We start from the raw sequence: 57,671 nt of genomic DNA, 5'->3' as shown, positions 1-57,671 counted from the left end.
ATCCGTTGTGATGGAGGCAGTGCCTCTCTATGGAATAATGACCGCACGGCGTGACCAAAATCGGAGATTTTGACGCCTGAGCGAACATTGATCCATTGTGATGGAGGCAATGCCTCTCTATGGAATAATGACCGCACGGCGTGACCAAAATCGAAGATTTTGATGCCTGAGCGAACATTGATCTGTTGTGATGGAGGCTGCGCCTCTTTTATGCTATCATACAATTTATTTAGGTATCAGCCTGTTTATCCGGCCTGTAATTAAAGGAGGTATTCTTATGGTATATCCGCCCAATTCGCAGCTCCCGCAGGAGCGTGTCTATGTGCCGTATCCGGCGCAGCCGTCGGCTGCGCCAAATCCATATATGCCGCCGGCCGTCCCCTGTGACCGGGGCAACCCGGAGGAAAAGCGGAGCCTGGGCAAAACCGCCTGCGGCCTGTGCTGGATGCTGGTCGTCGTTGTGGCGCTGATGGTGTCCATTCCTTCCGCCGCCAATCTGTTCCTGCAATCGGTCGGGTTCCGATGGCTGGGAAATAACGAGTACGGCGGGTACACGCCTCTTTTGTATTATCTGGTCAACGGCGTCACCTATATCCTGGCGTTTGCAATTCCGCCGTTGTTTTATCTGAAAATCAAGCACATTTCCCTGGCCGACGCGCTCCCGTTCCAGAAGACAAAGTTTGGCACCTCCCTCGCTTGTATCGCTTTGGGGATGGGCGTCTGCATGCTGGCGAATTACCCGGCAAACTGGGTTGCCGACCTGCTGGACCGTATGGGCGTGAACGGCACGCTCCCGGATTCCCCGCTTAACGGCGAACCGTCCATTCAGATCCTGTATTTTATCTCGTTGGCGGTGATCCCGCCCATCGTGGAGGAACTGGTTTTCCGCGGGGCGATTCTGCACGGGCTGCGCCGCTTTGGAGACGGCTTTGCGATTTTGGGTTCCGCGTTTCTGTTTGGTATGTTCCACGGCAACTTTATCCAGATTCCGTTTGCGTTCCTGTGCGGGCTGGTACTGGCGTTTGTCGTGGTCAAAACGGGAAACCTGTGGGTATCCATTGTTATCCACTTTATCAATAACGGGATGGCGGCGGCAATGACCCTGCTGGAACGGCAGATAGGGGATGGAATGGCAAACGCCCTGTATATGCTGGCGTTTTATGTCTGGATCGTGCTGGGGATCATTGCGGTGATCTTCCTAGCGGTGCGCAGACAGCGTTTCTTTTCGGTGGAACGTTCTGCCAGCACGCTTCGCAGTTCGCAAAAATTTGGGAAACTGGTGGGCAATGCGGGAGCCATTGTGCTGCTTGTATACTGTATTCTGTCCTGTTTCCTGATGCTGTATCTATAGGAGGAACTTTTATGAAAAAACAATTGGAGCCGGCGGATTACGAGTTGCTCGCGTGTGCCCGTGAGGCGATCGTGCGCAATTATGACGCGGAACAGTTTCATCATACGGTCGGTGCGGCGGTGCGGTGCGCCGACGGGCAGATCTTTACCGGCGTCAACCTGTATTCCATGCACGGGGCCTGTGCGGAGCAGGTGGCGCTTGGCGCGGCGGTCACGGCGGGCCAGCGGGAGTTCACCTGCATTGTGGCGGTGCGCGGCGCGCAGGGGGAAGAAGTAGTCCCACCCTGCGGCAACTGCCGGCAGATCTTGTTGGACTACGCGCCGAAATGCGCGGTAATTTTGGAGGATACAGAGGGGATGTTCAAACTGTATGCCGAGGAATTGCTGCCGTTTGCATTCCGGGTGGAGGGATGAATTCTGGATACGCGGGATGAAACCTATATGCGCGCGGCGCTGGAGCTTGCCCGGCAGGCGGCGCTGGAGGGAGAGGTCCCCGTTGGCGCGGTTGTGGTCTATGAGGGCCGGATTGTTTCCACAGGGCGCAACCGGCGGGAAACGGGCAAAAACGCTCTCTGTCACGCGGAGCTGGAGGCCATTGACGGCGCATGCCGCGCGCTGGGCGGCTGGCGGCTCTGGCAGTGCGAGTTGTATGTGACGCTGGAGCCGTGCCCCATGTGTGCGGGTGCAATCATCAACGCGCGGATTCCGCGGCTGGTATACGGCGCGGGGGACCGAAAGGCCGGCTCCTGCGGTTCGGTGGTCAATCTGTTTGCCTTGCCGTACAACCATGCGCCGCAGGTGGTTCGCGGCGTACTGGAAGAGGCGTGTGCCGCGGAGCTTTCCAGCTTTTTTAAAGAGCTGCGCGCCAAACGAAAACAGCAAACCAGGGAACCTTAGAATCTATTCCGGCCGCTTTTGGGCGGGACGTCGTTCTCGTTTCGACTTTCTTTCATATGTGCGCGACTTTTTTTAATGACAAACCCCCTCATGTAGTGGTTTTCTTACATGAGGGGGTTTATCCTATTCAGGCCGGGGAAGCATTATCCGTGATGGCCACCGGACTTGTGGCTGTGATGGCCACCGCTGTGGCTTGCGTGCGCTCCGCTTTGGTCGCATCCGGAGAGGCTGCAGCTGCTGTGGTGAGTGTGGCCATTGTTGACGCTGTGTGCCGCGCAGGTGATTCCGTCATGCTGGTGGACGTCGGTTAAGGTGCAGCCGCTGACCGTGCAGACCGGGTAGCTTTGTGTGGACGCCGCGGCAAAAGCGGATGTAGCGCCCATGGCTGCGATCAGAGCACCAGCAATTAAAATAGACGCTGTTTTTTTGTAAATCATTTTTCATACCCTCACTTTAAATTTTTTGTTTCTATCATTAGATACGAAATGGCGTTCCCAATTCATGGGGGCGGCACCATAAAAATAAAATTTTTTACTCCTTTTACCAACAAAAGTCGGTTTTGACTGCTTCTTTACAGCTGCAAATGCGTAAAGTTCGATTGGCTGTGCGAAAAAATTTGCAGAACCCTTGATTAACGGTATAATGAGAAAAGGGTGAGAGGGGAGAAACGTATGGGCGAAATTGCAGATGATGTATTGACCGCGCAGAAGGACCGCGGAAAAATGAATCAATTGATTGCCAATTACCTGCCATTTATAAAAAAACAGCTCTCCCGCCTGCGAGGCATACACATGGAATATGACGATATGCTGAGCCTGGCGATGCTTACCTTTTCAGGTTGTGTGCAGCAATATGCGGTGGATAAAGGCAATTTTCTGGCGTTTTGCAGTGTCAGCATTCGGAATCGATTGATTGATGAGAGTCGTAAACAGGCGCGGTATGAAAATAAAATTGTGCCGTTGTTTGCGAATGAAGATGAAAAATCCGCCTGTATGGCAGATGCGGAAGCTTATATCGCGGCGTATAATATGGAGCAGGAACAGAACTCTCTGACGCAGGAAATCGAGGCGTTTGCATTGGAATTAAAGGATTTCGGAATCGATTTCAATGACCTGCCGCGTGTCTGCCCCAAGCAGGCAAGATCGCGGGAGCTGTGTTTCAGGCTGGCAAGCGAAATTGTTGCAACCCCGGTGCTGTATTGTGAATTGAAAACGACGCACCGCATCGCGCAAAAGAGCTTATCCGCCCGGTTTGCTGTTTCCCCCAAAACGCTGGATAAGCATAGAAAATATTTGATTGCGTTGGTTGTGTTGTTATCCGGAGATTATCCGTATATCCAGGCGTTTTTGCCGAGCGCGCGGAGGTGATTCAATTGAAAACCGGTATTGTATTTAAAATAGAAGGACGAAAAGCGATTCTTTTAAAAGCGGATGGCTCCTTTGCCACAGTAAATGTAAAGAACGGCTGGAAAGTGGGGCAAACCGTGCCGGTTTCTGCAGCGCCCTCTAAAAAACATGTGGCGCTTTTGGGAGCTGTGGCAGCTTGCTTCTCTATATTGGTGATTGGCGGCTTCATCTGGAAGCAGCTCTTATCTGGACCGGTGGCGCTGGTCAGCCTTGACGTAAATCCTTCCATCGAGCTGAGTGTAAATCGTTTTGACCGTATTGTGGCCGCGACGGCTTTGAATGAGGAAGGGACACGGATTCTGGAGGAAACAGATATCAAGGATGTGGCCTGTCAGGAGGCGCTTGCCAATCTGTTAAACGCCGAAGAGCTTAAAGGATACCTGGCTGCCGATGCAGATGTAGTGCTGACCGTTTTTGCATCTGATTCAGAGGTGCAGGCGTCTCTGCTGTCTGAACTCCAGGCAGTGGTGGACTCACATATTTCCCTTTACGCAGAGCAGATACACGCGGAGTATCATGCGGTGGACGAGGATGTCGTGAATGGAGCCCATGGACACGGGGTGTCAGCCGGTAAATATCTTTATTTGCAGGAGCTTCAGGAGCTTGTGCCGGAAGCGGATCTTTCGGAGTTTAAGCATCACAGCATTGAGCAAATAAAAGGTGAAATTGAAACATGCCAGAAAGAGCATGGTATGGAGAGGGAGGATGCGCACCACAGCGAAAAACATGCTGCGCAGAAAGGCTGTGGGTAAACATACACTTGAAACAGCGGGGTTGATTGTTGAAGCCATCAGATGAAAATTTGCTGCGTATCATACATGACCGTTTTGCCAGCCAAACGCAGTTTTGCATTGAACGCGCGCGGAAAATATAAACAGGCCGCGGGTCCAGCAATCGTACTGGGCCTGCGGCCTGTTTTTACATGAAACACACTAAAAAGACGGGATTTTTTCTTCGTCTAAATCCTTTTTAGGAAAAATGGTCTTGAGAAGATTGCTTCAGCCGATTGTACCGTGCGGTAAGCTTGCACTTCCGATGAGTTCATGAACCAATCGTCCCTGTGCAGTGCTGCTGTGGACGTTCAACGTCGTTCGCGGACACGAAGTGTCTTACACACCTGCGGTGCTTTTCAGTAGAAGCTTTTTAAAGCAGGACACGTTCAAGCTCTTTTCACAAAGAGACGGCTTTCAGTGACAGCCATTAGATAACTGTAACCGTACAGTGTTTCTGTGCCGGATTGCCTGCCAGTGTGGTATACACACCAGTGCTCTGGCCCGGTGCGCCGACCGCCCAGACTCTGTAATAATAGACATTGCCGATCTGAGCGACAAACTGGGTCTTGAGCGCGTTGCCGTTGCCCACCGTGAAGCTCGGCGCTTGCCCATTCCCGTCGACCACGGTCATCTTGAAGCAGTACGCGCTGCCTCTCTTGAGGGTGAAGTTCACAGTGGTGTCGGAAATGACCGACGCGGCCTTTGCCACGTTTGCACCGACGGTTGCGGTGCCCTCCGCGCCGTAGGTGTTGGCGGGCGCGGTGTAGGTGGTCTTGCTGCCGCCGCTCTTGTTGGCGCCTTTTACCACCAGTGCGTTCTGTGCGCTGGTCAGCTGCTTGTCCGCGGACTGTACCTGCTGTTCGGTCGCCTGCGGATTGTTCAGCACGCTTCTGGCATTGTCCAGCGCCTTCTGGAAGGTGCGGACGCTTGTTGCGGTGTACTTGCTGGTATCCACGGTTTCCGCTTTCTCGACGGAAGCTTTTAAAGCGTCCTTATTCGGGATCAGGAGCAGCTTTGCCATGGCTTCGCTGAGTGCTGCCGCTGCCGCGTCGACTTCGTCCTGTGTGGCGTTGGTATTGTTCAGAACGTCTTCCGCGTCGGCAAGCGCCGCGCGGAACGCGTCCTTGCCGGCTTCCAGATACAGGTCGAGATCGATGCCGGAGGCGATGTCGAAGTAGTATTGCAAGGACTCCTTGTTGGTCGCCTCAACGAGGTTCATCAAAGCGTCTTTCAGGGCTTTGTAGGCCTTGTCCACGTCCGCTTTCAGCGGCTCCGGATCGGCGACCAGTGTTCTGGCCTCGTCCGCCGCGGCCTGCAAGGTTGCCCAGCTTGCCGGGGTATAGCCGTTTTCGTCCATAGCGTCGACGATGGACAGCAGGGTTTCCAGTTCCTCCGTGCTGCCTTCCGCGAAGCTCAGCAGGTGAATGGACTTGAGCATTTTGGACCATGCATGGTCGACGGATTCCTGAGAGGCGTTCCGGTCGGCGTAGACAGCCTGCGCGTTTTTCAGCGCGTTGTCGAACGCGGTCTGGACCGTGCCGATTGCCGCTTCGTATTCCGGTCCGTTTTGCAGCGCTTCCGCCGTGTCGATAATCTGGCGGAGGATCATTTTATTGACCAGGGTAAAGGTGAATTGCAGCTCGTCGCCCGGCTTGGCGGTATAGGTGAAGGCACTTTCTCCGGTCTCGCCGTCAAAATCGATCTGGGAGGAAAGGTCCTTGCCGTTGCAGGCGGCGGAGAGAAGCGTGCGGCCCTCGATGGCTGGGGTGAAGACCAGGGTCAAAGCCTCGTCCGTCTCGGTGGTATATAAGCCGGTCAAATCGGAGAGCGGCTGCTCTACGCCGTTGACGGTGAGGTTGGTGTTGACGGTATAGCGCACGGAGACCTTATTGGTTTCCGGCGGGGTGACGGGGGTGAAGTCCTCGGAGGACGGGGCGTTCATAGCGGAGTAGAGCAGGCGGGTTGCCAGGGCGGCGTCCATCTGGCTGGCGTTTTCCGGTATGGCTTCCGCATCGGAGATCGCGCGGTCCAGACGGGCCAGGCTTGTCTGGGTAAACGCGGAGGTGTCCAGCGCTTTGGCGTCCGCCAGCATGGCCGCCAGTGTTTTGCGGTCCTCGGTGGTATCGGCGCGGAAATCGGAAGCAATTTCCACCTCGTTGGAGGTCATGACCGTGCTGGTGCCGTTCAGGCCGACGAATTTCACATAGTAGGTGCCGCGTTCCGGGATGCTGACAGCCGTCTTGTCCGCGGTGAAGGGGCCGGAGCCCTTGTAGCCGTTGAAATGGAAGTCCACGTATTCATCAGTATACACGCCGGATTCCGTGCCGACCAGCGCTTTAAAGCTGGTGGCGTTGCCGGTCTTCGGATAGGAGATGCGCAGGGTATTGCAGGAGGAATCGACGGTGATCTCCTTTTCGTCCACAGTCTGTGTGGTGATCTCTTTGATCTCCTCGTCTGTCAGCGGGCGAACCACTACATTGTCCACCTCATAGGCGCGGTTGTAGCCGCGCAGGCCGATCTTGCCGGTCTTGTGCGTGTCGTCCATCAGGGTCGTGACGCGCTTGCCGTCGATGTAGAAAGCCAGGTAGTTGTGATAGGCGAGAACCTTCAACGTGTGCGGGCCCGCATCCAGCGGATAGGATTCATTGCGCATGGAGGTCCAGCCGTTGCTGGCTTTTCCGATTTCGTAATTGCTGCCGCTGATGCCGAAGTAATAGCCGTAGTAGTTGTCCGCGCCGGAGCCTTCCCGGCTGGTGCGGAAGATTATGCCCGAGTTGCCGTCGCCGTTGCCGATCTGTACCTCCGCCTGATAGGCGAAATCGCTCCAGGCCTCGTTGCCCGTGGTCGCTTTGACGTTGGTGCTTCTGCCAAGAGAAAGTTTCCCGTCTGCAATTTGAATCAAACCGGCGTCGCCGACCTTGGCCCAGCTGGCGTTGGAAGCGTCAGGGTCCGCGAAGTCATCGGAGAAATTCGCCTCCACGTAGGGCGGCCAGTCGGAGGGCTCTTCGCCGCCTTCGGAGAAGACCTCCAGGTCGGCTTCCTCGATCGGGCGCACCGTCACATTGTGTGTGGTGAAAGCCTCATTGTAAGAGCGCAGGCCGATGGTGCCCTTTTCAAACCGGTCGTCTTCAAAGGTGGTAATCAGTTCATCGTCCAGATAGACCGCGAACTGGCTGCCGTAGACCACAACCTTCAACTTGTAGGTTTGTCCGGGCTGGATATCGACGCGCATCGGCTTGAGATCGTTCCAGTTGCCGTTCGCAAAGCCGATCATCAGGCCGGGGCCTCTGTAAGGCTTGCCGGTCTCCGGCAGCGTTTTAACATCCAGCATGCCGATGCCGACAAAATAGCCGTGATAGTTGTCCGGGCCATTGCCGATCTGTGTGCCGCGGATCATCATGCCGCAGTTGTTGTTGTTTACAAGGTCGACGGAAAGCTCGGCTTCCGCCACGTAGTCGACCCAGGTTTCCGCATCCTGCAAATTCAGAACGGCCTTGACGTCCGGGCCTTTTTCAAAGCGGATCTGTGTTTTGGAGCCATCCTCGCTGGCCTGCAGCGCGACCTTGCCCTGCGGATCGTAGAGTTTCCAGTCCTGCTCCATATAATTCAGGGAGTTAAAACCGTTGTAGGTCGCCGCCGGTACGTTCGGATTCGGCTTGAGCCCGCCGGAGGCGGCCGGTTCAAAGGCCATCTCTTCAGATTCCCGCTCCACGCCGTCGATGGGCGCGATCACCTTGGCGTAATACGTCGCCGTCTGGTCCAGTCCGGTGAGAGCTGCCGTGCCGGAGCTGAAGCCGCGGGCAGTCTGCGTGTACACGCCGGGTTCCGTGCCGTAAACCACGCGGTACGGGGTCTCCTGCGGGTCCAGGTTGGTGGTGATTTTGATGCTGTCGCCGGTGCGGCGGGAAGAACCGATCTGGATATCCGTGATATTGCGGTCCACCGGGGTCACTTCAATTTCATTAACCTGCACATTGCCGGTGAAGCGGATATTGTTATACTGCTTCGCGTCGAAGCGGAAACCGCCGGAGAGCAGATTTTTCAGGTTTTCAATCGTCGCTTCGCCGGCGGAAAGGCCGATGGCGCTGCTGTACTTGCCGTTGATGACGATGGTGCCCGTGCCCTGTCCGGCGACGCGCAGGGTATAATTTGCCGCGGTGGGAACCACGACGTTGTCAAATTCCTGGTAAGTCACGCCGTTGTGGCGAATGGTTTTGGAATCGCGCTCTGCGGTCCGGACGACGGTGTCCGACGCCTCGCCGATGCGCGGGAAGTGCGTGATGCGCAGACGGCCGCAGCCGTAGGGGATCAGCTCGATGTCCTCCACCAGGCTTTCGTCGTAGGGGGTGGGGCCGTAGGGCTGTGGCCCGGCAATGTTGCCGTCCAGCTGCCATTCCGGGATAATCTGGCCCTTTGCCTTGAGCACGACGGGCGCGTTGTCCGTGCTGAACGGCTGCAATGCCACGTCTTCCTGTTCCTCGATCACAAAGCTGGATGCCGGGTCGTCTTCATCGACGATCAGGCCGTAGTTCCATTTGCTGGCGGGGAAGATTTCGCGCAGGGGGGACTGCTCCTGATGCTCGACCTTGAGCTCGCGCGCGTCGTTGCTGTCGTAGGTGCGCCAGTCCTCGTCGATTTTGAGACCGTAAACCAGCGGGCCTTTTTCGACCGCGACGGAGTCGTTGTACCAGGTGGAAGTTTCAATCTCGCTGGGCAGGCGGAGGTCGACCTCGTCGCCCGCCGTCCATGCACGGGTCATGGTGAAATATTCGCCGGAAACGACGCCGGACTGAACGTTTCCATTGACGGTTACAACGGGCGTTTCACACCACGCCGGGATGCGCAGTTTCAATTCAAATTCCGCCGCGTCGCCGTTATAGGTCAGATGGACGGCGTCCTTGAACGGATAGTCGGTTTCCTGTACAAACTTGGCGGTTTTGCCGTCCGCGACCTTCGCGGTGACGCTGTTCGGGCCGTAGGCCACGAGCGCCAGCCCGTCATTGGCGGTCGCCATCCACATGTTCTGCACAAATTTCGGCCAGCCCATGTGACAGTTGGAATAGCAGCAGTCAAAACCCAGCGGCGCGCCGAACGCGGAGCTGTCGCCGTGATCGCAGTCGAATTCGTGGTTGCCCAGCGTTGCCATCACCTGGTTTTGCAGGACGTAATAGGTGTGCCCGGAGAAATCCGGCGTATAGGCCGCCGGAAGCGCGTTGTAAGCCAGGCGCTCCATCTGGTCGCCAATCCACGCGTCGCCCAGCACCTTCTGTGCGATTTCCATGGAGAGCAGCCCCTCTACGATGCCGCAGGTTTCGGAACCGCGGGTGGAGCGGTTGTCCCGCGCGGCTTCATCGGAGTTGGGCAGGCCGTCGATGCGTCCATGGTCCAGGCTCATGTTGAAGATACCGTTTTGCAGGGCGGTGCGGTATTTTTCGCTCTGGTCCAGCTGGTAGTAGACCGGCGGGGTCTTCATGCCCTGGCTGGTGTTGACCACGTGCTGGCGCACAGTCGTGTTATTGTACTGGTCCTCCCAGTTAGTTGTCTGGCGCAGCAGCAGGGTGCCCAGGTCCAGCAGCCATTGGCTGGCGTCCGGATTTGCCGGATCGTATACGCGGTTATAGAACCAGAACACGCTGTCAATATTGTCGCCGCCGCGCGCATCCGCCCAGTTGCTCAGCGGGCGGTGGGGCAGCTCATTGAGCTGGTAGCGGAAATATTTTTCCATAAAGGGAAGCACGCGCGCGTCCGGTTCTCCGGCGGCTTCCGTTGCCTCATAGTAGTCGCGGATGGCCATCAGGACCGGCATGCGGGACCACCAGCTGTCGTTGCGCGGACCAAAAAGGCCGCTGTCGCGCTGGCTCTCGATGGCCCAGTCGATCCACTCCTGCGCCTCGGCTTTTAAACCGTCGTCGTCCAGCTCATAGGCCAGGGCGACCAGTCCGCGCAGGTAGTAGGGGCCGCGCTCCCAATCGTCGCCGCTTGAAGCGCCCAGCCACTGGCTGGTTTCCTGATTGTAATCGTTGTAGAGGTGCATGTTGCCCGTGAGGTTGTCCTTTTGCAGCAGCAGCTGGTTTTCCAGCCAGCCGCGCGCCTTGACCGCGCCCAGCGGCAGCTGGATCAGGGGCGTTTCCAGCAGTTCCCCCTGATTCGCAACATAGTTGGCATTTCCCCGCCGGTCCGCTTCCGAGACCGCAGCGGCGGACGGCAGCGCCATGCTGCACAGCATGGAGACCGCCAGGACACAGGCGGCCGCCCGTCTCCACAGTTTTCCTTTTCTCATGAATACTTCCACTCCTTGTCGTAATTGATGTTTTGCGTCCACATTTATATAAAATTAACTATACCAAAGGAAAAAGAGAAAGTATTTATAAAAATGCAACGACTTTGTGTGGATTTTTAGCAGGGGACTATGGGAGATTTCCTGTGTGGTATCATAACCGCACGCCGCAACCAAAATCAGAGATTTTGACGCCTGAGCGAACATTGTACCGCTGTGATGGAGGCTCCGCCTCTTTTATGTTATAATAAACAAAATAGAGGAGGGATCCGGATGCTGCCTTACCTGTTGATATTGATTTTTGTTGCTGGATTGGGACTGTTCCTCTGCGAGCGGAAGCCCAGCCGCGAAAAGGATGCGTTTTTTCTGTGCCTGGTTTCTGTGATCCTGGTGCTGTTTGCAGCGGCGCGGGCGGAGACGGTCGGGATCGACTACGGCGTTTACCGGGACTATTTTGAACAGGTGCGGGATGGAGGCTGGGCCTTCCTGACCGGCCCGGAGAACCGTTACCGCGTAGAGTTCGGGTTCAGTCTGCTCAACTATCTGATTTCCCTGATGACCGGGGATGTACATGTGTTTATGGCGGTGGCCGCCGCGCTGATGGTGGGCATGGCTGCGGTTGTGCTGTACCGCGACTGTTCGATGCCCTGGCTGGGGATGTTCGTTTTTATCAGCTTCAACTTTTTTGGGAACACACTCAGTTTCATCCGTCAATCCCTTGCGATCGGCCTTTTCCTGTTTGCCATTCGCTATCTGCAAAACCGGCGGCCGCTTCCCTACCTGCTGATCGTCCTGCTGGCGTCGTCGTTCCACAGCTCCATGTTGCTGCTGATCCCCGTCTATTTTCTGGCGCAGATCCCGGTCAACTGGAAGAGCGTGGGCGTTTACACGGCGGGGACGGGATTGGTTCTGTTCTTTTCCTGGCCGCTGTTTACCTTTGTCACACAATTTGTTTATCAGGGTTATGCCAGCGAAGAGGGGCTCTACTTTATGAATGGGCGCAGCTGGCAGACCGCGCTGATCCCCGTTTTGACGCTGTTCGCGGCGCTGATTATGAAGAAGCCGCTGCTTGTCCGCAGGCCGGGGAACGTCGTACTGGTCAATTTTTCCCTGTATGCCGGGCTGCTGTTCATTATGACCTGCAAACACTTTCTGTTCCAGCGTGTTGCCAACATCTTTTTTATCAGCGCCGTTCTGCTGCTTCCGGAGCTGGTGCAGGCGGTCCGCGTGGAAACGCCCGATGCAAAGGAGGCGGCGTGCGTTAAGGCCGCTGGCAACAGAGAAGGACACAAAGAACGATTGCGGCGCTATCGGCTGGACAGAAGCCGCTTTCTGCGCAGGGAAGCGTATTACCACTACGCGCTGGGAGCTGTGCTGTGCTTTGGCCTGCTGTACAATGTCTGGTTTTTGCTGCAAAACCGCATTAACCTGATTCCGTACCTGATATTTTTCTGACATGAAAACAGCGAACGAAGGGGCCTGTTCACCAGACCTTTTCTATCCCAATTATAACGAAAAAAGCGTAATCTTCTATCTGGTTGATAGAGATTACGCTTTTATTGTACCGAGGGGCCGTTGCAGTTTGTATTCTGCAACGGCCCCGAAAATCGTCTGGTAGCATAAAAGGTTCACCAAGAACCATATCACTCGTTCCCACTCGCTCTTCCCATAAAGAGAGTTTCGCTCCTTGCGAGGAGCGACCAAAGGCGCTGCCTTTGGAAACCGCCACCTTTTAAAAAGGTGGGGAAACACGTTTCGCGCGATGTTACAATCAAAACAGAGGCTGTCTTGTAACGCGACTTTTGGATTTACAGAGTTTTTTATCCCAGCGCCACGTCAAGGATCATCATGACCAGGAAGCCCAGCATGACGCCCGCGGTGCCCGCGTGGGAGTGCTCGCCCAAATGCGCTTCCGGGATCAGCTCTTCCACCACGACGTAAATCATCGCGCCGGCGGCAAAAGCCAGGAACCAGGGCATCAGCGGGGTGATCGAACCCGCGATCAGTACGGCCAGCACGCCGCCGATCGGTTCCACAATGCCGGACAGCGCGCCGTACACAAAGGATTTTGTGTTGGAAAGCCCCTCCTTTTTCAGGGGAAGAGAGATGGCCGCGCCCTCCGGAAAGTTTTGCAGGCCCATGCCCAGTGCCAGCGCCATTGCACCCGCCATGGTGACCGGGCTGCCGGTCTGGACGGACAGGGCAAAGGCAAGGCCCACCGCCATGCCCTCCGGAATATTGTGCAGCGTGACGGCGAAGACCAGCATGGTCGTTCGCTTCAAAGAAGAAGAAATCCCCTCCGGTTCGTCGCTGCCGGGGTGCAGGTGGGGCAGCAGGCGGTCCAGCGCCAGCAGGAACAGCCCGCCCAGCACAAATCCGCCCGCGGCGGGAACCCAGCCGATCCCGCCCGCCTCCTCCGCCATCTCAATGGCGGGAATCAGCAGAGACCAGACGGAAGCGGCGATCATCACGCCGGCGGCAAAGCCAAGGAAAATACGCTGGAAGGTGGCTTTGATTTCGCCCCGGAATAAAAATACCATAGCCGCGCCCGCGGCAGTACATAAAAACGTGAAACCCGTGCCCGCCAAAGCGAGCAGTGCGGGATGCAGTTCGTTCATAGGTCCTCCTTTTGGTTTGAAAGGCTTCATACGAAACTCTAATAAAAATCATGATCGTATGGCGCGCCTTTTTTCACCAGCCCGCGTCGTCCTCCTTGTCTGGCAAAAAAATCCATCACCATTCTATTCACACTTTTTATCAGAGATTAGCATCAAACTAAAAATTGATAATTGTTATTAACATTATACGGGAGGACCGGAAAAAAAGCAATGGAACAATTAACAAATTTGCTCGGTTTCTCCCAGAGCAATGCACAAAGCGACGTCCGCCTGCTTGGCGGCAACCAGGGCGACGCGCGGGCACAGGGGCGGCAGGTCGTCCGTGCTGGACACGCCGTCCCCGACAATATAGAGGAAGTCCCCCATGCGGCGGACGGAAATCGCGTCCGTATGTCCGTATCCCGCGATACCGGAAGCGGTGATGATGGGCTTGTGCAGATGGTTCGCCTCGTGGACCAGCATGGCTTTGCAGGCGGGCGTGTCAAAAGCCTCAATCCAGATGTCGCAGCCGGCAAAGAGCTGGGCGGCGTTCTGTGCGTTGACCCGCACATGTTCGCACCGCAGCTGCAGGCCGGGATTGATGCGCAGCAGGTTTTCCCGCAGCGCCTGCACCTTGCTCTTTCCCAACTGGTCGGGGAAATAGAACTGCCGGTTGAGGTTGGACGGCTCCACATAGTCGAAGTCGGCCAGCGTCAGGCGGCAGAACCCACAGCGCACCAGAAAGTGCGCCGCGTTGGAGCCCAGCCCGCCCAACCCGGCGATCCCGACGCGGGTCTGCCGGATGCGCTGGAGCTGTGCGTTATGCAGATATTGTTTGAGGCCCTGGCAGAAAAGATACTCACTCATTTGATAAAATATCCCAATCCTTATATACTGGCTGATACCCTCTGCGGCGGATCGCTTCAGACATCTCCTCCACGTCCCGTCCATCGGAGATTTCAAACTGTCCTTCGGTTTTTGCCTGCTCGGCGTGGCCGCCCACCTCGGTAACGGATGCGGCGGACATTCTGGTCACACCCAGCCCAATCAGGTTGTCGCGGAACGACGGCTCCTCGCGCGTGGAAACCGTGATGCCCAATCGCGGCAGGAAACAGCGGTAGGCCGTCATGGCCTGTACAATCGCCGCGTCATTTACGTCGCACGCGGGATGGAACCCGCCCTCGCCGGGACAGGGGCGGATGCGCGGCAGGGAGACGGCAACGTCGGTGTCCGGGTAGCGGTCCGTCAGATATTTAGCGTGCAGGCCGGTGAAAAAGGTTTCCTTGCGCCAGTCGTCCAACCCAAGCAGCGCGCCCAGGTTGACGCCGTGGTACTTGGCGCGGCAGGCGCGCTCCGGGCTGTCCAGCCGGTTCCGGTAGTCGTGCTTCGGCCCGCTGGGGTGCAGGGTGGGGTACAGGTCTTCGTTGTAGGTTTCCTGGAACATGGTGAAGCTGTCCACGCCCGCGTCGTACAACATCCGGTATTCCTCTTCCGTCAGGGAATATACCTCAATGCAGATGGAGCAGACGTATTTCCGCAGGATGCGCACGCAGTCCGCAATATAGGCGGGCGGCGTCGCGGCGCGGGACTCACCGGTCAGAATGATGATGTGCTTGATGCCCTCGCGCTGGATGGCCTGTCCCTCGCGCTCCACTTCTTCCATCGTCAGTTTGGAGCGCTTAATATGGTTGTGCCGGTTGAAACCGCAGTAGATGCAGGCGTTTTCACAGATATTTGCCAAATATAATGGCGTAAACAACGTTATGGTACGCCCAAAATGGGAAAGTGTCAAGCGGTTGGCCTGCTGGGCCATCGCTTCCAAATGGCGTTCCGCCGCGGGAGAGAGCAGGGTCAAAAAGTCCAGCTCTGTTTTATGTTCCTTTCCCAGCGCGCGCAAAACGGCTGCGTCGTCCGCTTTTTCCAGAAAACCGGCGAACGGAAAATCCTTGTACTGCCGGTAAAGCTCATAAAAACTCATCTTCGTGCCTCCCGTTCAGCGGAGGAATCCGGTCAGGGGAGAGGAGGCCCGCGCAGATTCGGATACGCCGCCCGGCCCGGCCAGATACGATTTGCGCCCGGCGCGGACCGCCTCGCCGAAGGCCTCCGCCATCAGCACCGGGTCGTTTGCCGTGGCGATGGCGGTGTTGACCGTTGTCCGGCAGCAGGTATTTGTTGTCGGAGACAATCTCAATTTTGATCCAGTCGCCACAGCCGGCGGCGCGCGCCAGCCGCGCGATGCGGATCGCTTCGTCGGCGGTGCGCGCGCCGGAGGTGTTGGGCATCAGCACGCATTCCTTCGGAATATAGGGCAGCATACTGTGATCCGGGGCTTCAAAATCCATGCGGCGCAGTGCGACCGTCACCACCTGCGCGCCGGACTTGGCAATTACCTCGGGAATCAAACGGTCGTCGCCGAATTTCCCGGTTCCCACGAACAGACGGCTGGTCAGGGCCTGTCCGCCGATTTTTAAAACGTCTTCTTTTATCATGGTATATTCCTCCATTCCATCGTTTCATCGAGTGGACGGCGTGCTCAGCCGCCGCCCACAAAGCGCAGGATTTCCAGCGTGTCGCCCTCGGAAAGGGCGGTGCGGTCCAATGCGGCGGGCGAAAGAATGGTTCCGTTCCACTCCACCGCAACGGCGTTGCCCGGCAGCTGCCTGAGGGCCAGGTATTCAGCGACGGTTGCCGGCTGGGACAGGGTTTCCGCTTTTCCATTCACTGTGATTTGCATGCGTTCACCTCCTAAAGCGTAGCCATGCGGTGGGCAAAACAAAAAGCACCCGCTGTTACCAGCGAGTGCTTCCATTTTAATCAAAAATTCTCTTAAAATATGGCTTGCTCCCTCCAACAGTGTTAACTGACAGGTTCAAAGGGTCAGGTTTTACCTTCTCAACTTATTGCTAAGTCCCCCCGCAAACGATCATGCTATGCAATTTTCCCCATGATAACACACTTTTTTTGCGGTGTCAACGGCGGTCAGCCGTTTCGCCCGGCGGTTCCCGCGCCGACCGGCTCCTTTTTGTACTTCAGCCGGGTCGCCATGCCGCCGCGGATGTGCCGCTGCGCCTTGTTGACCTCCAGTACGCTTTTTACTTCCTTGTAGAGCTGTGGGTCCACATATTTCAAACGCTGCGCAACATCTTTATGTACCGTACTTTTGCTTACGCCGAACTTTTTTGCCGCTTTCCGCACCGTCGCTTTATTTTCAATGATATATTCGCCGAGCTCTACTGCGCGCTCTTCCACAATTCCTTTCATGGTACGCCCCCCTAATCAAGTTACGCTACCAATATATGATGCGGCGCGCCGGAATATGAGGATAAGCCGCGTGGGAAAATGTGCGGCCCGCTTTTTTCAGCTGTGCGAAACGGTGGAATGGAAATCTGGAAGGGAATTTGTTCCGTAAATTCGACAAAACCCGGATTTTCCTCTTTACTTTATCCTGCTAATCCGTTAGAATAATACCATATAGTCCCCTCCGCACACGCCGGGTTTTTCCCGCATACGTATCGGAGGGGTTTTATCTGACAAGAAGGATGGGAGTAAAGAAAATGAAAAAAGTATGGGCGCTTTTGCTGACGGCAATTCTGGTGATCGGCTGTGTGGGATGCGGTTCCCCGAGCACGGGAAATGGGGACGACGCAGCGGGGCTGAACAACAACTCGCAGGACATGGCCTCCGGCATGGACGGGGAAGCCGATGCATCCTGGGACAAGGTGGAGCAGGCGGGGAAGCGGGTCCTGGGGCCGGGCGGCGCGGTCGCGGCCGGGGGGGTTGGTGGTATCCCGGGTCTTTTTCCCATCCAAGTGTGTGTATAGGACACGGGGGGAGGGGGAGGAACGACACAGGCGCGGGACGGGGCGGCGGGGGGGACGGGGGAGGCGGGTGCTGCGGGGGACAGGGGGGGGGGGGGGGGTAGGCGGGCCTGGGGCGGGGGGGGGGCTTTCCCGCCGATGGGATTTGTTGATACCCAGACGGGCGAGCTGGTCGGCTTTGACATCGACGTGGCGCGCGAAGTCTGTAATCACCTCGGCATCGAGCTGGAAACCCAGCCGATCAACTGGGACAATAAGTCCGCAGAGCTCAACAACGGCAACGTGGACTGCCTGTGGAACGGTTTCAGCAAGACGGAAGAGCGCGACCGCGAATTCAACCTGAGTATTCCGTACATGAAGAACAACCAGATCGTTCTGGTCAAGTCTGACTCCGCCTACAAGGGTCTTAAGGACCTGGAAGGCAAGGTTGTCGGTGTGCAGGCGGACTCCTCCGCGGAGGTTGCGCTCAATGATAACCCGGATTTCAAAAATACCCTGAAGGACGTCGTACAGATCGACGACTATTCCAAGGCGGTGCTGGAAATCCAGAACGGAACCATCGATGCAATTGCGATCGACGAGGTGGTGGCCCGTTATTACCTGACCAATAACCCGGGCGCGTATGTTGTGCTGCAAAACGAGGATGGCACGGACGCCTCCCTGGCGCAGGAGGATTACGTCATCGGCTTCCGCAAGACGGACGACGCGCTGAAGGCGAAGGTGGAAGGTGCACTGAAGGAAATGGCTGCGGACGGCACCATCAAAGAGATTTCAGAAAAATGGTTCAGCGAGGACGTCACGACGGTCTCTGCGGAATGAGTTTGTTGAAACAAATGGAAAAGGAGGTGGTTGCAGCGTGAATTATCAAATTTTGTTGTCCCAGATGCTGGAAGGGACGCTCATGTCGCTGCGCATCTTTTTTTCCACGCTGCTGTTTTCCCTGCCGCTGGGGCTGCTGGTATCCCTGGGGCGCATGTCAAAGAACCCGATCATCAACCTGCCGGTTCGGCTGTATATTTTAATCATGCGCGGCACGCCGCTGATGCTGCAGCTGCTGTTTATCTTCTATGGACTCAAGCCGCTGTTCGGCATCCAGCTGGACCGCGTGCTCGCCGCACAGGTGGCGTTCGCCCTGAACTATGCGGCCTATTTTGCGGAGATTTTCCGCGGCGGCATCGAGGGCATCCCGCAGGGGCAGTATGAGGCGTCCAAGGTGCTTGGGTTTACCAGGCAGCAGACCTTCTTCCGTATTGTATTGCCGCAGGTGGTCAAGCGCATCATCCCGCCGATGGGAAATGAGTTTATCACGCTGGTCAAGGATACGTCCCTGGCGCAGGTAATCGGTGTGGTGGAGCTGCTGAAGATTACCTCCAACTGGGTTTCCTCCGCGGTCGATATGACCCCGTTCCTGATCGCGGGCGTCTTTTACCTGGTGATGAACGGCATTGTGACGCGCTGCTTCACCGTGGCGGAAAAACGTCTTGCGTACTATCGCTGAGGAGGGACGGGCAATGCAGATATTGACGGCAAACGATATATACAAGAGCTTTGACGGGGTAGAGGTCCTCAAGGGCATCTCCGTTGGGGTGAACAAGGGCGAGGTGCTGGCAATCATTGGCCCTTCCGGCTCCGGAAAGAGCACCTTTCTGCGCTGCGTGACGCAGCTGGAAACCGTGGATGCGGGGGATATTACCATTTGCGGCGAAAAGCTGGTACAGAACGGCGCGGACGGGAAAGCCCAATACGCCGACAAGGCGGCCTGCGGCAAGATCGGCCTGCGCATAGGGCTGGTGTTCCAGAACTTTAATCTGTTCCCGCATTTTTCCGTGCTGCGGAACATCACGGAGGCGCCCATACGGGTGCTGGGCAAATCGAGGGAGGAAGCGGAGAAGGCTGCGCGGCAGCTTCTGGTAAAGATGAATCTGGCGGATAAGGCGGACGCCTATCCGTTCCAGCTCTCCGGCGGGCAGCAGCAGCGCGTATCCATTGCGCGGGCGCTGGCGATGGAACCGGAAATCCTCTTCTTTGACGAGCCGACCTCCGCGTTAGACCCGGAGCTGACCGGTGAAATTCTCAAGGTCATCCGGGAGCTTGCGGCGGAGCATATGACAATGGTGGTCGTCACGCACGAGATGAAATTTGCCCGCGACGTGGCGGACTATGTTGTCTTTATGGACGACGGCGCCATTGTGGAGCAGGGGAAGCCGGCGCAGCTGTTCGACAGCACGACGAATGAGCGGACCCTGGCGTTTTTGTCCCGGTATCACGACGCGTAGCATCATTCAATAAAAAATGATAACGGTTGTTGTTGACAATGCGGAGTTCTTACATTATTCTAAGACTAGAAAATAAACAGGGGGATGGTTCCAATGAACCGATGCTCTGGCAGTATCAATCTTTAGGAAATAAATTTGTAATCGAAGAATTCTGCATGATAAACAGCGGCAGGGGGCGTATCTATGAAAAAAAGCATTGCGCTTGTTTTGGTGGGTCTGTTGTCCGTTGCGCTGCTTTCCTGTACGGCGGAGCCGAATATGAGCAGCGGAGCATTCTCGGGAGAGAGCTCCAGTCCTTCGGCAGGCGCCGATTCCTCCAGCGAAGTATCCATGGCGGAACCGGAACAGAACCCTGCTGAGGAAATCAAAGGCTATTCCCTGGAGGAAGCTGGACTGGCCATATCCACGGACCGGGTTTTCACCGATCCCAATACCGGCCGGGATGCGATCTGGGAAATTTGGCATACGGAGACGGAAACGCAGGAATGGCTTTCCGTCAAACGCGGGGACTACCATGGGAACCTGACCTTTGTCGTTGTGAATACAACCGAAAGCGTGATCGACGCGGCGCCGCACCTGATGTTTCTTTTGCAGTGCTACCGTTCAGACGAGCTCGCGGATGGAACTGCCGTCAGGGTGCAGGGGGCGGAAATTCCGGTGGAGGAAATCCGCGCAAGGAAAATCTGCGAAAAGGGGAAGTACACTGTTTGCGATCTGACCGGGTATGTTCTGCCGGAGGGCTTTAAAGCCCAGATGGAAGAGCAAAAGAAAGAGGGTACAGATAATTATAATTTTGACTGGACGCTCGATCTGTACGCGTATTTTGTGAAAACCCTTCCGGACTTAATTGCGGAGGAAAGGGCGTAGGGTGCGTAGACCTTTCGTTTTGTACAACAGATTGTCGTATACCCTGTTACAACTGCCTGCCTGAAAGAGATACAACAAAAAACCGCCCCGGTTCCAGCCTTTTACAGGCTTTGAACTGGGGCGGTTTTACTTGCGTTTTATAGGGGGACATTTGGTTTGGTCAGGAATTCTTAATAATGGTCAGCCGTTGATCTCGTCGATGATCGCCGCCACGTCGTCCAGGCTGTCCACCTTGCGAAAGCAGAGGGACAGGGCGGTTTCGTCCGACTCGCACAGGTCGGGCACCAGGACAGAGCGGAAGCCGCCGTTGTGCGCCGCGCGGATACCGGCGTTGGAGTCCTCCAGCACCAGGATGTTGGCGGGCGCTTCGCCCAGCTTTTCCGCCGCCAGCAGGAAAATCGCCGGATCCGGTTTACTGGCGTGGACCTCCTGCCCGCTGACGGTGCAGGTGAAACGGTTCGAAAGCTGGTGCTTCAGCAGCAGGAAATCGATCTTTTCCCGCCGGGAGGAGGAGGCCACCGCCTTTTTCAGTCCGCGCCGCTCCAGCGCGTCCAGCAGAGAAAAAAGCCCCTTTTTGGCGGGGATGTCCTCCGTTTTGAGCGCCTCAAAGAACAGCGGATTCTGCCGCTCGATCACCTTGTCCACGGGGAAATCCGCACCGTAAAAGCGGCGCAGGATTTGGGCGGAATCCGCCTTGCTGCGGCCCATCATGTGGTTGTGAATTTCCCGCGTGAAAACGCCCCCCTGTTCTGCAATCGCCTGTCCCCAGGTGCGCTCGTACAGGGGCTCGGTGTCGAACATCAGGCCGTCCATGTCGAAGATAACGGCGTTGATCGGTTCCATACTCAAACGCGCGCGACCCCCGTGCGGCGCGCCGCCTCCATCACGGCCTTTGCCACGGCGGGCGCGACCTCCTTATTCAGCGCGTTGGGAATGATGAACTCCGGGCAGAGCTCTTCCGGCTTGACCAGGTCCGCAATTGCCCGCGCGGCGGCAATCTTCATTTCGTCGTTGATCTCGCTGGCGCGTGCGTCCAGCGCGCCGCGGAAGATGCCCGGGAACGCCAGCACGTTGTTGATCTGGTTCGGGAAGTCGGAGCGGCCCGTGCCGACAACCTTTGCGCCCGCTTCCAATGCGTCCTGCGGGAAGATTTCCGGGGTAGGGTTCGCCATGGCGAAGACGATGGCGTCGCGGTTCATACTGCGCACCATCTCCTTAGTGACCATGTTGGGAGCGGATACGCCCATAAAGACGTCCGCGCCCTTCAGCACGTCCGCCAGGCTGCCCTTTTTACAGGCGGCGTTGGTGATCTCCGCCATTTCCGCCTTGACCGGGTTCAGGCCCTCGCGGCCCTTGAAGATCGCGCCCTGGCGGTCGCAGAGGACGACGTCCTTGAGTCCCAGGGACATCAACAGCTTGGTGCAGGCGATGCCCGCCGCGCCCGCGCCGTTGACCACGACGGAGATTTCAGACAGCTCTTTGCCGACCAGCTTCAGCGCGTTCAGCATCGCCGCGACGGTGACGACCGCCGTGCCGTGCTGGTCGTCGTGGAAGACCGGAATGTCCAGCTCCGCTTTCAGGCGTTTTTCAATTTCAAAGCAGCGCGGCGCGGAGATATCCTCCAGATTGATGCCGCCGAAGCCGGGGGCGATCATTTTGACGGTCTGGACGATCTCTTCCACGTCCTTGGTTGCCAGGCAGATGGGGAACGCGTCCACATCGCCAAAGGCCTTAAACAGTACGGCCTTGCCCTCCATGACGGGCATGCCGGCTTCCGGGCCGATATCGCCGAGGCCGAGGACAGCGGTGCCGTCCGTCACAACCGCGACCAGATTGCCTTTGCGGCAGTAATCGTAAACCTTGGAGACGTCCTGGTTGATCTCCTTGCAGGGCTCTGCGACGCCCGGCGTATAGGCGGTGGAGAGGTCGTCTTTGTTTTCCAGCGGGCAGGTGGGAACGATCTCGATCTTCCCGTGCCATTCTACATGCCGTTTCAGGGCTTCCTTTGCGTAATCCATACTGTTTAGGCTCCTTTTTTGTAGATTCTTAAAAGATGCAGTCTAAGTATACCAATCTGTGAAAAAAAGCGCAAGCGTCTTTGCACCTTGTACCGGCAGACAAGTGCAGGAAAGTTTCGCAGGGTTGCAAAAATGGATTGAATTGGGTAAAATAGGTTAAACATAACAGCAAGGGCGCGGGTGCGCCAGAAGAAAAGGGTGGTAATTTGTATCGCGCTTGTATATTTGATCTGGATGGAACCCTGGCCAATACCCTGTATTCCATCGCGGACTTTTCAAACCGTGCGCTGGCCGCCTGCGGCTATCCGCAGATTGACCCGGAGGATTTCCGCAAAATCGTAGGGGATGGTGCAGACACACAGATGCGCCGTATGCTGGCTCATGTGCGGGGGAACGATACGGAGGAAGAGCTGACGCGGCTGCGCGGCGTTTACGACCGCTTTTATGCGGCGGACCCTACGCGCGGAATCGCCCGCTATGAGGGCATGGAGCAGACGGTTCGGGAACTGAAGCGGCGCGGCGTCAAGCTGGCGGTGCTTTCCAACAAGCCGCACGCCTGGAGTGTCGCAATTGTGCGCAGCATTTTTGGATCGGACGTTTTTGACCGCTGCTACGGGCAGCGGGAGGGCATTCCGAAAAAGCCCGCGCCGGACGGCGCGTTGAAAATTGCGGAGGAACTGGGCGTGCCGCCCCGGGAATGCCTGTATATCGGAGACACCAACACCGATATGAAAACCGGCGCGGCGGCAGGCATGGATACCGCGGGCGCGCTCTGGGGCTTCCGCGACCGCGCGGAACTGGAACAGAACCACGCGAACTATATTTTAGAAAAGCCGGAGGACCTGTTGGCCCTCGTACCAAACGGCGGATGAGGCGCGCATGAAGGTATTGAAAAAACTGTTGAACAGCGGCCGCAGCATGGGGTTCCGGATTGTCAAAACCGGCATGGCGGCGACCATCTGCGTGGTGGTTGCCTACTGGATGATGCTGGATTCCCCGTTTTTCGCCGTGGCGGCGACGGTCGTTTCGATGGGAAAATCCATCGAGATTTCCTTTCGCGGCGGAAAAAACCGTGTGCTGGGCACCGCGATCGGCGCGGCAATCGGCGCGGCGTTCGCATCCGCCATGCCGGGAAACGCGGGCCTGTGCGGGATCGGGATCATTCTGACGCTGTACCTGTGCCATTTCTTCAAGCTGGACGGCGCGCCGACACTGGCCTGTATTGTGTTCACCATCGTGATGCTGTACCGGGGGCCGGACCCGTGGCTGTACGCCGGGCTGCGCTGTGTGGAAGTGCTGATTGGCGTGACAATCGCGCTGCTGGTCAACGTGCTGGTGATGCCGCCAAACTATGTGGCACAGATTAAAAAGACCTATGCCAACCTGCGCAACCTGATGGAAGAGTCCATCGACTACGCCTCCACCGGAGACACCATCGATGTGCCGGGCGTCGATGCGATGATCCAGTCGTTGTCTCAGTCCATCAATCACTATGTAGCGGAGATCCGGATTTTTCGCGGCAGTGACCAGGAGGTCTTCCAAATCTCCTGTAAAATTTCCGCCTTTAAGCAGATGTTGCATGAGCTGGTCAGCATTGAGGATCTGGAGCCGCGCCCAGTGCCAAAGGACAGCCCGCAATATCCCGTGTTTGAATACCATTTAAACCGACTGATCAGCCTGTATGAGGAAACGGTGCAGGACGACTAAGGAGCGTGACCCGCTATCAAACTACCCAAAATTGGAATGCGGATTGTAAAATCCGCGCTCGCGGTTTTTCTCTGCTTTGTGGTGTACCTGCTGCGCGGGCAGCAGGGCGTGCCGTTTTATTCCGCCATCGCGGCGGTGCTCTGCATGCAGCCGGCGGTTTCCAACAGCTTTAAAGTGGCCTGGAACCGGACGGTCGGCACTGTGATCGGTGCGGGTGCGGGTATGCTGGTGCTGCTGTTCGAGCGGGCGTTTATTCCGCGCAATCTGCCGCTGCTGCAATACGGCCTGGTTTCTCTGGTCATTATTCCGCTGATTTACGTCACGCTTCTGGCGAAAAAACCGACGGCGTCCTATATCACCTGTGTGGTGTTTATGAGCATCACGGTTTCACACGGCGCGGACGTCAATCCCCAGCTGTTCGTATGGAACCGTATGCTGGATACGCTGATCGGCATTGCGGTGGCGGTGCTGGTCAATCTGCTGGTCAAGCCGCCTTGGCAGGGCGCGCGGGTCCAAAAGAGCCGCGACGCGCTGCATAAGCTGCTCAGGCAGGCGGTGGACGACGCCATGGAAGGGGCCAACGCGGACAGCGCCGTGGCCCGCAAAGAACTCAAACAGCTCCGCAGCGGCATCGAACTGTACCGGCAGGAGACAAAATACCTGCGCCGGCAGGAAGCGGAGATCGACCGGCTGTCCGAGCGGCTCCCCCTGTATGAGGAGCTGCTGCACGAGCTGGAGGACCTGGCGTTGCTGGACCGCCAGCCACGGTCGGATTCCCTGCAGCCCGTGTACGATTACCATTTGGGCCGCTTGTCCGCCTTATATGAGGAAATACGGGAGGAAACAGATGATACGGGCGTTTCAGAAACGTGATTTGGAGCCGGTGATGGAACTCTGGCTGTCCGCCAATATACAGGCGCATCCCTTTGTCCCGCGCGGCTACTGGGAATCGCATTTTGAAGCGGTGAAGGCAATGCTGCCGCAGGCGGAGCTTTACGTTGCGGAGGAGGACGGCGCGGTCCGGGGCTTTATCGGCCTGGACGGCGGGTACATCGCGGGCCTGTTTGTCGCGGAGGACTGGCGGTCCCGCGGGATCGGCGGGCAGCTTTTAAAGAAGGCGAAATCGCGGTATCTGGCGCTCGCCCTGCATGTTTATGAGGAGAACAAATCTGCCGTTCGGTTCTACCGGTGGGAGGGGTTCACGGCGGAGGAAACACGCGTGGACCCGGAGACCGGCTGTACGGAAATCCGGATGCGCTGGGAAAAGGCCGGGTGCAGATAAGGAAAAGGGACTATGGCATTGGCGCAATATATAAAGTTGAACGTTACAAAATGAAATTATAATTGCGAATTATACAGAGAAGACGCCTTTGAAAATGGCCTTTCACAGCCAGATTCAAGGGCGTCTTGTGCATTTTTCTTTATGAATATCTTGCAACAAGCCTTTCTTTCCCAGTAGGAACTGGGAAGGAAAAAAGCGCCAAGTATAGCTCACTGCCTTATAAACACCAATATCACTCGTTCCCACTCGCTCTTCTCAGGAACAGGAGTTCCGTTCTCTGCGGAGAACGGCAAAGGGCCCTGCCCTTTGATCCCGCCGCTTTTTAGAAAAGCGGAAAAACACGTTATTTGATTTTCACAGCTTCCGCCATGATGGCGGAAGCGACGCCGCCCGCCGCGCGGATACCGGAATTGCCGTTTTCTACGACCACGGCGAAGGCAAAGGGCGTTTTCTCATCGGAGGAGAACCCGACCATCCAGGCGTTCGGCTTTAGGCCGCCGCCGACCTCCGCGGTGCCGGTTTTGGCGCAGACCGCCATGTTGGGAAACAGGTTATCCCCATATTCGCTGGTCACGTTGTAGCGCATGGCCTCCTTCAGCTTGGCCGCCGTCTCCGGCTTGACCAGCTGGGCGCCCTTTTCCGTATGGCCCGCCTTGGTGGTCAGGCCGAAATGCGTCGTGATATTGTCGATCATATAGGGTTTGACCGGCGTGCCGTCGTTGGCGATTGCGCCCATCAGCAGCATCATATGGTACGGGTTGGTCAGGTCGGTGTACTGGCCCACGCCGCTCCAGCCGAGCTCGTTCGCTTCCGCGCCCTTGACGTTGTAGACGCTCTTGCTGGAGGGGATGCCATCGAGCGTAAAGCTCTGATTGAAGCCCATTGTATCGGCCGCCGCGGTCATTTTCTCTTCGCCCAGCTCCATCGCCAGTTCCGCAAACACGATGTTGCACGATTTGGCCAGGCCGTCTTTAAAACCAATGCTTCCATGCTTGCTCAGGCAGGTGATCTGGTTGCCGTTTACGGTGATGCTGCCGTTGCAGGTCCAGGTGCGGCTTTCCAGGTCGGGAATATTCTCAATCGCCGCCGCGCTGGTAACGATCTTGAAAATGGAACCCGGCGTATAGGAGGCGGACAGCGCGCGGTTGAGATAGATGCCGTCGTATTTCCCGGAGGTGTCGGTATTGAGATCACCGGGGACGTTGCCGGGGTCGAAATTGGGGCTGCTGGTCATACAGAGGACCTCGCCGGTCTTGTAGTTGTAGAGCACGGCGGCGCCCTTTTGCCCGTTGAACTGCTGTAAGGCGATTTTGCAGAGGTTGCTGTCCAGCGTCAGCTTGACGTCATTCCCGGTGGTTTTACCGGTCGGCGTCGCCAGCCCGGTGAAAATATTGTATCCCGCCAGTTCCGAACGGTAACTGTATTGTACGCCGGTGGAGATGTATCCGTTTGTGTCGCCCACCGTATGCAGCATCGCCCGGCGCACGGTTTCGTCGCCGTTGTAGATGCGCTCGCCGTTTTCGCTCTTGGCGAGCACCACGTTGTTGCGGTCGAGGACCATGCCCGCATAGGAGAGCTGTCCGCCGCCCGCCAGATGCTTGTTGTACGGCTGGAAAGCCCAGTTCCCGCCCTCCATGGCGAAGGAGAGCAGGAAGACAACCAGGCCGGCGAGGAACCCGCCGGTCAGAAGGTACAGGATCAGGGAACGCGTTCCCGTTGTTTTCATAGGCGCACCGCCTCTCAATATATGTTTTTCAGAAATTTGTCAGCGGGCGGCTTTTTGCCGCCGTGCGGCGTAGGTGCGTTCATCCGAGGCCTTGATGAAGGCCAGAAGCCCCCAGCATGCCATCATGCTGGAACCGCCCAGGCTGACGAATGGAAGCGTCACGCCGGTCAGCGGCAGGACGTCCGTCGCGCCGAAGACGTTCAGGCAGGTTTGGAACAGCATCATGCCCGCCGCCGCACAGGCGGAGATGGAGTAGAACGTGGAGCGGCTGCGTGTGACGTCGGACCGCGCGTAGAAGACCAGCAGCGCGATGGAGATCACGACGACAAGCGCCAGCAGCAGGCCCAGCTCCTCGCTGAGCATGCCGAAAACCAGATCGCTGTTCGCGGCAAAGACGTTTTTCAGGTAGCCGTTGCCCAGCCCGACGCCGAAGAAACCGCCGCTCGCCGTGTAGGTGAGCACGCGCGTCTGCTGGAAGCCCGTCTCGTTGGCGTATTCCCAGACGTGCCGCCAGGCGGCGAAGCGCTGGGCAATGTATGGTTTAAACTTGAGGATCAGGAAAACGCCGAACACGGCGGCGGAACAGATCAGCACGATGGTGCGCACGCTGCCGGAGCGCATGAACGCGATGATCAGGAAGGTGACAAAGAAGATGCACGCCGTGCCGAAGTCGCGCATCAGGAAGAGCGCGCCCAGGCATGCGCCGCCGAACAGGATAAATCCGCCCAGATTGCGCGCCGTCTGCAAACGGTCCAGCGTGGATGCGCCGACAAAGACAAACGCGATTTTGATGAATTCCGACGGCTGGATACTGACCGGGCCGATGGAAATCCAGTTGCGCGCGCCGTGGCTGACTTCCGCCAGCACCAGGTTGACCGCAAAGAGAATCAGCGCCAGAATTGCAATGGCCAGGCGGCATTTCATGACGCGGTCCAGGTCGTTCAGGAACCAGATCATTGCGCAGAACAGGACAATGCCCAGCAGCATCGCACCCAGCTGCATATATGTTTTTTCCACGCCCGTCCCGGCGATCAGCATGATGCCGATGCCGGAGAGCAAAAATGCAACGGTTTCCAGCTCAAAGCTGACGCGGTTCAGCCCCTTCATGGAATAGAGGTAGAGGCCCCACTCCATCACAACCAGCGCGCCCAGCGGGATCAGGGGCATATAGTCGAAGGCTTCGCCGGTGAAGCAGACCTCGATGCACAGCAGGGTCTGGATGATCATGGTGGTAAAGAGCAGGCCGAGCGGGGACGCCGCGTGGCGCTGCCGCCGTTTGGGCTGTTTCAGGTTTTTGACTTCGCTGGTCCGTTTGAGCATCAGGGAGGTGGACCCCATTGAGATCACGTCCCCGGGCAGAATCTGTGCGCTGTGATCGATTTTTTTGCCGTTGACGCGCGTACCCGCCTTGGACTCTGTATCAACGACGATCCAGCCGCTTTCCCGGCGCATCAGCACGGCGTGGTCGCGGCTGGCGGTGCCGTCCGGCAGAACGATGTCGCAGCTGCGGCTGCGTCCCAGGGAATTTTCCCAGTACAGGACGGGAATGATCTCCTTGGTGACCATGTCCTGCAAAATGACGACGGGTTCTTCCCGCCGCCGTCCCGCCTTGAGGGAGAGGAAGCACCGGCAAACCACATAAATGGAAAGCAGCGGCACAAGAATCCGCACCAGGTACAGGGCTACGGACAGAATATTCTGGAGCACAGGATTGTCCAGCATGGGCCGGCCCCCTTTTTTATCAAATGAAGTTTCGCACGGTTGTCCTTATTGTAAACCGGAATGCAGGGAAAAAACCGCGCGCGTTTCTTTTCCTGTGAAACCACTGCTATTATACTAGCAAAAAAATGCAAAGTAAACCGAATGCCCTGTTTCGTAAGGGTTTTGTAATCTTGCAAAAGGGGAAAATGGATCGGTGAAAAAAGGATATGGTACAAAAAAGCAGCGTTCTCCGCGGCGGACAAAGCCGCGGGAGAACGCTGCTTTTTATACAAGGTCTTTTAATACGAGCATGAAGAAGATGCAGGTGGTAAAGAGCAGAGCCGAGACCAATACAATTGCGGGCTTGTTCTTTTTTTCAGCTCTGGCGTGGGCCTCGTCAATCAGCCGTGTTTTCCGCAGAGCGGTCACGACGGGTTTGTACAGCAAAAACGTGATTGCGGCGTTCAGTCCGCCTTTTAACAGGTTGAACGGGAGAAATGCTGGAAGCAGCAGCTCCGCGACGGCCTCCCTTGGATAGCCCATATAGATGGGAGCGATGATATAATTCCATGAGATCATCACGACCGCCATGGATAGACAGCCGGCGAGAAGGCCGATCGCGGCGCCGTGCAGGTTGTGTTTCTTTTTGTAAATCCATGCCGCCGGGCAGGCGAAGCTGCAACTGGACAGGATGTTCATGATAAAGCCGATCACTCCGGTGTCGCTGAACGTAAACAGCTCCAAAAAGGCGACAAGGGCGGCGATCACAAAGGATGCGAGCGGGCCGAACAGAAAGCCGCCGATGACGATGATCACGTCTTTGGGATCGTACTTGAGAAACAGGACGACGGGGATGCGCCCGACCGCCATCACCACAAAGGCGACCGCGGACAGCATGGCGATGGTGGTGAGCTTTTTTGTTCTTACATGCATGGAAGAACCTCCTAAAACAAAAATAACACCTGAAAAACGATTGTCTTTCAGGTGTTAAAATTGCATTTAGGCGTACATACCCTGTGATTGCCATGTTGTGAACATAGCAGTCCCCCGGTATTTTAACACATCTTCTTTCATCCAGACTATACTGTTGGTTTTGGAATTGAACCAAATCTGCGCGGTTGCGCTCGCGGACTTTACCGCCAATCGGGAATTTCACCCTGCCCTGAAGACATTTCAATATTCAGATGTTTGACTTTATTATACTTTCCCGCTTTAAACAAGTCAAGTGGGGAAAGGGGTTTTTTCTGTCTGCCTTGTTTTTTAAAACAGGTTCTATTTCTGCTCTTGACAACTTGTGCACCCATAATTATAATTAATATGGGTGTACAAGATAAGGGGGTGAACGATATTTGCGCACGCAAAAAACCGGGGCCTCATCCTGAAAATCCACTGGATACCGAAATTAAGCTCAGAATTGATAAACAAACATTGGAGAAAATTGAGTTTTGCAAAAAGGAATTGCATACGACCCGCTCTGATATTTTACGAAAAGGCGTCCAGTATTTATATGATGAGCTCCAGAAAAAATAAAAGTAACGGCATTCTTTGTAATCTTGTATGAATCAAAGAGTGCCGCATTTTGTTAAAATATGTTTTGACTTTTATGCACATGCCGATTTATACTAAATATGGAAAAATGAGGTGAGCATAGAGTGCCAAAGAAAATGGGACGTCCTCCATCTGGCGATAAACCTATGAAAGACAGAATTTTTGTCCTGGTAGACGATGATACGAAGATGAAGTTAGAAGTTTGCAAAAAGACTTTAGATACTACAACTTCTGATATTGTCCGTAAAGGAATTGATCAAATATATAAAGAACTCAGGGGAGGATAAAAAGGCAGCAGTATCAGTAGCTGCTATAGACACTGGCGATACAATTCTTGTTTTTAAGAAATCATAACATGAAGGGGGTGAGCATATCAGCGAGAACAAAAAGATGGGGCGGCCAACCGACAGTCCCAAAACAATGATGTTCCGTGTGCGGCTTGATGACGAAAGCGTACAAAAGTTAACTGAAGCTGCCGAATTGCTGAATATTACAAAATCAGATGTTGTGCGGGACGGGATTGCCCTTGTACATAAAAACGCTAAAAAATAGAAAAAACAACACATACTTCTAAAATGAAGTTCTTGAAGACTTGGGATGCAAAATGTATCATTCACTTGCGTAGGAGGTGTTTCATTGAAGGAGCGTAGAAAACCGGGGCCACATCCGGAAAAGCCTTTGGAACACGACTTAAAGGTACGGGTTGATAACGAAACTTTGGCAAAAGTGGAATTTTGTATGAAAGAGCTGAGTATGACCCGTTCGGAAGTCTTGAGAAAAGGCGTAAATGCATTGTATGAACAACATCAAAAGAAATAAAATACGACGTTTTCTGCGGTTTTGCATCCGTTAGAGAACGTTGTATTTTTTATATTTACTCTTGACTTTCCGTCGCTACCACTATATATTAAGTAGCGACGGAAAGGAGGCGCGTATGCCGCAAAAGAAAATGGGTCGTCCTGTATCTCCGGATTCCAAACACACAATGTTCCGCGTACGCCTTGATGACACATCATTGGCGAAACTTGAAGAATGTGCAAAAGAACTGCACACGACGATGTCTGACATTGTGCGCAAAGGGATCGATCGGATACACGATGATCTGAACAAAAAATAAGGAAGTGGCAATCTCCGACTAAAGATGCATGCCACTTCCCCCAATACCGGCAAATGCCCGAAGGCAACTGCGGCGTAAATATTATACCATGCGCCGCGATTCCTTTCAAGCACTGCCGGTAAATGCAAACAATTACCTTGACTTTCATGCGCATGTTGCTTATAATATATATGCGCATGAAAGTGAGGTGAGCATGTGGCGCCAAAGAAAATGGGGAGGCCCCCGTCTGGTGACAAACCCATGAAGGACAGAATCTTTGTATTGGTAGATGATGATACAAAGATGAAGTTAGAGGTATGCAAAGAAGCCTTGGATACAACAACTTCAGATATTGTCCGAAAAGGAATTAACCAGATATATGACGGCCTTAACAAAAAATAAGGAAGTGGCAGTCTCTCCCTAAAGACACACGCCACTTCCCCCACACCGGCAATGCCCAAAGGCAGTTACGGCGTAAATATTATACCATGCGCCGCGATTCCTTTCAAGCACTGCCGGTTGAACAACGAAAGGAAGCGTTTTTATGTTTATCAAGCAATTGGACGAAACACGTTTTGACCGGTTCTACCATTCCCTGATGCGCGGCGCGCACGCCGAGCCGCTGGACGCAAGCTATACGGTGAACGTGAAGATCAATCGCGCGGAATACGACGTGAAGCTTCAGCCGGAGGAAGAAAACCAGATCGCGGTTTTACAGGCCCTGCGCGTCGACCGGAACAAATATGGCCCGGATTTTACACTGATTACCGATGACCGCCTGCTGTCCTCACTTCTGGAAATCCTGATCGCACAGGGAATCGATTGAGCGCGGAAACCTTGAAATATTTATGATATAGGAATATAAAATGAGAAGGAGCTGTTGCAGTTCGCAAACTGCAACAGCTCCGAAAATTTATACGGCAACATAACAGGTCCGTAAAGAACTATATCACTCGTTCCCACTCGCTCTTCTCAGAAAGAGAGTGCCGTTCTCTGCGGAGAACGGCAAAGGGCCCTGCCCTTTGATCCCGCCGCTTTTTAGAAAAGCGGGAAAACACGTTTTACTCTTAAAACAAACAGCTGTGGCGTAGATTTATCGCACCATACGGATGTTTGTGGGGCACAGAAGCCCCAGCTCTTCCATAAAGCGGGGCAGGCCGGCCTCAAAATTGACGCCGTAGCGCTGGTCGTTCCCGGACTCGCGAGTGCGGCGGATGCTGCCGCAGGTGAAGTCTACCGCCAGCTGCATCGCGTTTTTCAGCGGCATGCCGTTGAGCAGGCCGGACAGCAGCGCGCTGCCGAACAGGTCGCCTGTGCCGTGGTAGTAGCCCTCCACGCGCGGAGAAAATGCATAGCTCACGCGGCCCGTCGCTTTGTCGTAGCCCGCCGCGCCCAGTAAACTGGGGCTGAACCACACGCCGGTCAGCACCACCTGCCGCGGGCCGAGCTCCGACAGCCGCTCCAGCAGGTTTTCTATGTAGGGCCGGTCATAGGGGCCGTCGTAAAATTCTTCGCCCAGAAGGAACGCGGCCTCCGTCAGGTTTGGAACGATCAGATCCGCTTTGGCGCAGAGCTGCTTCATGCGCTTTGCCGTCTGCGGCGTACAGGAGGCATACAGCTTGCCGTTGTCCGCCATAACGGGGTCCACCATGACCAGCGTTTCGCTGGTGCGGAACTGGTCGAAGATATCGCCGACGATTTCCGCCTGTTCCTCAGAGCCGAGGAAGCCGGAATACAGCGCGTCAAAGCGCAGGTCCAGGCTTTTCCAATGCTCTGCAAACGCGCGCAGGTCGCCGGTCAGGTCTCGGTAAGTGCATTTACCCAGCCCGCCCGTATGGGAGGAAAGGACGGCGGTCGGAATTGCGCTGGCCTCAATTCCGGCGGCGGAAAGAACCGGGAGAATAACGGTCAAGGAGCACTTTCCAAAACCGGAAATATCGTGAATGGCGGCCACTCTTTTTTGTCTCATTACAATTTACCGGGGCACTGCGGCCCCCCTCGCGCGCCCTGCCGCGCAAGGTCCTATCTTTGCGTATTTTGTACGCTGAAACCCGTGCGTTTCAGCCGTAGGCTTCCTATTTTATGAGAAACACCAAGTAAAATCAAGGCGAAAAATGTAACAAGAAAACAAATATTTCCCGACGGGATTCGGGTTATTCCCCGCGCTTTTCCGCGATTTCTCCCGCGCGCTTGTAGATGCTGTGGGCGGGCACGTAGCCGCGCACCATGGAGAGCGGGTATATGTTGCTGCCGCGGCCGATGACGGAGCCGGGGTTCAGCACGGAGTTACAGCCGACCTCCACATGGTCGCCCAGCATCGCGCCGAATTTTTTGCGGCCTGTCTCGACGCAATCATCCCCCACTTTGACGGTGACAAGCGTTTTGTCCGCCTTGACGTTGGAGGTGATGGAGCCCGCGCCCATGTGAGACTTGTAGCCAAGAATGGAATCGCCCACATAGTTGTAATGCGGCACCTGCACGTTGTCGAACAGGATCACGTTTTTCAGCTCTGTGGAGTTGCCGACCACGCAGTTTGCGCCCACCAGCGCGTTGCCGCGGATGAATGCGCACTGGCGCACCTCCGTGTGCGGGCCGATGATCGCGGGCCCGTGGAGATAGGCGGTGTCAAACACGGTGGCGCTTTTGGCAACCCAGATGTCGTCGCCGCGCTTGTCGTATTCCTCCGGGGAAAGTGTGGCGCCCAGCTTCAGGATAAAGTCGCCGATTTCGGGCAGGACTTCCCACGGGTAGTCATATTGCTTCATCAAGTCCGCCGCCGCGGTATGGGAGAGGTCATACAGGTTTTCAATCCGAATACAGTCTGTCATGGTAAAGCACTCCTCCTATAAAGGGGGCGCGTCTGCAAAACAGCGCGCCCGGTATCCTTCTATTATATTTTCCGTTTGCCCGCGGGTCAATGGAAATCCGTTGGAAATTCCAGCATTTAGCTTTTTTGGTAGACCAGATTTTTTAACAGCAGTAAATCACCGGTGTCCAGAATGTTGTCCCGGTTCAGGTCCGCGGCGGTTGCGGCGGCGTCGCTCAGATACACGCCGTTCGTCAAAAATTCGTATAAACGCTGGATGTCGTTGGAATCCGGTTTGCCGCGTCCCGTGAGGTCGCCGGGGATGCAGGCGATCACCCGGGAATCCAATCGATCGCCGATCCATACGTCGACAATATCTCCAGTGACCACGCGTCCTTTCAGCTTTCGGGTTCCGTCCGCCGCTGTGACCTGTACGGTACCGCCGGTTTGCTCCAAATAGAGCTGTTCCATCTCGGTGACCGTGACCGGCCCGTCCAGCAGGTGAAAACGAACTTCAACCGGCGGGTTCTCTTCCGGCTGGCTGCTGTCCTCCGGCTTTGAAGAATCCGGCGTGGAAGAGCCGGGATCGGAGGTATCCGGTTTGGAAGATTCGGGGTCAGACGGTTCGCCGCCCTCCTGTGGCATCGTTTCCGAGACAACCAGCTCATAGTCGGAGCTGTCGAACCGGTAGACTGAAAGGGGCGTCGTGTCGGTGATTTCCACAGAGGGCGGGGCTGTTACCAGACAGAGTCTTCCGCCGTCCTCCGCGCGGCAGGCCCGTGTGTAATCGCAGACCGCGTTGCGGATGATGCGGCCTTCGATCTCTCCGGTTCCGATCCAATAGCGGGTGATCTGAATGGCAGGCGCGGTTTGTTCGCTCGCCTCTTCCAACAGGTCTGTAACGGAAAACAGGAGATACAGGCTTTCATCCGCCATAAATACGCGTTCATAAGCAGGAAAGAAGTGCTGCAACAACTGTACCTGCCAGCCGGAGGACGACGCGGTCAGCTTGGCAAGGTAGGTTTTGGAGATTCCGTCCGAGGTGACGGCAAAGTATCCGCCGTCCGGTGCGGAAAGCAGTGTCTGGTTTTCCGACAGAATATAAAGGCTGTCCATCTGGGAGAGGTCCGGCTGGTCTTCCTGCGTTCCACTGGCTGTGCCCAGCAGCGTGATAAGGACCGTAAGCAAAGCCCAGCAGGCCGCGAGCGCACCAAACCGGCGCAGGCGTTTGTTCATTATCGTCGACCCTCCCATCTGGAATATTTTTCCTGACTCTATCATAGCCGATGGGGGAGATTCATGACGAAATAGTGAAAAAAATTTACATGATTACTTGCGCATAAGCAGTAAAAAAGCGAAGACCGGTTTAACCGGTCTTCGCTTTTTTGGGGAGGAGTTGTATTGAAAAGGCGTGACAATCTTTGCCACGGAACTTGTAAGCAGGTTTTGTTTTTCTTGTTTTTCCTTTTTCTGGTTTCCATTATAATACGGGGGAAAACCACTGTCAATCGTTTCACAAATGTGTTTCATAGAATCTCTGTTTTGGACAAAACGCGACTTTTCAAATGGGATTTTTAGCGATTTTTTACATGAAGTTTTCGACGATTTTCGTAATAAAAAGAAGATATCGATCGGTTTATCAGTTTACTTAGATAAATAGAAGATGCGTTGAAAGTTTAAAAACAGTGCCGCCGCAAGTTATGCTTTGTGGGGAATGGAGGCCTTCTATAAAAATATGATGCGCCCGAATAGAAACATTCCGAATTCCACCTGAAATGTGGTACAATAGACCTAAAATCAAATCGGTAGGCAAAGGGGCTTGAAATACACGCATGGAACAGATAAAAAAGAACGACCGGATCGAGTTGGAAATTACCGGATATACGGCGGAGGGAAGCGGCGTGGGCCGTTGGCAGGGAATGGCGGTTTTTGTACCGATGACAGCCGTTGGAGACCGCTTGGAAACGCGTGTGTTAAAGGTGGCCAAGACCCACGCGTTTGGAAAAATAGAACAGATTTTACAGCCTTCCCCGGAGCGGGTCGCGCCGGACTGTGCATATTTCTCCCAGTGCGGCGGGTGCGTCTATCGCCATCTTTCCTATGACGCGGAACTGCGCGCCAAGCAGCAGCGCGTCAAGGATGCGGTCACGCGCATCGGCGGCTTTCCGGACCTGCCGGTCCGGGAAATTCTGGGCGCGGAGCAGTCGGACGGCTACCGCAACAAGGCGCAGCTGCCGATCGGCAGGGGGCCGGACGGAGAAATTGTCCTGGGCTTCTATGCAAATCACAGTCACCGAATCGTCAGCTGCGATCAATGCCGCTTGCAGCCGCCCGCCTTCGCGGCAGCGATGGATGCATTCCGCGAGTGGGCGCGGCTGAGCGGGGACGAGCCTTACGACGAACAGACGGGCAAGGGCCGCCTGCGCCACCTGTACCTGCGCCAGGCCGACGCGACCGGCGAGGTGATGGTCTGCGTGGTGGTCAACGGGAACGGCGTGCATAAGGAACCGGAACTGGTCGAAATGCTGCGAAAAAAGGTTCCCGGACTGAAAAGCGTGGTGATCAACAGCAACCGCGAGCGGACCAATGTGGTGCTGGGCAAAAAGAATCGCGTGGTTTGGGGGCAGGACCATATTACGGACCGCCTCTGCGGGCTGGAATTTCATATTTCGCCGCTGTCCTTTTATCAGGTGAACCGTACACAGGCGGAGCGATTGTATCAGAAGGCGGCGGAATACGCGGGCCTGACCGGGAAAGAGACGCTGCTGGACCTCTACTGCGGCACGGGCACCATCGGCTTGTCCATGGCGGGAAGCGCCGGGCGTGTGATCGGCGTGGAGGTGGTGGCGCAGGCGGTGGAAGACGCGCGGGAGAACGCGGTGCGCAATGGAATCAAAAACGCGGAATTCTTCTGCGGGGATGCGGCGGAAGCCGCCGCAAAGCTGCGTGCCCGGGGAGAAAAGCCGGATGTGGTGATCCTGGACCCGCCGCGCAAGGGGTGTGCGCCGGAGCTGTTGGAAACCGTGGCGCAGATGCAGCCGCAGCGCGTCGTGTATGTGTCCTGCGATCCCGCCACGCTAGCAAGGGATTTGAAGCGCCTCGCGGAGCTGGGGTATGAGCCGCAGGAGTTGACGCCGGTGGATATGTTCCCAAGGACGGCGCATGTGGAAAGTGTGGTTTTTTTAATAAGTTAAAGGAATATAGATAACAAAAATCAGTCATCTGCAAAACATTGTAAAAAGAAACTGGAGGACCCAATATGAAACTGCTTTTTAAACAGCGCTTATTTTCCTGGTTTGACAGCTACGACATTTACGACGAAAACGGAAAGACCGTCTACACCGTGGAAGGGAAGCTCAGCTGGGGCCATCTGCTGGAAATCCACGACGCGCTTGGGCTCCATGTGGGAACCGTGAAGGAAGAGGTGTTCTCGCTTCTGCCGCGCTTTGCGCTCTATATACAGGACCGGAAAATCGGAAAGATCGAAAAGGAGTTGACCTTCTTCAAACCGTCCTTTACCCTGGACTGCAACGGCTGGAGCGTAAAAGGCGATATTCTGGAGTGGGACTATCAGGTCGCTGCGCCGGGCGGAAGGCTGGTGATGCAGGCCAGCAAGGAGGTCTGGAACTGGACGGATACATATACGCTTTCCATTGAACGGGAAGAGGACGCACTGCTTTGCCTGATGATCGTGCTGGCAATTGACGCCGCCAAGTGCTCCAGAGGAAACGGATAAGCTGCCCTTCCGATTGGGGAAGGAAGGCGGGAATCGAGAGGGAAAGAGGGAACAGGGGATTGGTATCATGAAATTAAATGGATTTGCAGGAAATATGTGCCGAAGAAGCGCGGACTACTTCACCCGTTACCGAGCGGAAATTACCCAAAACAATTTTATTATTTTGCGCAAAGCGAGTATCATCTACTTGCTTTTGCTCACGTTTTACGCGGTGCTGTCCACGTTTATGTTCCGGAGCACCACACTGTTCATCTGCTATGCTGTCTTTTGGGTGCTGACGGTTGCGTTTGTCATTGTGGCGCGGAATTGTTACATAAAGCACAGGAAATCTTGCCGCGCGATGCAAACGCTCTGTATGCTGTTCATCGTGCTGGTGATGGCGTTTATCATTGTCATCAGCGTGTTTCCGTATCCTGCCAATCCGTCCATCTTTTTTCCCATCATGTATCTGGTCATGACGGTTCTCTTTGTCTTTCCGATGTGGAAGACAAACCTGCTGCTGTCGGCAATTGAGGCGGTGTTTGTGGTACTGGTTCTGCTGTTTAAAACGCCGGACGGGTATGCGTATGATATTTTTGCTTCGGTGACAGCCTGGCTGATTGGATTTGCCTTTACGTATCTCGTTCTGGACCTGCGCCTGCGGGAAAACGACGTCCGCCGTGAGCTGGAGCGGATCAGCCTGATCGACGAGATCACAGGGCTGTCAAACCGGCGCGACTTCAACCAGTACATTGCGCAGACGTATGCGGAGTGCCGGCGGAAAAAACAGCCGATCGCCCTTTTTATGATGGACATCGACCATTTTAAAGCTTACAACGACGATTATGGGCATCTGGCCGGAGATGCCTGCCTTTCCCTGCTGGGGCAGGCACTGCATGATGCCTTTGCGGAAAACGAGATATACGTTTCCCGTTATGGGGGAGAAGAGTTCACGTTGGTCCTCGTGGGCCGGCAGGTCAGGCAGACGGAACAGGTTGTGAAAGAAATCATGGACTGTGTGCGGCAGTGCGCAATTGAACGGAAAGGAAGCGCCACAGGTTACCTTACCATCAGCATTGGCGTGGCGCAGGAAGCCTGTCCGCAGAAAGAATCCTATATCAATTTGATCCAGCAGGCGGACACCGCACTGTATGATGCCAAGGAGAATGGGCGCAACCGGGCGGCGTATTATCATGAAGAAATGGGCTTGAAGAAGAAAACAGCATCGTCTGTTGTGGGGTTGCAGGAATGAAAGAACATCAAAGTGGTCGTTGGCAGGCGGTTTACCGCCGGCTGGAAGAAAATAAAATCCTGCTGTCCATCCGGCAGGGCATGATGCTGGCGGTCCCGTTGATTATGACGGGGGCTGTTGCTTTGCTGCTGCTCAGCATTCCGATCCCGGCCTATCAGAACCTGCTGTCCACTCTGTTTGGCGGGGCAGTCCGCCAGTTCCTCTCCACTGTGCAGGGGGCAACCCTGGGGATGATTTCATTCGTGATTCTGGTGACCACCAGCATCAGCTATGAATCGCTGAGCCGCCTGCCCTACCGCGGCGTCGTGCCAATGGTCAGCCTCTGCTCCTATGTAGCCTTTACGGCCGGCGGCGACCAACAGATGGTGTTTACCATCTTTGAAAGCACCTGGCTGTTCCACGCGATTTTCTGCGGCGTGGTTTCATCCGCCGCGTTCGTCTGGCTGAAGGGCCGCCTGCCGGAGGGCGGGCGGATTTACACGGACGGGGAAGACGACCTGTTCCAGTACGCGCTGCATTCGGTCGTTCCTGCGGCGGCGGTGATCGCCGCCTTTGCGTTGTGCAACCGCCTGCTGATGAGCGTATTCGGCACGTCGAATATTCAGACGTTATTCTGGGAGTCGGGCAACCGCGTATTTGACCATTTGGGCCGAAATCTGGGAAGCGGCCTGCTGTTTCTGCTTTTGATGCATCTAATGTGGTTTTTCGGCATTCATGGCAGCAACGTTCTGGACGACGTGGCAAGAAACGTGTTCAATGCCGGCTTGGACGTCAACACGCAGCTGGTCGCTGCCGGGCAGGCGCCGACCGAGGTGATTAGCAAGCCGTTCTTTGACACCTTTGCGCTATTCGGCGGGTGCGGCGCACTGCTTTGCCTGATCCTGGCGATCCTGCTGGCGGAGCGCCGGACCAATATCCGGCGGCTGACCAAAGCGGCCTTTCTGCCCGCGCTGTTCAATATGAACGAACTGATGATTTTCGGCCTGCCGATTGTGCTGAATCCGGTCTACCTGATCCCGTTTGTCGGCGCGCCTATGCTGTTGGCAGCAATCAGCTATTTTGCGACGGTATGGGGATTTGTGCCTTATGTTACGCACGCTGTCGAGTGGACTACGCCCATCTTCCTGAGCGGCTATGTGGCAACCGGTTCCGTGGCGGGCAGCCTGCTGCAGCTTTTTAATTTGGCGGTCGGAACAGCCGTCTATTTTCCCTTTGTGCGGCTGGCGCAAAAGCTGCACCACCGGAACCGCGAGGAAAACATCAGCCGTTTGGCGGATGAGGTCCGGGCGATGGAGCAGCACGGCCAGCGCCAGCCGCTGACGGCCCGTACCGATCTGCTGGGTATGACGGCGAAAGGTTTGGCGGGGGACCTGCGGCGCGCGATCCGTGCCGGACAGGTGCAGCTGCACTATCAGCCCCAAGTGAACCGGGACGGCGTCATTGTCGGCGCGGAGGCGCTTCTGCGCTGGCACCGGGAGAACGGGCAGTGCTTTTATCCACCGCTGGTGATTGCCATTGCGGAGGAAACCGGACAAATGGAAGATCTGGGCAGTTTCATCATCCAGCAGGCCTGCGCCGACTTGGAAGAATTGACCTGCCTGTTCGGCAACGGCATGGAAATTTCCATCAACCTCACGGCGGGACAGATTTCCGACGGCAACGTGCTGCAGGAAATCCGGGATAAGATCAGCGCCCACCGTTTTAAAGGAAAACAGCTGGGACTGGAACTGACGGAGCAGACTGCCCTGCAAATTTCCCCCGAAATCAGTGAACAGCTCCAGAGCATGCGCGGCCTTGGCATGCAGGTCATTATGGATGACTTTGGTATGGGACACAGCTCCATGATGTACCTGCGGGAGAACCAATTCGATGTAGTCAAGCTGGATGGCAGCCTGGTGCGGGATGTGCTGACCAACAAGCGCAGCCGGGATATCATTTCCTCCATCATCTATTTGGCGGAATCGCTGGAATTCCAGGTGATCGCGGAGTTTGTGGAGACGGAGGAACAGCGCGCCGTACTGGAAGAGCTGGGATGCGTCTTCTACCAGGGATATCTGTTCAGCAAGCCGGTGCCGTTTGAAGATTTGATCAAGCTGGTCGCTAAGAACCGCAACGGGATCGAACAAGACCATCGGGAAAAGGAATAAAAATGGCTATGGAATGGATACAGAAAGAAAATTGTTTGGACGCATATCTGCGTCCCAGCCGCCGCATCGATTTTGCCGATCCGCTGATACAGAAGCGGGCGGAATCGCTGTTCCGGGACTGCGGCGGCGAACTGGAAAAAATCAATGCCGCATTCCTGTTTGTGCGTGATGAAATTCCGCATTCCGGCGATATTAAGAGCAGCCGTGTCGCGCGCACCGCATCGGAAGCGCTGCGGTACCGGGAGGGCATCTGCTATGCGAAATCCGCGTTACTGGCTGCGCTGCTGCGCAGTGCCGGAATTCCAGCGGGGATCTGTTACCAGCGGCTGACGCTGGGCGACACACCTGACGAAGGGTACTGCATCCACGCGCTGAACGCGGTATATCTCTCCGAATGGGACCGCTGGGTGCGGTTGGACGCGCGCGGCAATACGGGTACAAAAAATGCACAGTTTGATATGAACGATCCGCTGCGGGAACAAGTCGCATTTCCCGTGCGGACGGAATACGGCGAAAAAGACTATCCGGAAATCTATGCGGAGCCGCTGCCCGCTGTGATGCAGACATTGGAACGGTACGAGGACTGCCGCGAGATGCTTGCGCACGGTCTGCCGCAGTCGCTCGATGAAAAGCCCCTTATTATTTTGGAAACAGACCGCTTGCGCCTAAGGGAGATGCGGGAAGAGGACCTGCCGGACCTGCGGGAAATCTTACAGGACAAAGAGGTGATGACCGCTTACGAACACGCTTTCAGCGAGCAGGAAGTGCGCGATTGGCTGGAGAACCAGCAGCGCCGCTACCGGAAAGATGGATTCGGTCTGTGGGCGGTTGTGCATAAGCAGACGGGGGAAATGATCGGACAGGCCGGCCTGACCATGCAGGATGCGGGCGGAAAACAGGTGCTTGAAGTCGGCTATCTGTTAAAGAAATCGTTTTGGCATAACGGGTATGCGACGGAAGCTGCCGTTGCCTGTAAGCGCTATGCGTTTGAAACGCTGCGGGCAAAAGAGGTGTATTCTATCATCCGGGACAGCAATTTTGCTTCCCAGGCAGTGGCAAGGAGAAACGGAATGCGGCCGGTCGGTCATATCGTCAAGCAGTATTATCACATGGACATGCCGCATCTGCTCTTCCGAGCGGAGCGGAAAAATTAGTGCTGTGGACGGATGATAGATAACAGGTCATATGATTTTGACAAAGTTAGACAAAGCATGACAAATTATTTTCCATATTTCACCTTTTTACATGACAATAAATTCCTGTTGCCTTATCATTAAATAGTATGGACAGCCCGGCAAACAGCCGGGAGAATGATGAAAGGGTGGGATATTTTATGAAAGGTATGAAAAAATGGCTGGCTCTGCTGCTGACGCTGGCAATGGTGTGCTCCTGCGGTTTGACGGCGTTTGCCGCGTCGGGTGGGCGCAATGCCAGCGCGACGTTCCGGGTGACGGATCCAAGCGGAAAGACCAGCTCCGGCACAATTAATTTTGCGCGCGGCGAAAGCTTTACCATCGGCTACACCTGGGGAAAGGATCCAAACTATAAGTACAAGGACTGCTGGGTGCTGACGATCAACGGCGCGCAGATCGGCCAGCGCTATGGAAAGTACACCTTCATGAAGGTTGGCGGCGTGGACGGCGTCGATCCGCTGAAGGGAAACCTGTCTCAGGCGACCATTCTCTATGAAGGAAGCAGCACCAGCGGGACCGCTCCCTCCGTTATTTACGCGGCGCAGGACTGCACTCCTGCCGGGACAATCACTTATTCCGGCTACGGCTGGCAGGGCGGTTCCACGCTGAATTTCAATCGGGCCCCCGCTCCGACCGAATATGCGCTGACCTACAGCGCAAACGGCAGCGCGGTGACAAACCTGCCGGCAAACGGCGTCTATACGGCTGGCAAAACCGTTGTGATTCCCAGTCAGAAACCGGTGCGCACGGGCTATACCTTCCTGAACTGGCTGGATGCGGCAGGGAATAGAACCTACAATCCGGGTGACAGTTTTGCCATGCCGGAGCGTTCTGTGACGCTGTCCGCGCAATGGAAAGAGAATACTACCACGCCGGACGAGTGGCAGCGCGATACAAACCGGACGTTTACTGTGACCGATATGGACGGAAAACAGACCACGCAAACGATCTTCTTTAACAGCAAAGAATCCTTTACCATCGGCTACACTTGGGGCAAAGATCCGCTGAACCAAATGAAGGAATGCTGGGTGTTAACCATCAACGGCGCGCCCGTCAGCCAGGACGCTTCAGGAAAATATGCGTTCTACAAGGTGGATGGCGTCAATCTGACCAATACCGCGGGCTATGCGGGTCCGCCCACCAGGGCGACGATCAGTTATGAGGGCAGCCGGGTGGCGGGCATTGGTCCGTCTGTCATCTATGCCCCGCAGGACTGTGTGCCAAACCGTGTGCTGACCTACGCCAATTTGTCCGGCAATTTGTGGGAAGGCATCCAGTTTCTCAGCACAAAACAATCGTACGATGTTTTGTTTGACGGCAACGCGGATGGCGACACCGTGACCGGCATGCCGGAGAATACCACCTGTGTTGAAGAGGAAACCTTCGCCATCCCTGCCGGGGAACCCAGCCGCGACGGCTACCGCTTCCTTGGCTGGAAGGGTGCGGATGGTGTGGTTTACCGCGCGGGAACAGAGAAGGACAGCTTTACCATGCCGGGCGAGGCCGTGACGCTGTCCGCCCAGTGGGAAAAGATCGTAACCGTTTCCGGTACCGTTGTTTTGAACGGCGTAGCGCTTGCAAACTGCCCGTTGGTCCTGAAGAATCTGGACACGGACGACACGTTGAAGTTGATGACGGACGCGGATGGGAAATTTACATCTGGTGATTTAAGCAGTGGAAAATACCGCCTGTATATTGCACAGAACGACGACCATTACGGCTATTTTGCCGATTTTAATGTAAATGGTATTGTGACGCACGATGTTGCGCTGGAATCCAAGACGGCGACTCCGGCGGCGAATCCGGTATTAAAAGGAACGGTGACCACGTCCAACAGTGCGCCGGCGGCAAATTATTCCCTCTCCCTGCGGAACTTGGGAACGAATGAGGCGTTTTCGGTCCATACAGATGCGGATGGACATTATGAGCTGGAGACGATTCCGTTGGGTACCTACCGCATCTACATCGGGGCGAAAAACGGCAATGCGGCGTACAGTGCGACTTTCCAAGTCAATGCGTTAGGAACGGAGCACAATGTGGCGTTGAAGGCTGCATAAAGGAAGAATGGAAAAAGAATATGGGACGCTCTCCTTCGGGAGGGCGTCTTTTTATATGCTGTAAAGGTCTGGCTTTTTACAGGAATCCCGGCTATAATATACGATACAACAAGTTAATTGCTTGTGATCTTGACGATAAACAGGCTATGACGGAAGAAATAAGACGTACGTTGTCACTGGCGGCATTTTGGCGTTTGGGGGCGGTTCCTGAATGAGTGAGGCCAGTTTGCCGCCGGAAAGAATGCGATCAAAGAGATAAGGAGTTTCTTTATGGAACAGGATAAAAAGCGGCAGGAGCCGGAGCGCAACACGAATCCCTGCCCGCTGTACCGCAAATGCGGTGGATGCCAGCTGCAAAATATGTCGTACCCGCGCCAGCTGCACTGGAAACAGGAGCGCGTGGAAAAGCTTTTGGGGAACTTTCATACGGTCAGTCCCATCATCGGAATGGAAAACCCGTACCACTATCGCAACAAAGTGCAGGCGGCATTTGCGTTGGACCGGAGCAGAAAAATCATCTCCGGTGTATATCAGGCCAGCACACACCGCGTCGTGCCCGTGGAAAGCTGCATGATTGAGGATAAGACAGCCGACCGCATCGTCCTCACCATCCGGAAGCTGATGAAGGATTTCCGCATGGAACCGTACAATGAGGATACCGGACGCGGATTGGTGCGGCATGTACTGGTCAAGCGCGGATTTGCCAGCGGGCAGGTCATGGTGGTGCTGGTGACTGCGTCCCCTATTTTGCCTGCCAAGAACAACTTTGTCAAAGCGCTGCGAAAGGTGCATCCGGAAATAACCACGATTTTGCAGAATGTCAACAACCGCGCCACCAGCATGGTGCTGGGCGAGGCGGAAAAGGTTCTTTATGGCCCGGGCTATATTGAGGAGACGCTCTGCGGATGTGTTTTTCGCATCTCCGCAAAATCCTTTTACCAGATCAATCCGATTCAAACGGAAGTGCTTTACCAAAAAGCCATTGAAATGGCGGGCCTGACGGGAAAGGAAACCGTAATTGACGCCTACTGTGGCACGGGGACCATCGGCCTGATCGCAAGCAAACAGGCGGGCAATGTCATCGGTGTGGAGCTGAACCGCGACGCGGTCCGGGATGCAATTGTCAACGCGAAGAACAACAAAATAAAAAACGCCTATTTCTACTGTGCCGACGCGGGCGAATTTATGTCCGCCATGGCGGACGAGGGCGAAACGGCGGACGTTGTGCTGATGGACCCGCCGCGCGCCGGCAGCGATGAGAAATTTTTGACCTCTTTGGCGGCGCTCGCGCCCAGACGAGTGGTGTATATCTCCTGCAATCCGGAAACGCAGCAGCGCGATTTGGAATTCCTGGTCCGCGCGGGGTACCGCGTGGAGGCGATCCAGCCGGTGGATATGTTCCCGCATACGAACCATGTGGAGACGGTCGTGCAATTGGAACGTTCTTTGAAGTAATCCGTCAATGGAGACGGTGCCGCGATTGGGGGTGGGATTATTAATTTATTGTCGTTTATCGCCACAGTGGGGGCGGTCTATTTTGGAATGCTGATTTACCAGCGGGTTACGGTCAGCAAAACGGACAAGCTCAACGTTTGGACCATTTTGGTGCTGGCAAGCCTGGCGTGGTGGAACCTGTGCGATGCGTTTTTCTATGTGGCGCAGACCAAAGAAACCGCCTGGTTCTGGCATCGTCTGGGCGCACCCGGCTGGTGCGGATTTATCGCAATCACCGCATGGTATTTCATGGTCATGATGGGGGCCGATCAAAAACTGAAAGCGCCGGTCAAACTCATCTGGTGGATTCCGCCGCTGTTCCTGGTGCTGCGGTTTTTGCTGGCAAGCCCCACGGCCTTTGCAGAGGATTTGGTGCAGAGTGCCAGCGGGTTGGGCTGGACCTACGTGCAGCGCTATCAGACCGTATGGCCCTTTGTCTTTTTGGCCTATCTGGTATTGTATATGGGAGGTGCGCTGCTTTGCCTGTACCGCTGGCAAAAAAGGGTACAGAGCCGCAGCAGAAGACGCCTGGCAAAAGGCTTCATTGTTCTGGATTCCTTTGTGGTTGCACTGGGCTTTGTGTCGATCTTCGTATTGCCGTATTTTACTTCGTATCTCCCGCCCGCGGGTTGTATCGCCACCCTGATTTTCGGAATCTGGTACTGGGGCTGGCTGCGCGACTACGATTTTCTCCATGTGGAGCTGGCCCTGAATCCCGGTTATCTGCTGGAAAGCTGCATTGACGCCATGGTCGTGATGGATGAGGAATGCCTTCTTCTCTACGTCAATACGGAGGCACAGAAGCTGCTGGGGGCAGACTGGCGGGAAGGCGCGGGGTTCCTGGAATATCTGGTTCCGGAAAGCCGCGGGCAGCTGGAGGCGTTTCTTGCTTCCGGGAGCAGTAAAAGTGCCCCGTTAAATCTGGAGCTGCAAAACGGATTCCCGGTACTCTGTTCTGTCAGCCGGCTTGCGTCCCGGAAGCGGGGGCTGAATGTGTGCATCCTGTGTATGAATGAAGTAAGCGAATTAAAAAATACGCAGAGACGGCTGGACTACCTGGCCCACTATGACGATCTGACCGGGCTTTACAACCGGCGCTGCCTGAGCAAGGTGCTGGAGGAATGGGCGGATCGGGCGCGAAACGGCGGAGAGGATTTTGAACTGCTGTTTCTGGATCTGTCCGGGTTTAAACGGATCAACGATACCTTTGGGCATAAGGCGGGGGACGCCGCGCTGGTTGCGGTCGCGCGGGCCATGCGCGCCGCAATGGAACCGGCGGACGTTCTGGCCCGGCTGGCCGGGGACGAGTTCGTGGTGCTGCATAAAGCCGACGGCGGGAATGTGGAAGCCCCGTTGTATCAGGCGGTGCAAAGTATCGACAGCGCGTTATTCGCTCCCGGGATGAAGATGGATGTCGATATCGGCAAATGTCTTTTTTCGGAGGCGGGGAATGTGGAAACCCTGCTGCAGCTTGCGGATGCCAGAATGTATGGGCGCAAACAGGCGCGAAAAATCTGACAGTCTCCGGTTTTTAGAAAAGATACCATCTCTGTGGGTGGTAAGATTTGAACTACATAGGGGAGTTTTTATGACGCCGCAGCTGAAAAATATTCTTGCCATGGCCGCGTTTGGCACCATCGCCATCTTTGTGCGGGGCGTCGCGCTCCCGTCGATGGAAATTGCGTTCTGGCGCGGAGTGATTGCACTGGCAGTTCTCTGGCTGATCCGTACCTTGCTTTATAAAAAGAATCCTGCGTGCATATCCGCCCGGCAGAAGGCGCTGCTGTTCCTTTCTGGCATGGCGGTGGGACTGAACTGGGCGCTGCTGTTTATGGCGTACGAGCATACCAGCGTGGCGGTGGCCACGCTGGCTTACTATTTTGCGCCGGTGCTGGTGATTGTACTGACGCCGCTGTTGTTCCGGGAAAGGATGACGCTGTTCCAGATTTTCTGCTTTGCCATGGCGACGCTGGGTCTGGTGCTGGTCATCGGCACGGGAAGCGCCGGCGGCAGCGACAATCTGCGCGGTATTTTATATGGGCTGGGCGCGGCGTCTTTTTATGCCGGCGTCGTCCTGATGAATAAGTTTGTCCGGGAGGGCGACGGGCTGGAACGCACCATGCTCCAGTTTGCGGGGGCGGTCACCTTGCTGTTTGTGATCCTGCTGTTTCGCGGCGGTTTCCAAATTGGTGCGGCGTCCGTCTCCAGTATTGTAAATTTGCTGATCATCGGCGTTTTTCACACGGGGCTTTGCTACTGGCTGTATTTTTCCTCCATTAAGGACCTGCCGGGGCAGCAGACCGCTATTTTGAGCTATGTCGACCCGTTTGTTGCCATCCTGGTTTCCACGCTGTTTTTCCGGGAGCCAATTCTCCCGGCGCAGGCGGTGGGCGCGGTCCTGATCCTGGGCTTTACCTGTTTCAACCAGGCTGCCGGGGGCCGATGGAAGCGCGGGCCAAAGGAACGAACATAATCCTTTCCATGGGATTGTTCTGGAGCAAACCTTTTGTATAGATGAACCATATGTGTGATCGGGCGGACAAAGCGGGGCGGGAGGAAATGCCGCCCCGCTGTTTTTCCCGCTTGTTTTTCAGAAAGTGTGCTATAATGGTATCCAAAAAGCGAAAAGGATTTATAATACCATGCGAGTGCTGATTTTATCCTGTAATACCGGCGAGGGACACAACGCAGCCGGGAAAGCGGTTCTGGAATGCGTCCGTGCGCGGGGACATGAAGCCGTCATGACGGATGTCATGCTGTTGGCGGGAAAACGCGCCTCCAAGGCGGTGGGCGGTGTTTATGTGGAGATGGTCAAGCATGTACCCGGCCTGTTCCACGCGCTGTACCGCGCGGGCGATTTGATAAGCTCCGCCAAGCGGAAATCCCCGGTCTACTATGCCAATACGCTGCTCTGCAAGCCGCTGCAGCGGTACTTGGCGCAACATACATTTGATGTGATCGTGACGCCGCACCTGTTTGCCGCGGAGGCGCTGACCTGTTTAAAACGCAGAAATCTGCTGCGGCAGCCCGTTGTAGCGGTGACGACGGATTACACCTGTATTCCCTTTTGGGAGGAGACGGACTGCGACTTTTATATTCTGCCGCATGGCGACCTGACGGAGGAATACGTGCAAAAGGGGCTGCCGCGGGAGAAGCTGCTCCCGCTGGGCATTCCCGTGCGTGCGGCGTTCCTGTGCAAAAAAGAGAAATCGCAGGTCAAACGAAGCCTTGGCTTGCCACTGGACCGCCCTGCGATGCTGGTGATGAACGGCAGCATGGGCTTTGGTAAAATGCCCGCGTTTGCTCAGGCGCTTGCGCGGGCGAGCCACGGCGCGGAGGATATTGTTATCATCTGCGGCAGCAACGACCGGCTGAAGGCGGCGCTGCGGGAACAGTTTTATGAAAACCCGCGCGTTCATATTTTGGGATACACGGAGCAGGTTGCGGATTATATGGACGCCTGCGACGTGGTTTTTACCAAGCCGGGGGGCCTTTCCAGCACAGAGGCGGCGGTCAAACAAATTCCCATTGTGCATACCGCGCCGATTCCGGGCTGTGAGACAAGGAACCTGGCGTTTTTTACCAGCCGCGGCATGTCTGTGACAGCGGAACATTTTCAGGAACAGATTGCACTGGGGCGCAAACTGGCGTGGCAGGCGGACCGGCGGGAACGGATGCTGGCGGCGCAGCGGGAATATTGTTCACCGGAAGCGCCGGAAAAGCTCTTCCATCTGCTGCTGTGCTTAAGTGGAGAGGATATCGAGTGAAAATTCTGTTTTGGATTGTAATCGGCTATTTATCCGGCAGTGTCCTGTATGGATACCTGCTGCCAAAATATCTTTGCCATGTGGATGTGACGGAATGCAGCCGCGACGGGAACCCCGGGACGGCCAACGCGTTTCTGCACGCCGGGGTTCCCGTGGGGATCGCATCGCTGCTGTTGGAGCTGGGCAAGGGCTTTGTCCCGGTCTTTTTTGCGGCAAGGGTTCTGGATGTGTACCAGCCGCTGTTTGGGCTGGTCATGGCGGCGCCGGTGCTGGGCCACGCGTTCCCGTGGTGGAAACGGGAACACGGAGGAAAGGCCATTGCCGTTTCGTTCGGTGTGCTGCTGGGGCTTGCTCCGGAGTGGAGGCCCGTGCTGCTGCTGGCGTTTTTTTACCTGCTGTTTTCCCTTGTCGTTGTGATCACACCGCATTTTTACCGTTCGGTTGTCACCTTTGCGCTGTTCAGCATCTGCTGCATGCAATTGGTGGAGAATCGTGCAATTGTAAGCGGCTGTATCCTGCTTTCCGCCGTCGTGGTGTGGAAGCACTTTGCGCGGTATCAGGGCGAGCGGTTTGGAATCCGCTCCCCATTTCGCAGGCGGATCTCCTGATCTGCGGCACGGTGCGAATGGGATCAATTTAAATGAAAAGATATCAGAAACAAAATTGAGATTTGTTAAGAGCTATAGTATAATAAATATTCAGGATGCGACAGAAACCGACCGCGGAAAACGGTTCGGTAACAGATGGGAGTGGACAATATGGAGCGGAACGACCGGGACGGGGAAGCGGTCCGGGAAATGCATACGCACCTGAACAGCCTGAAACCTTTTTTAGTCGGCGTAAAACCGCTTTCGGAAAGCGTGAAATATCTGACGGATTTTGCCCGCCGTTTCGCTCCGGTTTGCTGTCTGGCGCTGGTGCGCCTGTCCGCCCGGAAAACCGTGCTGGAAGGCGCTGCCTGTAAGGATGCGGCCAACTGTGGGGAGGGCGCGTTTCAAAAGCTGGTGGAGGTATGCCTGCCGCGTCTGATTGAAATCGATCAATCCGGCGGGCAAATCGAGGACGAGGAATTGGAACATATGCTGTTTGGTTCCGAAGAAGCCCCCATTTTTCCGTCCATGCTTCCGGTGAGAGACGATGGAGTGTTAACCGGCTTCCTTTTTGTGGGGAAGGAAGCGGCGCGCGGCCCGTGGACTGCGCGGGAAAAAGAGTGCCTTGCACCGCTGTCGACGCTGGTTGGGATCTCCTTTGCGAACCGGCAGTTTAACGAGGAATACCGGATGCAGAACTGCGCGTTTAACGCCATTATGGACAGCATGCGTGCGAACCTGTATGTGACGGATATCCAGACGGACCAGATCTTGTTTATGAACAAAACCATGAAGGATGCATTCCACTTGGAAAACCCGGAGGGCAAGACCTGCTGGCAGGTCCTGCAGAAGGGGATGGCGGGCCGGTGCCCGTTCTGCCCGGTGGAAACGCTGCGATCCGGCATGGAGGATACGCCGTTTACCGTTTGGGAAGAATGTAATACGCTGAATGGGCATACTTACCAGAATTACGACAGCCTGATGCGCTGGATCGACGGTTCTCTGGTGCATTTTCAGCAGTCCATCGATATTACGGAATCCAAAAAGCTGAGTTGGGCCGCCAGCATGGACGACCTGACCAATCTGCTCAACCGCCGTGCGGGCAAGGAAGCGCTGCGCGGTATGCTGAGCCGGGCGATCCGGGAAAGCGTCCCGGTGGCGGTTTGCCTGTTTGACGTCAACGGGCTGAAAGAGGTCAACGACCTGTACGGCCACGCGGAGGGCGACGCGATGCTGGGCCGTGTGGCGCGGGAATTCCGGGCGTGTATCCGGCCATCGGACCTGCTGCTCCGCCTGAGCGGCGACGAGTTTGTCATGGCCTGCTGGGATTTAGGGGAAAAGGATACCGGCAGAATTGTGGACGACGTGCGGGTCCGCCTGGCACAAGAGGATCGACAGTGCGGCAGGCCGTACTGCACGGAATTCTGCTGCGGTATTTTTGAAACCGCGCCGGACAACGGTATGAGCATGAAGGAAATCCTCGCGGAAGCGGACAGCCGCATGTATGAACAGAAGCGGCGCTCCCATATTGAAAGGGCCGAACGTTCCCGCTGGCTGCGTAAAGAACCCCGGACGGAGCCGGAACCCTTTTCTTTCGATCGGGAATATTTATACGACGCGCTGGTGAAGAGTACGGATGATTATATCTATCTTTGCAATATGCAGGACAGCGAAGGGACGTTTTTATATCCAAAAGCCATGGTGGAGGAATTTGCCCTGCCGGGGGAGGTAGTTCCCAATGCGGCCGCCGTCTGGGGAGAAAAGGTGCATCCGGACGACAAAAAAATTTTTGTGCAGTCAAATCAGGAGATTGTCGACGGACGTTCCAATTCCCATTATGTGGAATACCGCGCGTGCAACCGCAATGGGGAATGGGTCTGGCTGCGCTGCCGCGGACATGTGGAGCGGGACGCAGGCGGAAAACCCCGCCTGTTTGCGGGAATGATCACCAATTTGGGAAAGAAAAACCGGCTGGATCATGTGACCGGCCTGTACAATAAATATGAGTTTGAGCAGGAGGCGACCAACGCCCTTGCGGAGCGGCCCGGTCAAAGCCTGACGGTCATGATCCTTGGTTTGGATGAATTTCAGCATATTAACGACCTGTACAATCGCCGGTTCGGTGACGAGGTTCTCCGCATTATCGCGCAGAAGATTCAAAGTCTGGTATCGAACAGTGCAAAGGTTTACCGGCTGGATGGTGACGCCTTCTGCGTGCTGATCGACGGGAGTCCGGAACAGGCAAAGGAAATTTATAGGAAAATCCACCGGTATTTTTCCCATCAACAGGAGCATGAGGGGAAGAAGTATTTTTGCACACTGTCTGCCGGGTGTGCCTCCTATCCGGAGAATGCGTCCAACTATCAGGACCTCTATAAATTTGCGGAATACGCAATGGAATCCGCAAAGAGGAAGGGCAAAAACCGCATGGAAATCTTCTCCAGACAAACGCTGCTGCATCGGGAACGTTCCCTGGAACTGACGGAGCTGCTGCGCGAAAGCGTGGAGAACCATTTTGAGGGCTTTGAAATGCATTATCAGCCGGTGGTCAACGCGGACAGCCGTACCCTGTATGGGGCGGAGGCACTAGCTCGTTGGCACTGTGAGAAGTACGGGCCGGTCGGCCCGGACGAGTTTATTCCCCTTTTGGAGGAAAGCGGCCTGATCCATCCGGTGGGACGCTGGATTTTTAAGGAGGCGCTGCGCGTATGCGCCGCCTGTGCCAAGGTGAATCCCGCGTTTGAAATGAGCATCAACCTCTCTTATCTCCAATTGTCCAAACCGGATTTTATCCCGTTTGCGGAGAAGGAACTGCGGGACTCCGGCGTGGATCCAAACCGGATCATTTTGGAGTTGACCGAAAGCTGTATCGTATCCAATATTGACGATCTGGCGGCGGATTTTGACAATATTCGCAAGCTGCATGTGCGCATCGCCATGGATGACTTTGGAACAGGTTATTCCTCGCTGGAGATTTTGAAGAAGAGTCCGGCGGACATTGTCAAGGTGGACCGCGCCTTCGTCAAGGATATCAGCAGCAGCCGCTTCGACGCCACCTTTATTGAGTTTATCGTGGCGCTGTGCCACGATGTCAACATTCAGGTTTGCCTGGAGGGCATCGAGCAGGAGGAAGAGTACGGCATTGTCAAAACGATGCATCTGGATTTTATGCAGGGATACCTGTTTGGAAAACCCGTGTGTGAGGCAAATTTTATGGATTTGCTTAGAAATACGAAATAAAAGTGAAAAAGCTTCGGCCTGCAAAACGCACAGGCCGAAGCTTTTTTTCGTCTGTTTGTGCAATTGTAAACGATTTGATAACTTTCTAACATTCTTCTTGACAATACCCGCGTTCTGTTTTAAACTAGCGATGCAATCGGTTAACCTGGTTAACCATTTATGATAAAAACGCATCCAGACAAAGAGGGGAAAAGATGGAACAGATTGGAAGAGAATTGTTCCGGTCCATGATGGGGCTGATGCAGAGCCTGAAGGACTTCAGCAGTGCCGGACCGGTGACCAAAAGCACGATGCTGCTGCTTTTTGTCATCCATCAGGAAGCGGAGCAAAATGTGCGGGAAAACGGCATCGAGGGCGTCACATCCTCTCATTTGAGCAGCACCATGGAGGTGACAAAGCCCGCGGTGAGCAAGGCGGTCAGCTGTTTGGAGGAGCGCGGCTTTGTGGAGCGCGTCAACGACGAGCTGGACCGGCGGCGCGTGTATATCCGCCTGACGCCGGAGGGCGAGCGGATTCTGGAAGAGGCCCGGCGGTCCATGCTGGCGCGGATCGACCGGATTGTTCAAAAGCTGGGGGAACAGGAGGCGCAGGAGTTTATCCGCCTGAGCCGGTCGTTTTCCCAAATCTGCCAGCAGATGCAGGAATCTGCCAACATATACTGATAAAGTGTGTCCAAGAAGCAGGAGGAATGACCTATGAAAAAACGATTGGTATCCATTCTTTTGGCCGCTGTGCTGCTCTGCGGCCCGGCCGGCCTGATTGGCGGAACAACGGTGTCCGCAAAAGAATCCTGGGAAAGCCGCGTCATTTCGTATGATAACATCGAAGAAATCGTCGACGGCAGCCTCGATTTTTCCAGCCAGGCCGCGGCACTCAACCAGGCGTTACAGGCATTAAAACAAACCCAGCAAGGACTGAACCAGTTTTCCCAGCAACTGGCGAACGCACAGGCACAGCTGCCGGAGGGGTCCGAGCTGGCCGGCGTGCTCAGTGGAATGCAACTGGTGACCGGCTCACTCAACAGCCAGCTTGCGAGCAACAGCAACAGTATGAGTCAATCCTCTGTGCAGATTGATCAGGCGCGCGACCAGATTGTCATCGGCGCGAAAAACCTCTTCATCGCCTATCATTCGCTGGAGGACCAGAAGCAGGAGCTGCAGCGCAGCCTCGACGTATTTGATAAGAACATGGCGGCATATGAAAAACAGTACGAGCTGGGAATGATCACGGCGCTGGATTTGGAAAATATGAAAGCAAGCCGCAATACCATCAACAGCGGCCTTGACACGATGGAAATGGAGATCACGGCCCTGCGGCGCAGCTTTAATACGCTGATCGGCCGGAACTACAGCCAGGCGCTGACCCTGAAATCACTGCCCAGGCCCGACACCGATTATGTGGATAAAATCAAGTTCTCCGACGATCTGGAAGACGCGGTCAGCAACAACAGCGCGTGGGGCGGCAGTGCTTCCATCCCCAGCAACAACGAGAACTTCGACGAAAACAAGGGCTCTTTCGGCGCATCCTTCCGCAAGCTCTATGAGAATATCGGCGACAAGCAGCGACTGCTGGAGAAGGAACAGAATACACTGGCGTTGGAAACGAAGAATTATGAAGCATCAAAGCGGAAATTTGACTTGGGCATGCTGTCGCAGCTCGCCATGGTCAGCGCGCAGGATAAGCTGGACGCGCAAACCGCAAAGGTGAAGACCGCGGAAACCAACCTGTTCTCTGCCATCGAGCAGTATAAATGGGCGCTGGATTTCGGCATCATCGCATCCTGACCCGTTCGTACCGGGCAATTCCATTCAACGTTACCGCGCCCGCGGGAGAGGGCTCCCGGCGGGCAGATCAGACCAGGAGAAATGGAGAGGAAGACAATGGGTAAAAAATCGATCAAGTGGATGGCTGTATGCGTCATGCTGGCGCTGTCCGTTCTGTTCGGCGGCTGTGCGCAGAGCGCCGAGCCGGCGGAGGAAGCGCCGCCGGTCAAGGAAGCGGTGACTGTCCAGGTCGCTCCCGCAAAAAAGGGCGATATACAAAGCGAATATTTGTATTCCGGCAAGGTGAAACCGATCGGCGAGGCGAATGTTGTCAGTACGGTGGCCGGCACGGTCCAGCAGATCAATTATCAGGTGGGCGATCCGGTGGAAAAAGACGCGGTCCTGTTCCAGATGGGGACTGAGGACATTGAAAACAATCTGACCGTGCTGAAGGCGCAGCTGGAGGCGACCAAGGCGCAGGTGCGTTCCGCACAGACCGGCGTGGAGCTGGTCAATGGTGCGGCGATGCAGACGCAGATCCAGTCGGCCAAGACCGGGCTGGAACAGGCGGAAATCGCCTATAACGATATGAAGACCACCTATGAAAACAACAAACAGCTGTATGAAGCCGGGATTATCTCCAAGAGCGACATGGATAAGACAGAAACCGGCATGAAAAATGCGGAGATCGCCTACAATACAGCAAAAACCAGCTACGATCTGGTGGCCAATCAAATGCCGGAGGAAAACCTGCGCAAGGCGCAGGACGGCCTGGCGGCTGCGCAGGCCAGCCAGAAGGCGGTGGAGGCCCAGATGGCCAGCGCGGAAAAGACTCTGCGCGACGCAGCGGTCAAGAGCCCGATCACCGGTGTGGTGACCGGCTGCACCCTGACGGAGGGGACGCTCTATTCCAGTGCGGCGGGTCCGGCGTTCGTCATCAGCGACACCAGCAAGGTACATATCAATGTGAGTATATCCGAACAGCTCATCAACCGTGTCAAGCCGGGCCAGAAGGTCGACGTTAAAATTACGGCGGTATCTGAAACCCCGTTGCAGGGGACGATCGATACCGTCAACCCCGCTTCAAATCAGACCGGCACTTATGAGGTCAAAATTGTGGTGGACAATGCCGACGGCACTTTGAAATCTGGCATGTTCGGAGAGGTGCATTTTACAAAGGAAAAGAAAGAAAACGTGATCGTTCTGCCGCGCGAGGCGGTCGTTACCTCCGGCGGCGAAAATTACGTGTTTGTCAATGAAGACGGCGTTGCCCGGAAGAAGCTCGTCACCATCGGCATCGACACCGGCAAAGAGGTGGAGGTGACCGGCGGTCTGGAGGAGAACAGCAGCGTGGTCGTCAAGGGCCAGGCCTTCCTCGCGGACGGGGACACCGTGAACGTCTCCGGTTCCGGGAAGGAGGCGTAACCGATGCCCATAAAAACGGCCATCAAGCGGCCGGTCACCACCATTATGGTGATGCTGATCGCGATCCTGGCGGGCGTCGTTTCCCTGCTGGGCCTGAACCTGGACCTGATGCCTTCCGTCAACGTGCCGATTGCCGCCGTCAGTACGGTGTACGTCGGCGCTGGCCCGGAGGAAATTGAAACACTGATCACCAAGCCGATCGAAGAAGCGCTGGGAACGGTCAGCAACGTGGATACCATTATGTCCACTTCCTCCGCAAATTCCTCCCTGGTAATCATTCAGTTTGTGGATGGCACAGATGTCAACATGGCGGCCATCGACGTGCGCGAAAAGATCGACCTGACCAAGAGCCAGCTGCCGGAAGGGGCACAGGCCCCGATGGTCATTAAAATGGACCCGAACGCCCTTTCCACCATCCAGATTGGGGTTCACAGCAAGGATATGGACCTTTCCAAGCTGACGGACCAGCTGGAGGAACAGGTGGTCAGCCGGCTGGAGCGCATCGACGGCGTTGCGTCCGTCGACCTGACCGGCGGCATGGAGAAGGAAATACAGGTTGTCCTGAACCCGGAGAAGATGCAGGGCTACAATGTGACGGTGCAGCAGATCTCCGGCATTTTGCAGGCGGAAAATATGAACCTGCCCGCGGGCAAGATCGCACAGGGCGACACCAAGCTGCAACTGCGCTCCGTGGGGCAGTTCCAGACAATCGACGAAATCCGCGACCTGCCGCTGACTACCCCGACGGGCGCGCTGATCCATCTGCGCGACGTGGCGCAGATTGACGAGGTGGAAAAGGAAGAGGAATCGTACGCGCTGATCAACGGAGAAAAGAGCGTCATCCTTACCATTCAAAAGCAGTCCAATGCCAACATGGTGGACA

Annotated in this window: 51 protein-coding genes, 2 pseudogenes and 2 riboswitches (2 of these 55 cut by a window edge); of the genes and pseudogenes, 37 read left to right on the top strand and 16 right to left on the bottom strand. The window is 55.6% G+C overall.

Going from position 1 to position 57,671, the window contains the following annotated elements; translation table 11 throughout:
- Nucleotides 1–224, bottom strand: the beginning of a protein-coding gene (locus BN2106_RS16290; protein ID WP_154666537.1) for a hypothetical protein. 418 nt of this gene lie to the left of the window's left edge; 224 of the gene's 642 nt are visible here — the first part of the coding sequence; its start codon is at nt 222–224; its stop codon lies beyond the left edge, outside the window.
- Between the two features lie 53 nt (nt 225–277).
- Here BN2106_RS16290 and BN2106_RS13720 point away from each other — a divergent pair, with 53 nt between their 5' ends.
- The 6 genes from BN2106_RS13720 (at nt 278) to BN2106_RS13695 (ending at nt 4,405) form a co-directional block, all read left to right on the top strand.
- Entirely contained in the window at nt 278–1,351 is a 1,074-nt protein-coding gene (locus BN2106_RS13720) for a CPBP family intramembrane glutamic endopeptidase (RefSeq protein ID WP_050699130.1), read from the top strand.
- Between the two features lie 11 nt (nt 1,352–1,362).
- Nucleotides 1,363–1,764 (top strand): cytidine deaminase family protein, encoded by a 402-nt coding sequence (locus BN2106_RS13715; protein ID WP_050699129.1) that lies wholly within the window; start codon nt 1,363–1,365, stop codon nt 1,762–1,764.
- Between the two features lie 3 nt (nt 1,765–1,767).
- The gene (gene tadA, locus BN2106_RS13710; protein ID WP_278275362.1) at nt 1,768–2,247 is read left to right on the top strand and encodes a tRNA adenosine(34) deaminase TadA; all 480 of its coding nucleotides are present in this window, start codon (nt 1,768–1,770) and stop codon (nt 2,245–2,247) included.
- 152 nt (nt 2,248–2,399) lie between these two features.
- A complete protein-coding gene (locus BN2106_RS16285) occupies nt 2,400–2,558 on the top strand; it encodes a hypothetical protein (protein ID WP_154666536.1) in 159 nt (52 codons plus the stop codon).
- Between the two features lie 360 nt (nt 2,559–2,918).
- Nucleotides 2,919–3,614 carry a sigma factor gene (locus BN2106_RS13700; RefSeq protein ID WP_050699126.1) on the top strand — a complete coding sequence of 232 codons (696 nt, stop codon included), beginning with the start codon at nt 2,919–2,921 and terminating at the stop codon, nt 3,612–3,614.
- A 5-nt stretch (nt 3,615–3,619) separates the two neighbouring features.
- A complete protein-coding gene (locus BN2106_RS13695; protein WP_050699125.1) occupies nt 3,620–4,405 on the top strand; it encodes an anti-sigma factor domain-containing protein in 786 nt (261 codons plus the stop codon).
- 448 nt (nt 4,406–4,853) lie between these two features.
- Here BN2106_RS13695 and BN2106_RS13690 read toward each other — a convergent pair whose 3' ends face one another.
- Nucleotides 4,854–10,706, bottom strand: a complete 5,853-nt coding sequence (locus BN2106_RS13690) for a 3-keto-alpha-glucoside-1,2-lyase-like domain-containing protein (protein WP_050699124.1) — start codon at nt 10,704–10,706, stop codon at nt 4,854–4,856.
- Nucleotides 10,707–10,976: 270 nt separating this feature from the next.
- Between BN2106_RS13690 and BN2106_RS13685 the strand changes: the two genes are divergently transcribed.
- Complete coding sequence (locus BN2106_RS13685) at nt 10,977–12,158, top strand: EpsG family protein (RefSeq protein WP_050699123.1); 1,182 nt, start codon at nt 10,977–10,979, stop codon at nt 12,156–12,158.
- Between the two features lie 365 nt (nt 12,159–12,523).
- On the opposite strand, the gene BN2106_RS13680 is transcribed toward BN2106_RS13685, so the two are convergent.
- The 6 genes and pseudogenes from BN2106_RS13680 to spoIIID all read right to left on the bottom strand — a co-directional run bounded on the left by BN2106_RS13680 (nt 12,524) and on the right by spoIIID (nt 16,561).
- Nucleotides 12,524–13,321, bottom strand: coding sequence for a ZIP family metal transporter (locus BN2106_RS13680; RefSeq protein ID WP_050699122.1), 798 nt, complete (start codon nt 13,319–13,321; stop codon nt 12,524–12,526).
- Nucleotides 13,322–13,540: 219 nt separating this feature from the next.
- Entirely contained in the window at nt 13,541–14,167 is a 627-nt protein-coding gene (gene thiF / locus BN2106_RS13675; protein WP_050699121.1) for a sulfur carrier protein ThiS adenylyltransferase ThiF, read from the bottom strand.
- Nucleotides 14,160–15,278, bottom strand: coding sequence for a 2-iminoacetate synthase ThiH (gene thiH / locus BN2106_RS13670; protein ID WP_050699120.1), 1,119 nt, complete (start codon nt 15,276–15,278; stop codon nt 14,160–14,162). The genes thiF and thiH overlap by 8 nt, the downstream gene beginning before the upstream one ends.
- A gap of 15 nt (nt 15,279–15,293) precedes the next feature.
- A pseudogene (locus tag BN2106_RS13665) lies at nt 15,294–15,789 on the bottom strand (hypothetical protein).
- 44 nt (nt 15,790–15,833) lie between these two features.
- Entirely contained in the window at nt 15,834–16,034 is a 201-nt protein-coding gene (thiS, locus tag BN2106_RS13660; protein ID WP_050699118.1) for a sulfur carrier protein ThiS, read from the bottom strand.
- 91 nt (nt 16,035–16,125) lie between these two features.
- Nucleotides 16,126–16,225: riboswitch (TPP riboswitch) on the bottom strand.
- A 54-nt stretch (nt 16,226–16,279) separates the two neighbouring features.
- A complete protein-coding gene (gene spoIIID, locus BN2106_RS13655; protein ID WP_050699117.1) occupies nt 16,280–16,561 on the bottom strand; it encodes a sporulation transcriptional regulator SpoIIID in 282 nt (93 codons plus the stop codon).
- A gap of 293 nt (nt 16,562–16,854) precedes the next feature.
- Here spoIIID and BN2106_RS13650 point away from each other — a divergent pair, with 293 nt between their 5' ends.
- From BN2106_RS13650 to BN2106_RS13630, 5 genes and pseudogenes are all read left to right on the top strand, one after another.
- Nucleotides 16,855–17,121, top strand: a complete 267-nt coding sequence (locus tag BN2106_RS13650; RefSeq protein WP_050699116.1) for a hypothetical protein — start codon at nt 16,855–16,857, stop codon at nt 17,119–17,121.
- Between the two features lie 129 nt (nt 17,122–17,250).
- Nucleotides 17,251–17,937 (top strand): annotated as a pseudogene (locus tag BN2106_RS13645) (amino acid ABC transporter substrate-binding protein); the annotation flags it as partial.
- Between the two features lie 37 nt (nt 17,938–17,974).
- The gene (locus tag BN2106_RS13640) at nt 17,975–18,616 is read left to right on the top strand and encodes an amino acid ABC transporter permease (protein WP_050699114.1); all 642 of its coding nucleotides are present in this window, start codon (nt 17,975–17,977) and stop codon (nt 18,614–18,616) included.
- Nucleotides 18,617–18,629: 13 nt separating this feature from the next.
- Nucleotides 18,630–19,394: an amino acid ABC transporter ATP-binding protein gene (locus BN2106_RS13635; protein WP_050699113.1), complete on the top strand. Its 765-nt coding sequence runs from the start codon at nt 18,630–18,632 to the stop codon at nt 19,392–19,394.
- Between the two features lie 183 nt (nt 19,395–19,577).
- Nucleotides 19,578–20,261: a hypothetical protein gene (locus BN2106_RS13630; RefSeq protein WP_050699112.1), complete on the top strand. Its 684-nt coding sequence runs from the start codon at nt 19,578–19,580 to the stop codon at nt 20,259–20,261.
- Between the two features lie 180 nt (nt 20,262–20,441).
- Here the strand turns inward: BN2106_RS13630 and BN2106_RS13625 are convergent, their stop codons facing one another.
- Both BN2106_RS13625 and BN2106_RS13620 read right to left on the bottom strand, forming a co-directional pair.
- Complete coding sequence (locus BN2106_RS13625; protein ID WP_050699111.1) at nt 20,442–21,104, bottom strand: HAD family hydrolase; 663 nt, start codon at nt 21,102–21,104, stop codon at nt 20,442–20,444.
- 2 nt (nt 21,105–21,106) lie between these two features.
- Nucleotides 21,107–22,279, bottom strand: coding sequence for an NAD(P)-dependent malic enzyme (locus BN2106_RS13620; RefSeq protein ID WP_050699110.1), 1,173 nt, complete (start codon nt 22,277–22,279; stop codon nt 21,107–21,109).
- Nucleotides 22,280–22,485: 206 nt separating this feature from the next.
- Between BN2106_RS13620 and BN2106_RS13615 the strand changes: the two genes are divergently transcribed.
- The 4 genes from BN2106_RS13615 to BN2106_RS13600 are packed head-to-tail and all read left to right on the top strand — an operon-like array spanning nt 22,486 to nt 25,268.
- Entirely contained in the window at nt 22,486–23,151 is a 666-nt protein-coding gene (locus tag BN2106_RS13615; protein ID WP_050699109.1) for an HAD family hydrolase, read from the top strand.
- 7 nt (nt 23,152–23,158) lie between these two features.
- Nucleotides 23,159–23,986 (top strand): FUSC family protein, encoded by an 828-nt coding sequence (locus BN2106_RS13610; protein ID WP_050699108.1) that lies wholly within the window; start codon nt 23,159–23,161, stop codon nt 23,984–23,986.
- 36 nt (nt 23,987–24,022) lie between these two features.
- The gene (locus tag BN2106_RS15840; protein ID WP_082236512.1) at nt 24,023–24,859 is read left to right on the top strand and encodes an FUSC family protein; all 837 of its coding nucleotides are present in this window, start codon (nt 24,023–24,025) and stop codon (nt 24,857–24,859) included.
- The gene (locus BN2106_RS13600) at nt 24,834–25,268 is read left to right on the top strand and encodes an N-acetyltransferase (RefSeq protein WP_050699107.1); all 435 of its coding nucleotides are present in this window, start codon (nt 24,834–24,836) and stop codon (nt 25,266–25,268) included. Before BN2106_RS15840 ends, BN2106_RS13600 begins: the two co-directional genes overlap by 26 nt.
- A 343-nt stretch (nt 25,269–25,611) precedes the next feature.
- Here the strand turns inward: BN2106_RS13600 and BN2106_RS13595 are convergent, their stop codons facing one another.
- From BN2106_RS13595 to BN2106_RS13585, 3 genes are all read right to left on the bottom strand, one after another.
- Nucleotides 25,612–26,994, bottom strand: coding sequence for a penicillin-binding transpeptidase domain-containing protein (locus BN2106_RS13595; RefSeq protein ID WP_050699106.1), 1,383 nt, complete (start codon nt 26,992–26,994; stop codon nt 25,612–25,614).
- Between the two features lie 39 nt (nt 26,995–27,033).
- On the bottom strand, nt 27,034–28,716 hold the full coding sequence (locus BN2106_RS13590) for an FtsW/RodA/SpoVE family cell cycle protein (protein ID WP_050699105.1): 1,683 nt from the start codon (nt 28,714–28,716) through the stop codon (nt 27,034–27,036).
- A 264-nt stretch (nt 28,717–28,980) separates the two neighbouring features.
- Entirely contained in the window at nt 28,981–29,628 is a 648-nt protein-coding gene (locus BN2106_RS13585; protein WP_050699104.1) for an ECF transporter S component, read from the bottom strand.
- Nucleotides 29,629–29,753: 125 nt separating this feature from the next.
- Nucleotides 29,754–29,869: riboswitch (FMN riboswitch) on the bottom strand.
- A gap of 478 nt (nt 29,870–30,347) precedes the next feature.
- Between BN2106_RS13585 and BN2106_RS13575 the strand changes: the two genes are divergently transcribed.
- The 5 genes from BN2106_RS13575 (at nt 30,348) to BN2106_RS13555 (ending at nt 32,165) form a co-directional block, all read left to right on the top strand.
- Nucleotides 30,348–30,530, top strand: a complete 183-nt coding sequence (locus BN2106_RS13575) for a ribbon-helix-helix domain-containing protein (protein ID WP_050699102.1) — start codon at nt 30,348–30,350, stop codon at nt 30,528–30,530.
- A 349-nt stretch (nt 30,531–30,879) separates the two neighbouring features.
- Entirely contained in the window at nt 30,880–31,062 is a 183-nt protein-coding gene (locus tag BN2106_RS13570) for a hypothetical protein (RefSeq protein ID WP_050699101.1), read from the top strand.
- A gap of 115 nt (nt 31,063–31,177) precedes the next feature.
- The gene (locus tag BN2106_RS13565) at nt 31,178–31,360 is read left to right on the top strand and encodes a ribbon-helix-helix domain-containing protein (protein ID WP_050699100.1); all 183 of its coding nucleotides are present in this window, start codon (nt 31,178–31,180) and stop codon (nt 31,358–31,360) included.
- 195 nt (nt 31,361–31,555) lie between these two features.
- Nucleotides 31,556–31,741: a ribbon-helix-helix domain-containing protein gene (locus BN2106_RS13560; protein ID WP_050699099.1), complete on the top strand. Its 186-nt coding sequence runs from the start codon at nt 31,556–31,558 to the stop codon at nt 31,739–31,741.
- Between the two features lie 142 nt (nt 31,742–31,883).
- On the top strand, nt 31,884–32,165 hold the full coding sequence (locus BN2106_RS13555; RefSeq protein ID WP_050699098.1) for a hypothetical protein: 282 nt from the start codon (nt 31,884–31,886) through the stop codon (nt 32,163–32,165).
- 267 nt (nt 32,166–32,432) lie between these two features.
- On the opposite strand, the gene BN2106_RS13550 is transcribed toward BN2106_RS13555, so the two are convergent.
- From BN2106_RS13550 to BN2106_RS13540, 3 genes are all read right to left on the bottom strand, one after another.
- On the bottom strand, nt 32,433–33,308 hold the full coding sequence (locus BN2106_RS13550) for a pyridoxamine kinase (protein WP_050699097.1): 876 nt from the start codon (nt 33,306–33,308) through the stop codon (nt 32,433–32,435).
- A gap of 184 nt (nt 33,309–33,492) precedes the next feature.
- Complete coding sequence (locus tag BN2106_RS13545) at nt 33,493–34,167, bottom strand: acyltransferase (protein WP_050699096.1); 675 nt, start codon at nt 34,165–34,167, stop codon at nt 33,493–33,495.
- 116 nt (nt 34,168–34,283) lie between these two features.
- On the bottom strand, nt 34,284–35,381 hold the full coding sequence (locus BN2106_RS13540; RefSeq protein ID WP_050699095.1) for a dockerin type I repeat-containing protein: 1,098 nt from the start codon (nt 35,379–35,381) through the stop codon (nt 34,284–34,286).
- 596 nt (nt 35,382–35,977) lie between these two features.
- On the opposite strand from BN2106_RS13540, the gene rlmD (BN2106_RS13530) reads away from it, so the two are divergent.
- The 16 genes from rlmD (BN2106_RS13530) to BN2106_RS13450 form a co-directional block, all read left to right on the top strand.
- A complete protein-coding gene (rlmD, locus tag BN2106_RS13530; RefSeq protein WP_050699093.1) occupies nt 35,978–37,339 on the top strand; it encodes a 23S rRNA (uracil(1939)-C(5))-methyltransferase RlmD in 1,362 nt (453 codons plus the stop codon).
- A 65-nt stretch (nt 37,340–37,404) separates the two neighbouring features.
- Nucleotides 37,405–37,881 carry an LURP-one-related/scramblase family protein gene (locus BN2106_RS13525; RefSeq protein ID WP_050699092.1) on the top strand — a complete coding sequence of 159 codons (477 nt, stop codon included), beginning with the start codon at nt 37,405–37,407 and terminating at the stop codon, nt 37,879–37,881.
- A 67-nt stretch (nt 37,882–37,948) separates the two neighbouring features.
- Nucleotides 37,949–39,112 (top strand): GGDEF domain-containing protein, encoded by a 1,164-nt coding sequence (locus BN2106_RS13520; protein ID WP_050699091.1) that lies wholly within the window; start codon nt 37,949–37,951, stop codon nt 39,110–39,112.
- The gene (locus tag BN2106_RS13515; protein WP_050699090.1) at nt 39,109–41,259 is read left to right on the top strand and encodes a PTS sugar transporter subunit IIC/EAL domain-containing protein; all 2,151 of its coding nucleotides are present in this window, start codon (nt 39,109–39,111) and stop codon (nt 41,257–41,259) included. Before BN2106_RS13520 ends, BN2106_RS13515 begins: the two co-directional genes overlap by 4 nt.
- A 2-nt stretch (nt 41,260–41,261) precedes the next feature.
- Complete coding sequence (locus BN2106_RS16830) at nt 41,262–42,413, top strand: GNAT family N-acetyltransferase (RefSeq protein ID WP_242846331.1); 1,152 nt, start codon at nt 41,262–41,264, stop codon at nt 42,411–42,413.
- Between the two features lie 179 nt (nt 42,414–42,592).
- Nucleotides 42,593–44,509, top strand: coding sequence for an InlB B-repeat-containing protein (locus tag BN2106_RS13500; protein ID WP_050699089.1), 1,917 nt, complete (start codon nt 42,593–42,595; stop codon nt 44,507–44,509).
- A gap of 270 nt (nt 44,510–44,779) precedes the next feature.
- Entirely contained in the window at nt 44,780–45,964 is a 1,185-nt protein-coding gene (gene rlmD, locus BN2106_RS13495; RefSeq protein WP_074017526.1) for a 23S rRNA (uracil(1939)-C(5))-methyltransferase RlmD, read from the top strand.
- Between the two features lie 87 nt (nt 45,965–46,051).
- Nucleotides 46,052–47,521 carry a histidine kinase N-terminal 7TM domain-containing diguanylate cyclase gene (locus BN2106_RS13490; protein ID WP_195891849.1) on the top strand — a complete coding sequence of 490 codons (1,470 nt, stop codon included), beginning with the start codon at nt 46,052–46,054 and terminating at the stop codon, nt 47,519–47,521.
- Nucleotides 47,522–47,591: 70 nt separating this feature from the next.
- Nucleotides 47,592–48,476 carry a DMT family transporter gene (locus tag BN2106_RS13485; protein WP_050699087.1) on the top strand — a complete coding sequence of 295 codons (885 nt, stop codon included), beginning with the start codon at nt 47,592–47,594 and terminating at the stop codon, nt 48,474–48,476.
- 169 nt (nt 48,477–48,645) lie between these two features.
- Nucleotides 48,646–49,770, top strand: coding sequence for an MGDG synthase family glycosyltransferase (locus BN2106_RS13480; protein ID WP_050699086.1), 1,125 nt, complete (start codon nt 48,646–48,648; stop codon nt 49,768–49,770).
- Nucleotides 49,767–50,378, top strand: a complete 612-nt coding sequence (locus tag BN2106_RS13475; RefSeq protein ID WP_050699085.1) for a glycerol-3-phosphate acyltransferase — start codon at nt 49,767–49,769, stop codon at nt 50,376–50,378. The genes BN2106_RS13480 and BN2106_RS13475 overlap by 4 nt, the downstream gene beginning before the upstream one ends.
- 150 nt (nt 50,379–50,528) lie before the next feature.
- Nucleotides 50,529–53,600, top strand: a complete 3,072-nt coding sequence (locus BN2106_RS13470) for a bifunctional diguanylate cyclase/phosphodiesterase (protein WP_082236510.1) — start codon at nt 50,529–50,531, stop codon at nt 53,598–53,600.
- Nucleotides 53,601–53,794: 194 nt separating this feature from the next.
- The gene (locus tag BN2106_RS13465; protein ID WP_050699084.1) at nt 53,795–54,262 is read left to right on the top strand and encodes a MarR family winged helix-turn-helix transcriptional regulator; all 468 of its coding nucleotides are present in this window, start codon (nt 53,795–53,797) and stop codon (nt 54,260–54,262) included.
- A gap of 33 nt (nt 54,263–54,295) precedes the next feature.
- A complete protein-coding gene (locus BN2106_RS13460) occupies nt 54,296–55,384 on the top strand; it encodes a TolC family protein (RefSeq protein WP_050699083.1) in 1,089 nt (362 codons plus the stop codon).
- 96 nt (nt 55,385–55,480) lie between these two features.
- The gene (locus BN2106_RS13455; protein WP_050699082.1) at nt 55,481–56,788 is read left to right on the top strand and encodes an efflux RND transporter periplasmic adaptor subunit; all 1,308 of its coding nucleotides are present in this window, start codon (nt 55,481–55,483) and stop codon (nt 56,786–56,788) included.
- Between the two features lie 3 nt (nt 56,789–56,791).
- On the top strand, nt 56,792–57,671 hold the 5' portion of the coding sequence (locus BN2106_RS13450) for an efflux RND transporter permease subunit (protein WP_050699081.1). 2,225 nt of this gene lie beyond the right edge of the window; 880 of the gene's 3,105 nt are visible here — the first part of the coding sequence; the start codon lies at nt 56,792–56,794; its stop codon lies off the right edge, out of view.

It is taken from the genome of Anaeromassilibacillus senegalensis (assembly GCF_001261775.1).
GTDB classification, from domain to species: Bacteria; Bacillota; Clostridia; order Oscillospirales; family Acutalibacteraceae; genus Anaeromassilibacillus; species Anaeromassilibacillus senegalensis.
The sequence above is the reverse complement of the archived record's forward strand: the minus strand, read 5'-3'. Positions and strand labels throughout refer to the sequence as shown.

What these genes read in the sequence shown, in the direction of transcription:
- BN2106_RS13720 (WP_050699130.1), top strand. Translation starts at nt 278, where the DNA reads ATGGTATATCCGCCCAATTCGCAGCTCCCGCAGGAGCGTGTCTATGTG.
- BN2106_RS13715 (WP_050699129.1), top strand. Translation starts at nt 1,363, where the DNA reads ATGAAAAAACAATTGGAGCCGGCGGATTACGAGTTGCTCGCGTGTGCC.
- BN2106_RS16285 (WP_154666536.1), top strand. Translation starts at nt 2,400, where the DNA reads ATGGCCACCGGACTTGTGGCTGTGATGGCCACCGCTGTGGCTTGCGTG.
- BN2106_RS13700 (WP_050699126.1), top strand. Translation starts at nt 2,919, where the DNA reads ATGGGCGAAATTGCAGATGATGTATTGACCGCGCAGAAGGACCGCGGA.
- BN2106_RS13690 (WP_050699124.1), bottom strand. Translation starts at nt 10,706, where the DNA reads ATGAGAAAAGGAAAACTGTGGAGACGGGCGGCCGCCTGTGTCCTGGCG.
- BN2106_RS13685 (WP_050699123.1), top strand. Translation starts at nt 10,977, where the DNA reads ATGCTGCCTTACCTGTTGATATTGATTTTTGTTGCTGGATTGGGACTG.
- BN2106_RS13680 (WP_050699122.1), bottom strand. Translation starts at nt 13,321, where the DNA reads ATGAACGAACTGCATCCCGCACTGCTCGCTTTGGCGGGCACGGGTTTC.
- thiF (WP_050699121.1), bottom strand. Translation starts at nt 14,167, where the DNA reads ATGAGTGAGTATCTTTTCTGCCAGGGCCTCAAACAATATCTGCATAAC.
- thiH (WP_050699120.1), bottom strand. Translation starts at nt 15,278, where the DNA reads ATGAGTTTTTATGAGCTTTACCGGCAGTACAAGGATTTTCCGTTCGCC.
- thiS (WP_050699118.1), bottom strand. Translation starts at nt 16,034, where the DNA reads ATGCAAATCACAGTGAATGGAAAAGCGGAAACCCTGTCCCAGCCGGCA.
- spoIIID (WP_050699117.1), bottom strand. Translation starts at nt 16,561, where the DNA reads ATGAAAGGAATTGTGGAAGAGCGCGCAGTAGAGCTCGGCGAATATATC.
- BN2106_RS13650 (WP_050699116.1), top strand. Translation starts at nt 16,855, where the DNA reads ATGAAAAAAGTATGGGCGCTTTTGCTGACGGCAATTCTGGTGATCGGC.
- BN2106_RS13635 (WP_050699113.1), top strand. Translation starts at nt 18,630, where the DNA reads ATGCAGATATTGACGGCAAACGATATATACAAGAGCTTTGACGGGGTA.
- BN2106_RS13630 (WP_050699112.1), top strand. Translation starts at nt 19,578, where the DNA reads ATGAAAAAAAGCATTGCGCTTGTTTTGGTGGGTCTGTTGTCCGTTGCG.
- BN2106_RS13625 (WP_050699111.1), bottom strand. Translation starts at nt 21,104, where the DNA reads ATGGAACCGATCAACGCCGTTATCTTCGACATGGACGGCCTGATGTTC.
- BN2106_RS13620 (WP_050699110.1), bottom strand. Translation starts at nt 22,279, where the DNA reads ATGGATTACGCAAAGGAAGCCCTGAAACGGCATGTAGAATGGCACGGG.
- BN2106_RS13610 (WP_050699108.1), top strand. Translation starts at nt 23,159, where the DNA reads ATGAAGGTATTGAAAAAACTGTTGAACAGCGGCCGCAGCATGGGGTTC.
- BN2106_RS15840 (WP_082236512.1), top strand. Translation starts at nt 24,023, where the DNA reads ATGCGGATTGTAAAATCCGCGCTCGCGGTTTTTCTCTGCTTTGTGGTG.
- BN2106_RS13600 (WP_050699107.1), top strand. Translation starts at nt 24,834, where the DNA reads ATGATACGGGCGTTTCAGAAACGTGATTTGGAGCCGGTGATGGAACTC.
- BN2106_RS13595 (WP_050699106.1), bottom strand. Translation starts at nt 26,994, where the DNA reads ATGAAAACAACGGGAACGCGTTCCCTGATCCTGTACCTTCTGACCGGC.
- BN2106_RS13590 (WP_050699105.1), bottom strand. Translation starts at nt 28,716, where the DNA reads ATGCTGGACAATCCTGTGCTCCAGAATATTCTGTCCGTAGCCCTGTAC.
- BN2106_RS13585 (WP_050699104.1), bottom strand. Translation starts at nt 29,628, where the DNA reads ATGCATGTAAGAACAAAAAAGCTCACCACCATCGCCATGCTGTCCGCG.
- BN2106_RS13565 (WP_050699100.1), top strand. Translation starts at nt 31,178, where the DNA reads ATGCCGCAAAAGAAAATGGGTCGTCCTGTATCTCCGGATTCCAAACAC.
- BN2106_RS13555 (WP_050699098.1), top strand. Translation starts at nt 31,884, where the DNA reads ATGTTTATCAAGCAATTGGACGAAACACGTTTTGACCGGTTCTACCAT.
- BN2106_RS13550 (WP_050699097.1), bottom strand. Translation starts at nt 33,308, where the DNA reads ATGAGACAAAAAAGAGTGGCCGCCATTCACGATATTTCCGGTTTTGGA.
- BN2106_RS13545 (WP_050699096.1), bottom strand. Translation starts at nt 34,167, where the DNA reads ATGACAGACTGTATTCGGATTGAAAACCTGTATGACCTCTCCCATACC.
- BN2106_RS13540 (WP_050699095.1), bottom strand. Translation starts at nt 35,381, where the DNA reads ATGAACAAACGCCTGCGCCGGTTTGGTGCGCTCGCGGCCTGCTGGGCT.
- rlmD (WP_050699093.1), top strand. Translation starts at nt 35,978, where the DNA reads ATGGAACAGATAAAAAAGAACGACCGGATCGAGTTGGAAATTACCGGA.
- BN2106_RS13525 (WP_050699092.1), top strand. Translation starts at nt 37,405, where the DNA reads ATGAAACTGCTTTTTAAACAGCGCTTATTTTCCTGGTTTGACAGCTAC.
- BN2106_RS13520 (WP_050699091.1), top strand. Translation starts at nt 37,949, where the DNA reads ATGAAATTAAATGGATTTGCAGGAAATATGTGCCGAAGAAGCGCGGAC.
- BN2106_RS13515 (WP_050699090.1), top strand. Translation starts at nt 39,109, where the DNA reads ATGAAAGAACATCAAAGTGGTCGTTGGCAGGCGGTTTACCGCCGGCTG.
- BN2106_RS16830 (WP_242846331.1), top strand. Translation starts at nt 41,262, where the DNA reads ATGGCTATGGAATGGATACAGAAAGAAAATTGTTTGGACGCATATCTG.
- BN2106_RS13500 (WP_050699089.1), top strand. Translation starts at nt 42,593, where the DNA reads ATGAAAGGTATGAAAAAATGGCTGGCTCTGCTGCTGACGCTGGCAATG.
- rlmD (WP_074017526.1), top strand. Translation starts at nt 44,780, where the DNA reads ATGGAACAGGATAAAAAGCGGCAGGAGCCGGAGCGCAACACGAATCCC.
- BN2106_RS13490 (WP_195891849.1), top strand. Translation starts at nt 46,052, where the DNA reads ATGCTGATTTACCAGCGGGTTACGGTCAGCAAAACGGACAAGCTCAAC.
- BN2106_RS13485 (WP_050699087.1), top strand. Translation starts at nt 47,592, where the DNA reads ATGACGCCGCAGCTGAAAAATATTCTTGCCATGGCCGCGTTTGGCACC.
- BN2106_RS13480 (WP_050699086.1), top strand. Translation starts at nt 48,646, where the DNA reads ATGCGAGTGCTGATTTTATCCTGTAATACCGGCGAGGGACACAACGCA.
- BN2106_RS13470 (WP_082236510.1), top strand. Translation starts at nt 50,529, where the DNA reads ATGGAGCGGAACGACCGGGACGGGGAAGCGGTCCGGGAAATGCATACG.
- BN2106_RS13465 (WP_050699084.1), top strand. Translation starts at nt 53,795, where the DNA reads ATGGAACAGATTGGAAGAGAATTGTTCCGGTCCATGATGGGGCTGATG.
- BN2106_RS13460 (WP_050699083.1), top strand. Translation starts at nt 54,296, where the DNA reads ATGAAAAAACGATTGGTATCCATTCTTTTGGCCGCTGTGCTGCTCTGC.
- BN2106_RS13455 (WP_050699082.1), top strand. Translation starts at nt 55,481, where the DNA reads ATGGGTAAAAAATCGATCAAGTGGATGGCTGTATGCGTCATGCTGGCG.